Below are 57,671 nucleotides of genomic sequence, written 5' to 3' on the forward strand. Positions count from 1 at the left end.
GGTGACGTCGCTCGGATAAGCGCGGCGGGTAACTTCCATACCCGCTAATTTCGCTCACAAGTCCATAACACCGTCTAAAGAGATGAGTAAGCTTAAGCATTTGCAGAAGCTAACCATTTGGAATAACAACTTGACAGCAGAAGGTATAGCGCCGCTCTATGAGTTAAAACGATTAAAAGTTTTAGATATTAGACAAAATAGTATCGAGTATATTTCGCCAAAAATAAAGACGTTAACAGGTTTATCTGATTTAACATTGAGTTCCAACCCTCTTTCAAAACTGCCTGTCGAACTTAGGCAGTTAAGAGCAATACATCAGCTTGGACTTGGTGATTTGCCTGAAATGGATTGGGTATCCGCATTTTCAATCATGGAAAATCTCCCAAATTTGAGGAGAGTGGGTATGTATTCAATGAGGCTGCCTAATATGCCAGCAGGCTTCGATAAGCTCAAGCAGGTTGAAGTATTCTGGATGAATTCTAATTCGTTTGATAAAAATGAACGAGCCAGAATTAAAGCGTTATTACCGAACGCAGATGTCAAATTCGACTAATTCATTCTGAACAGATGGCATGACTTTTTGACTTTTGGATTTTGCTAAAAAACGGCTTTTCCCGCCAAAAAGTCCGAAAAAGCCTTCTCGCACCCCGTTTGCTAGTCCCCTCGTACAAACTTCCTAACCCGAAGCACCTAACTGAGACTAAGTAACATGGACTTTAAAAACTTCACCATCAAGGCGCAGGAGGCCGTGCAGAAGGCCACCGAAATAGCCGGGGGCAACCAGCAGCAGGCCGTCGAAACGGGCCATTTGCTGAAGGGCCTCTTCCAGAGCGACGAAAGCGTCTTTTCGTTTCTGGCCAACAAGTTGGGCGCCAACCTCAACATCCTCACGCCGCGGCTTGATGCCATTGTGGCCGCCTACCCCAAGGTGAGCGGCGGCTCGCCCTACTTCGCCAACGACGCGGCCGCCGCCGTGCAGCGTGCCAACACGGCCATGAAGGACATGGGCGACGAATTCGTGTCCGTCGAGCACCTGCTGCTCGGCATCCTTGGCGGCAAGGACGCCGTGGCCACCCTGCTCAAAGACACCGGCTTCAACGAGAAAGACCTCAAAGCCGCCATCAAGGAGCTGCGCGGGGGCCGCAAAGTCACGAGCCCGAGCGCCGAAGACCAGTACCAGAGCCTGAACCGCTACGCCCGCAACCTCAACGAGCAGGTGCGCGCCGGCAAGATGGACCCCGTGATTGGCCGCGACGAGGAAATCCGCCGCGTGCTGCAAATCCTCTCGCGCCGCACCAAAAACAACCCCGTGCTGCTCGGCGAGCCCGGCGTGGGCAAAACAGCCATCGTGGAGGGCCTGGCCCAGCGCATCGTGGCCGGCGACGTGCCCGAAAACCTGCGCGACAAAACCATCATGAGCCTCGACATGGGCCTGCTCGTGGCCGGGGCCAAGTACAAGGGCGAGTTTGAGGAGCGCCTCAAGGCCGTCATCAAGGAAGTGACCGACTCCGACGGCCAGATTGTGCTCTTCATTGACGAGATGCACACCCTTATCGGGGCCGGCGGCGGGGGCGAAGGCGCCATGGACGCCGCCAACCTGCTCAAGCCCGCCCTGGCGCGCGGCGAGCTGCACGCCATCGGCGCCACCACGCTCAAGGAATACCAGAAGTACATCGAGAAAGACAAGGCCCTGGAGCGCCGCTTCCAGGCCGTGATGGTGGACGAGCCCACGCAGGAAGACGCCATCAGCATCATGCGCGGCATCAAGGAGAAGTACGAGCTGCACCACGGCGTGCGCATCACCGACGACGCCGTGATTGCGGCCGTCGAGCTGAGCTCGCGCTACATCACCGACCGGTTCCTGCCCGACAAGGCCATCGACCTCATGGACGAAGCCGCCGCCAAGCTCCGCATCGAGCTGAACTCCATGCCCGTGGAGCTCGACGAGGTGCAGCGCCGCATCATGCAACTCGAAATTGAGCGCGAGGCCATCCGCCGCGAAGACAACAAGGACCGCGAAACCGTGCTCAGCAAGGAATTGGCCGAGCTCGGCGAGAAGCGCGACAGCCTCAAAGCCCGATGGGAAAGCGAAAAAGGCGTCCTCACCGGCATTCAGGAGCAGAAGGAAGCCATCGAACGCTTCAAAGTAGAAGCCGAGCAGGCCGAACGCCAGGGCGACTACGGCCGCGTGGCCGAGCTGCGCTACGGCAAAATCCAGGAAGCCGAGCAGAAGCTGAAGCAGCTGCAGGACCAGGCCAACGCCAATAAAGACGGCGGCTCGATGCTGCAGGAAGTCGTCACCTCCGAGGACATCGCCGAAGTCGTGGCCAAGTGGACCGGCATTCCCGTCAGCAAAATGCTGCAGTCGGACCGCGAGAAGCTGCTCAACCTCGAAGCCGAGCTGGGCAAGCGCGTAGCCGGCCAGTCCGAAGCCATTGCGGCCATCTCCGACGCCGTGCGCCGCTCCCGCGCCGGCCTGCAGGACCCCAAGCGGCCCATCGGCTCGTTCATCTTCCTGGGCACCACCGGCGTGGGCAAAACCGAGCTGGCCAAGGCCCTGGCCGAGTACCTGTTCAACGACGAAAACGCCATGGTGCGCATTGACATGAGCGAGTACCAGGAGCGCCACGCCGTGTCACGCCTGATAGGCGCGCCTCCCGGCTACGTGGGCTACGACGAAGGCGGGCAGCTCACCGAGGCCGTGCGCCGCAAGCCCTACTCGGTCATCCTGCTCGATGAAATCGAGAAGGCCCACCCCGACGTGTTCAACATCCTGCTGCAAGTGCTCGACGATGGCCGCCTCACCGACAACAAAGGCCGGGTGGCGAACTTCAAGAACACCATCATCATCATGACCTCGAACACGGGCGCCGACATCATCCAAAAGAACTTCAAAGAGCTGAATGAGTACAACCACGACGAAGTAGTGGACCGCACCCGCGAGGAAGTCGTCGAGCGCCTGAAGCAGCACATGCGCCCCGAGTTCCTGAACCGCATCGACGAAATCGTGATGTTCCAGCCGCTCAAGCGCAAGGAAATCCGCCGCATCGTCGACATCCAGTTCAAGCAAATCCAGCAGCGCTTGGCCGAAGCCGGCATCAGCCTCGAAGCCACCGACGAGGTGCTCGACTTCCTCGGCGAGCAGGGCTTCGACCCGCAGTTCGGCGCCCGCCCGCTCAAGCGCGTGCTGCAGCGCGTGATTCTGAACGAGCTGAGCAAGGATATTCTCTCCGGCAAAGTCAGCAAAGACGCTGTGGTGGAAGCCGAGTTGGAAGACGGCCAAGTCCGCTTCGTGAACGTGGAATTGCCCACGGTGTAATAGTAAATTGAGCTTGTAAATGGAAAGCCCCGTCAGCGTCGTGCTGGCGGGGCTTTTTTTATGTAAGCCGTACTATATTTAGTAAGTTGAGTTAATTACATCATTGTTCTGACGTCGGCAGCCTTTCGTCCCAGTGTCTTGTCAGCAGTTCATGTTCGTGGTAATCCCTTCTTAAGTCCTTCCCTAATCATTCTTATCATTTGATGAAAAACTACCTCACTTTCGTTCCCACGCTTTTGGTAGCCTGTGGCTTTGCCATGAGCCCGCCTGTGGCGGCCCAAAGCCGGCTAGCCGATTATACGTTCGGCGGCAGCGGCCAGGAAATCTGTTCGGGCATTATTCCGGCCAGCGACGGCGGCTTCATTGTGGGCGGTTCGACCATTTCCGGCGTTAGCGGCGAAGTCACCATTGCGCAACGCGCAACAGGCGCGACGCCCAGCATGGATTACTGGATGTTCAAGATGGACGCCCAGGGCAACAAGCTCTGGGAAAAGCGCTACGGCGGCAGCGGCGACGACCGCCTGATTAAGGTGCTGCCCTCGCCCGATGGTGGCTACTTGCTCTGCGGCTGGACCGATTCGCCCACCGGCTTCGATGTGACAGCTCCGGCCCGGGGGGACAGAAACTACTGGGTGGTGAAAACCGACGTGCAGGGCAACATGCTATGGAACAAGCGCTACGGCAGCGCGGCCAGCGAAATGCTCTACACTGCCATTGCAACCCCCGACGGTGGCTACCTGCTGAGTGGAAACACCGGCGGGCCATTGGTAGGCCCCAGCGGCGACCGCAGCATGGCAACCAGAGGCCCAATGGACGTTTGGACCATCAAGATTGATGCCCTCGGCAATAAACAATGGGACAACCTGCTTAGCGGGGACGGCGGCATTTATGTATACGGGGCCGCTAATATTCCCGGCGGCGGCTACGCATTGCTGGCCTTACCATTTGGGCCGGTGAGTGGCGACGTCACCGGCCCAAGCAACGGCAACGAGGACTTGTGGTTGGTGAAGCTTGACGCGACTGGCAACAAGGTCTGGGACCGGCTATATGGTGGCAGCGGCTACGATAGTCCCCACGCCTTATTGGCCACCGCCGACGGGGGCTTGCTGTTGGCGGGCTCTTCCGGTTCGCCCATCAGCGGCGATGTCAGCCAGGGCGGGGGCGGGCTGTGGCTGCTCAAGCTCGATGCGATGAGCGCAAAGCAATGGGACCACGTCTATTCGGGCACGGCCATTGACCGGATTATCGACATCAAAGCACTGCCCAATGGCGACTATACGTTATTAGGGAGGACGCGTGCCTCACCCCAGACGCCCTCTACTTCCGATTTAGAGCTCCTCAACGTCGCGCCAAGCGGTAGCCAACGTTGGGCCCAATCGGTAGGGGGAGCCAGCAATGAGCTTGGCAATAATATGGCCGTTTTGGCTAACGGTGACCTATTGCTGGCCGGGACTTCTGATTCCAATGTCGGCCGCGATAAAACGGCTAATAGCCGGGGCGTTGCAGATATCTGGGTGGTAAAAATGAGCACCAGCACTGGCGCGCTGAGCACGGCGACACAGTTGCTCAATGCAAAAATCAGTGTTTATCCTAATCCAATTAATGCGTCACGCGTATCGCTGGCCCTGAGCGGGCTGCGCGAACAAGCCCCGGTGAAGGTGGAATGCCTCAATGCGCTGGGCCAAGTGATGCATTCCACCCGGCTGGTTGTGGTACGCGGAAATATTCAGCAAGAAATGATTTTGCCGGCTTTGCCGGTGGGCCTATATACGCTGCGTGTATACGCTGCCGAGGGGGTGATTACCCAGCAGCTGTTGAAAAACTGATTCCGCCTCGGCTGCAGCAAATCAACTCATCTGGTTCTTCTCCGCTTTTAGGCGCGAGTTGTGGCAATAGCTTTACGTGAGCCGGCATCCAGTTCCGCCCGATTCAGCAGCGCCTGCACGAAGCCGGCATCAGCCTCGAAGCCACCGACGAGGTACTCGACTTCCTCGGCGAGCAGGGCTTCGACCCGCAGTTCGGCGCCCGCCCGTTGAAACGGGTGTTGCAGCGCGTGATTCTGAACGAGCTGTCGAAGGATATCCTCTCCGGCCGCGTGTCGAAAGACGCCGTGGTGGAAGCCGTGCTGGAAGACGGCGCGGTGAAGTTCGAGAACGTGGAGATGCCGGCGGTGTAATAATCGCGCAGTTTTGAATGGGTAAGCCCCGCTGGCGTGAAGTCGGCGGGGCTTTTTTGTGTTGTAATGGCTTAGTAATACAACAATTAATTTCAGCTATATAACTTGCTTTTTCTGCGCGGGCTTTAGCCTTACATCCACAAGCCGTGCTAACGGCAGCCATCTATGCAAGCAAATCTTTCTGCGCGGCGCATCAGCCAAATCTACCTGATGCTGGTTCCATTTCTCGGGCTTGTTATTGCATTTGCACTCGGCCATAGCAACTATAAAATCTATTTGCCCATTTGGTTGCTGCATGCCTGCCTAATGTTATTAGCGGCGTGGACGCTCGGCGGGCATCGTATTCAGGGACAGGATGCCGACAAGAAGCGCATCGCAACCATTGGCTTGTTTCTGATTATGCCGTGGGTGCTCATATCCATTTTCGCGGGCATGGGGCCCTTGCCCGCCAATGCTGCCGAATGGGTGGCAACGGCCACCGAACAGCAGGCACGGTATTACATTTTAATGATTGTCGGAATACTAGCGTCCTGCGGGTTTATGTTGCTAAAAGAATATGTAAAAGCGCAGGGCGAACACCTCTATTCAGTCCTAGGCGGCACTGCGGTAATCATTGCTATTCCGCTTTTTATCGTCAATATGGCTTTTTGGGGAAGCTATTTGACCGAATCGTACCGCTTATTCACCTCCTCCGCTTCTGCAGCCAGGCCGGACTGGTACCAGCCCGTCAGGGCGTTGTTTGAGTCAATAAGCATCGTGGAAGTCGCGCTTCTCTATCTGGCTACAGCGGCTTTTGCAGCTTCTTTAAAGCGGACCGGAATGTTAAGGCCTGCGGCGTGCACGGTGTACATGGTGCTGAGCGTGGGGGGCTGCGTGGTGTGCGCATTGCCTGCTTCCGCGCCTGGGCCGCTGGCAATAGCCAGCTTTGCCGTTTCCATTCCCGCAATGCCATTCATCATGCCCTACTTGATGGCTATTAATCTCCTGCGGCGCGTGGGTAATTGATGATTTGTGCTGCATGCCTATAAAAACCCTCGCTACCCCAGCCGCGACGGCCACGGCGGCGGGGCGGGGGAGGCGGGGGAGGCGGGAGTCTTGCATAAAGCTGCTAGGCTTTGCGCAACTGTAGTCCCGTAGCCTATTTTGCGGAACCCATGGCCGCTAAAGCCGAACCCATGGCCTGTCTGGAAGCGCAGAGCGTGCAATTGCGTGCGCTGGGTGTGGCTTAATTAAGATTATTCGGCTCATTCGCGCCACCAGGCCACAGAACGCATTGGGCCTGCTGCTGAACCTTCAGTAAAGGCTGCAGAAGTTTGAGCACTTTTGGAACTGCTGATGATTATTTAAGTGGGAGAAAACGTCCAGGCACTAACTCTTGCTCAAATTTTTGGGGCAGTATACGGGTCTCTTGGTATAAAGAAACAAGTGCTTTTTCCGTCCTTCTGGAGTATTTTGACTTTAAGTGAAAACCTGAGCTTACTACAGGGACGAAAATGGCAGCCCCTATTCCAAAGCCCACTACCGCAGGGCCAAGGTGGCCTGGTTCGCCGTAAGCAAGCCCTGCTGCAGGAGGAACCAGAAGGGCAAATGGACTAAGCGTAATCAAAAAAATACCGCCTGCACGCCGTGTGCGAAACAGCTGATGCAACGCCGCAACAGTGTCGGCTGCAGTATACTGAGTTGAGGAAACCGCGGGAGAAGTTATGCTTGGCAGAGGACTAGGTGGACCTTGCCCACAGACAGGAAAGGAAAGTAGTAGCAGAAAGCAGAGGACGCGGAGCATAAAGCCGGGGCAGGTTCTTCGAAATATACACAGCTTTTAATGCCAACCTTGATTCGTAATGTAAATGTATAAAATTTTAATTGGATTTTGCTAGACCTTAGGTAGTCTTTACTTGTGAAACTCCTGCTACTTTGGCTGCGGCCGCCACGGCGGCGGGGCGGAAGTTACACAGCGTAATACGGTACGGTACTCCCAAGAATCCCTTCTGTAATGCGACTCAAGCACACGAAAAAGCACCGCTGGTGACTGCCAGCGGTGCTTCTATTAATCATAGGGCTCTAAATCCTTTTTCTTCAGCCGCTGCCTGATTTTTTTGGGCAAGGGCCGCCCGGCGCGATATAGCTGGTCTACCTCCGCTTCGCGGGCTTCGCTGTAGGCCGACAGGTTTAAGACGCCCAGTACCACCGGGGCAACCACAAAGCCTCCCGCCAGCACGGCCACCCCGCCACCGTCTACGGAGTTGCCGTTGGTAGAGGGAGCCGTCAGCGCGCGCACCAGGGCCAGGGCCCCGCTCACGCCCACGTAGGTCCATATTTTCCCGCCTTTGCGGCGGCGTTCAAACAGCCGGCTGATGGCGCGGAGCGTGTCGGCCCGCGCATTTTCTTGCAACTGGGCCGGCGTGAGTGGCGTGGTCGGAGTGCTGGTGTAAATGTCTTTGGCAAGCAGCGGGTTGTAGTCGTCAGCCGAGCCGGGCTCAGGAGCAAAATTCCCCCGCAGGCGCCGGGCTACGCTGGGCCGCACGTGGCCGGTGGCAGCCAACTCGCGCAGCACCTGCCGCTCGCGGCCCGGCCGGAACTGGATGCGCTTGTTCAGGCCAATGAGCATAAAGGCCGAACCCGCCACCACCCCTGGCGTCCAGACGCCGGCGCTGGTGCTTTGCTGGGCCGGCAGGGTAGAGGCCAGTATGCCCGCCGTGCCAAAGGCCAGCCACCCGATGCCGCCCCCGCGCCGACTCTTGAACAGCTTGCGAATGGCGCGGGCGGTATCGGCCCGAGTAAGCGTGGCAGCGGCAGTAGTTGGTGCCACCGGCGGCGGACCTGCGGTGGAGGGCGCCTGCGCATGGGCAATCAGAGAGCCCAGCAGCAATGCGATAGCACAGAGTAGTTTAAAAGGGGAAAGCACGTTGGTGGCAGAAGCAATGATGGTAGTGAGCCGCATCCGGAAAAACGGCTGGATGGATGCCGGCAGCCGGGCCAGTGGCCCAGCCCCGCAGACAAGCCGGACAAGTGGCAGCGCTAACGGCTGAAATACTTTGTCACCAGCCGCCGTTGCACGTAGCGGGGCAGGGGCTTGCCGGCGTCGTACGCGGCAATGGCCGCTGCTTCGCGGCTGCCGCTGAAGCGCAGGAGCTTGCCCACGCCAATGGCGGCCGGAACGCCGCCCAGCACGCCAATGCCCACCGCGGTGCCGCCGCCATTGCCGCCGCTGTCGCCGGAGGCGCTGGCTATGGCCACGCGCCCGGCCACGGCTGCGCCGATGCCCGCCCACACGACGCCGCCGGTGCGGTGCTTGCGGAAGAGGTTGTGCAGGGCCTGCACCGTGTCGGCGTGCGTGCGCATGGTTTCGGGGCCGGCAGGCTGCTGGGCGTGGGCGCTAATGCCGAGGCTCAGTACGAGGCCTGCGCTGAGTAGAAGTTTTTTCATGGACGTCGTTTGCGCCGATTTTGTAGCTGGTTGGAAATAGGACAGTTTTCCCAACAAAGCTACACGGCGGGACCTGACATCGGCTGCGGCTGGCATGGCCTCTGTCTCCGACTGCATTCGTTACCGCAGGTAGGGGCGCAACTGCCGGCGAATTTTAGTCGGCAAATGGCGGTTGGCTTCGTATTGGGCCACGATTTTGGCTTCGCGCTTGGGACCGTAGGCGATGAGCTGCTGAATGCCCACGCCCATCACGGGCGCCGCCACCACGCCATAGATAAAGGCAAACCCGCCAAACCCCAGGTTGAAGCTGCCCACGCCCAGGCCATAGGCCCCACCGGAACTGGTGGGACGGCCTTCGGCGGCGGCCGATGCGCCGGCGGCCACCACATCGGCGGCCACGGCGCCCATGGTGAGGATGCCGCCCACTTTGCGGCGCTTGGCAAACAAGCGGTGGAGGGCGCGCACCGTGTCGGCGGCCGTGCGGCCTGCCGGAGCAGCCGCCGTATTCAGGGCCGTGTCGGCGGGAGCGGCAGCGGGGGCGAGGGTTTGGGCCGATGCAGAACCGGCAAGCAGGACGAGGAGCAGCGTGTGGCGAAACATGGAAGCGGGGGTGAAATGGGTTGGTTGAATGATGGGACGAAGTAAGAGGGCGCTTTCCCCGCTACCAAATGTTTGCCCCCATGGTGTAAAGTCAGGTTTTGAATAGGTTTCATCTACATGAATCGGCATTTATAATACCTGTAGCTTGATTTATCAGCTCGGTTCGGGTGATTTGTAAAGTCTGATAATTTCAAGTTTTTAGTTTAACCTGCTTTCGTGCACACAAGTGCTTTACCCGTCCAAGCTCATCGAGCGGCGTCAGAAAAAGCCCGTTTTCTGACGTCGGCTTTAGCAGAAAAATATTTTGTCCGCCACGGCAATAAAGCTTCAGGTATCCACCATCTTTACCCTGCACTTGCCTCGACAGTGTATTGTTCTGAAACACAGACACCGGGTGCTGCGACATCCGGTCTTGAAGGCATCTTCTGTCATTATTGCGGTTCACCATTCTTCGCCACTAGTCCGCTTCGCTGGGTTCCCGCAATCGTTTGTTCCTCCTATTTCCTCAACTTTTTCCTTTTTCATGAAGCAGTATCTACTGTCTGCCGGCACCTGGGCCGGCTCATTTATTCAGCGCCCCGCCGCCGGGGCAGGCCTGCTGTGCCGGCCGCTGCTGGTTGCGGCGCTTGGCCTGTGCACGCTGGGCGCTCACGCGCAGAACCGCGCCATGTTGCGGCCGGCGGCCGAAGTGCCAGTGCCTCGGCCCGTGCCGGCGGCTATGGGCTCAGTGCTGATGCCTGCCAAAAGCACGGCGGCCCACAAAGGCTTGGCCGCCATTAGTTCTACCGCTGCGGGCGGCAACTGGAGTGCCCCGGCCACCTGGGTGGGCGGCGTGGTGCCGGCGGCCACCGACGACGTAACCATTGTGGCGGGCGCTACCGTGACGCTGGACGTAGCCGCTGCGGTGGCCTCGCTCACGGTAGCCGCCACGGGCTCGCTGCTGACCTCGACCACCACGGCCTACGTGCTGCAAGTGGCGGGCAACGTGACCAACAACGGTACCCTGGACCTGAGCACCAGCAGCACCATTGGCTCGGACCTGCGCTTTACCGGCGCCGGCAACGCCACCTTCTCGGGCACGGGTACCACCGACCTGCAAACCGTTTCGCTGGCCAAATCGGTGCGGGCCGACGTGGTGGAGATGACGCTGCCCGCGTTTACGGTGCAGGGCAGCGCCACTACCACCACCGGCTTCCTCTCCACGCGCATCACCACCAACACGGTGGACGACATGACCGGGACCTTGAAAATTTCGGGCACCGGCACGTTTAACAACCGCGTTTTCATCAACGCGGCTTCCTACTTCATTCCGGCCACCGGCGGCTTTTGGCTGAATAACCCCAACTTCACGGTGGCCGCCCAAACGGGCTCGCCCACGGTGAACGGCTTGCTGCGCATTTCGGCCGGTACTTTTAACGTGGGCAGCAGCATCGGCAATTCCATCAACTTCGGCGCCAACGCCGTGTACACCATGGAAGGCGGCACACTCACCACGGTGGGGCGCTTCACCAATTTCACGGGCGCCTCCTCTGTAACGGGCACCATGACTTTCACCTTGAGTGCCGGCACCATCAACGTGAGCACCGTAGGCAACACGTCGGCCACTCCCTCGTTCGGTGTGAACGGCACCACCACCATTTCGGGCGGCGCCATCAACTTGGTGCAGCGCAGCACGGCCACCACACCGCTCGACTACTACGTGGCGGGCACCTACGCCTTCACCGGCGGCATCGTGAACGCGGGCACGACTGCCACGGCCACCAACTTCGACTTCCGGATGCGGGGCAACCTGCCCAACCTGACCATCGACAACACCGCGAACCCCAAGAGTGTGCTGCTCGCTGGCCAGACCAACCCCTTTGGCACGGTGCTCATTACCCCCGGCACTACGCTGAACCTGAACGGCGCCATTTTGCTGCAGCTGGGCGCTACCATCACCAACAACGGCACCCTGACCGGCACGGCCACCGGCAGCCGCCTCTATTTCCAGGGCACCACGGCGCAAAGCATTGGCGGCACGGGCACGGTGACCAGCCCCTTGCTGCAAATCACCTTTCAGAACAGCAGCACGGGCGTGACGGTGGGCCAGCCCATCACCACGCGCAACGTGGCCATGTTCCGCGGCAACGTCATCAGCGCCGCCAACCTGACGGTGCAAAGCTCGACGACGGCGCTGGCCGTTCTCTCTTTTGGTCTGACCAATCCCACCTCTTCGGCCGGCAACTTCGACGTGGCTCCCACGTTCGACGTATCGACCAGCGGGCTGTACTTGATTTACAACCCCGAACTGGCCCCGCGCACCACGGGCGTAGAGGTGCCCGCTTCGCGCACCCTCTATTACGCAGATTTCAACAACCCGCAGGGCATCACGGTGGCCGGCGGCGACCTGACCGTGGTGGGGCCATCGGCGTCATCCAGTTCGCTGAGCCTGCTGAGCGGCATTGTAACGACTTCGGCTGGCAACCGGCTCATCAGCGGCAGCGCCACCACGGTGATGCCGGCGGGTTCGGCTACGGCTTACGTGAAAGGTCCCTTCGGCATCACCGTCAACAGCGCGACGGCGGTGTCGCGCCTGTTTGCGGTGGGCGACGCCGCCGGTTTCCGCCCGGTGGTGCTGACGGGCATCACGACCAGCACTGACCAGACTTTCACTGCTACGGTTATCAACGGGGCCACGGGCGGCACGGGCGTTTCGCCCGTTACCAGCCTCAACCCCACGCGCTACGTGCGCCTCCAGAACACGGCCAACCTGCCGGCCGCGGCCCGCGTGCAGCTCAGCTACGGCGCCGACGACGTGTTGGGCAACGCGGCCACGGCCGTGGTGGCGCAGGCACCCACGGCAGCGGGTGCTTATGCGTCCATTGGCGGCGCGGCGGCCACCGTGCCCACCACGGGTGTGGTGTCGACGCTGGACCTGGTGCCCGGCAACGACTATTTCGTGCTGGCCAACACCGAAGGCGGCACGCTCACCAGCTCGGTGACGACGCCTGTGTGTGCCGGTGCCAATACGGGTACGCTCACGCTGGCTAACAACGTGGGCACCATCGTCACCTATGAGTTTGACAACGGTGCGGGCTTCACGCCGGTATCGCCCGTCAACAACACCGCCACGCTTACGTTCACCAACCTAACGGCTACCACCACCTACCGGGCCGTTATTCTGACTTCGGACGGCCGCCAAGTGTATTCCACGCCCGTGACGGTAACGGTGAACCCGGCGCCCACGGCCACGCTGGCCACTACCACGCCGACGACGTTCTGCGCGGGCGGTTCGGTGGTGCTCACGGCTCCGGCCGGTACCGGCAACACGTACCAGTTCTTCAACGGCACCACCAGCCTGGGGGCGGCTTCGGCCACTAATACCTTCACGGCCACGGCGGCGGGCTCGTACACCGTGGTCGTAACCAACGGCAACGGCTGCTCGGCCACTTCAGCGGCCACCACCGTGACGGTGAACCCGGCCACCACGGCGACGTTTGCTTACGCGGGCTCAACCTTTTGCCAGAGCGGTACCAACCCCACGCCCAGCATTTCGGGCACTGCCGGCGGCACGTTCTCCTCGACCACCGGCCTGAGCATCAATGCCACTACCGGAGCAATCAACCTGGGCGCCAGCACGCTGGGAACCTACACGGTGACCTACGCAGTGGGCGGTAGCTGCCCCTCGTCGGCCACGGCCACCATCACGGTGGCGAGCGCACCGGTGGCTACTTTCTCGTACGCCAATAACTCGTACTGCGCGGGTGGTACGGCCACTCCCGCCCCCGTCTTTGCCACGGGCGCCAGCGGCGGCACGTTCTCTTCGACCACCGGCCTGACCATCAATGCCACCACGGGTGCCATCAACTTGGCTACCTCCACGGCCGGCACTTATACCGTGACCAACACTGTTGCGGCCGCGGGCGGCTGTGCAGCGGCCACGGCCACCACCAGCGTGACCATCAACGCCGCCCCCACGGCTACGTTGACTGCCACCACGCCGACGACGTTCTGCGCGGGCGGCTCGGTGGTGCTCACGGCCCCGGCGGGCACGGGCAACACGTACCAGTTCTTCAACGGCACTACCAGCCTGGGCGCGGCTTCGGCCACCAACACGTTCACGGCCACCGCGGCGGGCTCGTACACGGTGGTGGTGACCAACGCCAGCGGCTGCTCGGCTACCTCGACGGCTACTACCGTGACGGTAAACCCGGCTACCACGGCGACGTTCACGTACCCGGCCGCTACCTACTGCGTGAGCGGTGCCACCAATCCCGTTGCGACGGTGACGGGTACGGCCGGCGGGACGTTCTCTTCGACCACGGGCTTGACCATCAACGCCACCACGGGCGCGATAACCCTCGCGAACTCGACGCCTGGCACTTACACCGTGACGTACAGCGTGGGCGGCACCTGCCCCTCGTCGGCCACGGCATCGGTGACGGTGACAGCGGCCCCAGTGGCCACGTTCAGTTACGGCACGGGTACGCCCACGTTCTGCGTGAGCGGCACCACCAACCCAACTGTTTCCCTAGCCACGGGCGCCACCGCTGGCACGTTCACGTCGACCACGGGCCTGACGCTTAATGCCACCACGGGCGCCATCACGCTGGCTTCCTCGACGCCCGGTACTTACACCGTGACCAACACGGTGGCCGCGGCTGGTGGCTGTGCGGCCGTTACGGCCACGGCTACCGTGACCGTGGCTCCGGCGGCCATCGCCAACGCGGGCCCGGCCGTGACCCTCTGCGGCGGAGCCACCGCTACGCTCGGGACGGCGGCCTTGGCCGGAACCACCTATGCTTGGAGCCCGGCGACGGGCCTGAGCAGCGCTACCGTTGCGCAGCCCACCGTGACGCTGCCCAACGCCACCGGTGCGCCGATTACGCAGACGTACACGCTGACGGCCACCAACGCCGGGGGCTGCTCGGCCACGGCCACCGTCACCGTCACCGTGAACCCGCGGCCGGCCACGCCGACCATCACGGCCACTTACAACGGCACGACGACCACGCTCACCTCGAGCGCGGCCACGGGCAACCAGTGGTACCTGACCGTCGGCACGACCACCACGGCCGTCGCCGGCGCCACGGGCCAGACCCTGGTGCTCACCGGCCTGCCGGCCCAGCTCGGCGCCTACACCGTGACCACCACCAACGCCAGCGGTTGCGTCTCGCTGCCCTCGGCTGCGCTGGTGGTTACCTCCAGTGTGAAGCCGCTGGCCGGCACTTCGCTGAGCGTGTACCCGAACCCCACACACGACGGCCGCCTCATCGTGGAACTGACCGGCTACCGCCACGCCTCGGAACTGACCGTGCTGAATGCGCTGGGCCAGGTGGTGTTCACGGCCGCCGTGCCGGCCTCGACCGGCACCGCCACGCAAGCCCTCGACCTGACGCAGTTGGCGTCGGGCGTGTACATCCTCCGCGTGAAGACGGAGGGCGGCCTCGACACGCGCCGCGTGGTGAAGCAATAGCCTCCCTTTGGCGCTTTGAAAAGCCCTGGCCAACGCTGGCCAGGGCTTTTTTGCTTCTGAATGAGATGTGTTGACTTGCTGCGCGGGTCTTTTGCCGTTCCGTAGCTTTGCGCCATGTCCGTTTTTCAGACCTACCTGCAGCTCGGCTTCTTGCACATTTGCACGCCGCGCGCGGCCGACCACCTCACGTTCTTGCTGGCGCTGTGCGCGCCCTACGTGCTGAACGACTGGCGGCGGGTGCTGGCCCTGGTCACGAGCTTCACGGTGGGGCACTCGCTCACGCTGGCGCTGGCCACGCTGGGTGTGGTGAATTTCAGTTCGGCCGTGATTGAGGCGCTGATTCCGGTTACCATCATGGTCACGGCCTTGCTCAACCTGCACGGCGCCGGCCGGCTGATTACGCGGCGGACGCCCATGTTTGCCGCCGTGCCCAACGTGTTGGCGCTTGTTTTTGGGTTGGTGCACGGGCTGGGGTTTTCGAGCTACCTGCGGGCCTTGCTTGGGGCCAACAGCCGGCCGGTGGAGGAATTGTTTGCCTTCAACCTGGGCGTGGAGCTGGGCCAGGTTCTGATTGTGAGCGTCATCCTGCTGCTGGGGGCGGTGCTGCTGGGCAGCCTGCGCGTGGCCCGGCGCGACTGGCTGCTCACCACCAGCGGCGCGGCGCTGGGCATTGCCACGGTGCTGCTGATGCAGCAGCTGTGGCCCTAGCGCCCGGTAGCCAGCACCGCATTGGCCAAAATTGCGAGGTTGGGGCGCAACCCTGTCGTAAATTCGCAGACCTTACCGGTCTCGGCCGTTATTCCTTTCGGTTTTTTCATTTTCATGTTCTCTATGCGTCGTTTTCTATTTGCTGGCTTGGGGCTGGCGCTGACGGGCTTGCTGCCCGCCGCTGCGCAAACCACCAACTCCGGCACCGACAAATTCGCGCAGCTCGAAACGATGCTGCCGACCCCCAATAGCTACCGCACCGCCAGCGGCGCCCCCGGCCCCGACTACTGGCAGCAGCGCGCCGACTACGACATCAAAGTCACCCTCGACGACGCCAAGCAGGCCCTCACCGGCCGCGAAACCATCACCTACACCAACCTCTCGCCCGACGCGCTGCCCTACCTCTGGGTGCAGCTCGACCAGAACATCTGGGACAAAAACTCGATGACGACGGCCACTGAGGTGAATTCGCTAAATGACAAAGTATCCTTCCAGACCCTCGAAGGGCTGGTGGACGACTTTGACGGCGGTTTTCGCATCGAAAGCGTGACCAGCAAGGACGGCAAGGCCCTGCACACCGTCACGAACCACACCATGATGCGCGTGGACCTGCCCACGCCGCTGCAGCCGCGCCAGTCGGTGTCGTTCAACGTGAAGTGGCACTACAACATCAACGACGCCACCAAGGGCGGCCGCTGCGGCTACGAGTACTTCCCGGCCGATAAGAACTACCTCTACGAGATGGCCCAGTTCTACCCCCGCATGGCCGTGTACTCCGACAACCAGGGCTGGCAGCACAAGCAGTTCCTCGGCAACGGCGAATTCACGCTGCCCTTCGGCGACTACAAAGTGAGCATCACCGCGCCGGCCGACCACGTGGTGGGTGCCACCGGCACGCTCCAAAACGCCGCCCAGGTGATGAGCGCCGCGCAGCTGAAGCGCATGGCCGAGGCCAAAAATGCCAAGAAGCCCGTGCTCATCGTGACTCAGGACGAAGCCGCGAAAGCCGAAGGCAGCCGCGCCACGGGCACCAAAACTTGGACCTACGTGGCCAAAAACGTGCGCGACTTCGCCTGGTGCAGCTCGCGCAAATTCATCTGGGACGCCATGCAAATCACGCAGAGCGGCAAGCCCGTGCTGTGCATGAGCTATTACCCCAAAGAGGGCAACCCGCTGTGGGGCCAGTACTCGACGCAGGTGGTGGCCCACACCATCAAAACCTACTCGAAATTCACCATTCCCTACGCCTACCCGGTCGCCATTTCGGTGCACGGCGCCATCGGCGGCATGGAGTACCCCATGATTTGCTTCAACGGCGGCCGGCCCGAGAAGGACGGTACCTACTCGGCCGAGCGGAAATACGGGATGATTTCGGTGATTATTCACGAAGTAGGCCACAACTTCTTCCCGATGATTGTGAACTCCGACGAGCGGCAGTGGACCTGGATGGACGAGGGCTTGAACTCCTTCGTGCAGTTCCTGACCGAGCAAGAGTGGGAGCGCAACTACCCCAGCCGCCGCGGCGAGCCCCGCAACATCACGGCCTACATGGCCACCGACAAGACCCTGCAAACCCCGATTATGATTAACTCGGAGTCGGCGCTGCAGTTCGGCAACAACGCCTACGGCAAGCCCGCCACGGCCCTCAACATCCTGCGCGAAACGGTGATGGGCCGCGAGCTGTTCGACTACGCCTTCAAGACTTACGCCCAGCGCTGGGCCTACAAGCACCCTACGCCGGCCGACTTCTTTCGCACCATGGAAGACGCCTCGGCGGTGGACCTGGACTGGTTCTGGCGCGGCTGGTTCTACACCATCGACCACACCGACATCAGCCTCGAATCGGTGAAGGCCTACAACGTGAGCACCAAAAACCCGCAGGTGGAAAATGCCCGCCTGCAGCAGCTGAAGGCCGCCGCGCCGCAGTCCATCACGGCCCAGCGCAACGCCACCGACATCAAGCAGACGCTGGTGGACGAGAAGCCTGAGCTGAAGGACTTCTACAACAGCTACGACCCGCTGGCCGTGACGCCCGCCGACCAGCAGCGCTACACTGCCTACCTGGGCACCCTCACCGACGAGCAAAAGCAGCGCCTGGGCGACACCCAGAACTTCTACGAGCTGAGCCTGCGCAACGTGGGCGGCCTCGTGATGCCGGTGGTGCTGCAGATGACTTACGCCGACAACTCGCAGGAAATTCAGACCATTCCGGCCGAAATCTGGCGCAAAAACAACGCCCAAGTCACGAAGGTCATCGTGACGAAAAAGCCGGTCATCAGCTTCGTCATCGACCCCTTCCAGCAAACGGCCGACACGGATGTGAGCAACAACGCCTTCCCGCGCCAGCCCGCCGCCTCGCGCTTCGAACTGTTCCAGCAGCAGTTCCAGGCCCCTGCGAACCCCATGCAGCAGCAAACCACGCGCACCAGCAGCCCCATGCAGAAGCTGGAGCAGAAGCCCGTGGGCAGCGGCCAGTAGAGCGGACCAGCTGCCATTGCGAGCGCAGCGAAGCAATCCGTCTGTTCTCAGCGACTAGCTTTTTAATGTGAAAAAGCCCCGGCACCGCATGGTGCCGGGGCTTTTTTGTTGGGTTTGTCTCCTCTCAGAGTTCGATGCTGAGAATTGGAAGGATTGCCGCGCTGCGCACGCAATGACAGACAAACTACACCCGTGGTACAGCAAAGGCCGCAACCATGAGTCCGTGAATCAGGTACTTTGAAGCGAAATCAAAACCTGCCGCCATGAATGAGTCTGACCGCATTTCCGCCGCTTCCCGCCGCGAGTTTATCCGTACGTTGTCGTTGGGAGTAGGGGCCTCGCTGGTAGGTACTTCAGTGCTGGCGCGGCCGGCGGCCAAGCCGCTGGGCGTGGCGCTGGTGGGCCTGGGCAAGTACAGCACCGGCCAGTTGGCGCCCGCGCTGCAGCAAACCAAGCTGTGCCGCTTGGCCGGCATCGTGACCGGCACTCCCGCCAAAGCCACACAGTGGAAGCAGCAATACAGCCTGCCCGACGCCAACATCTACAACTACCAAACCTTCGACCGCATTGCCGACAACCCGGCCATCGACATCGTGTACGTGGTACTGCCCGTGGGTTTGCACGCCGAGTACGTGGAGCGGGCCGCCCGGGCCGGCAAGCACGTCATCTGCGAGAAGCCCATGGCGACATCGACCGAAGACTGCCGGCGCATGATAGCGGCCATGCAAAAGGCCGGCAAGAAATTCAGCATCGGCTACCGGCTGCATTTTGAGCCGCACCACCAGGAAATGATGCTCCTTGGCCAGTCGCAGGCCTTCGGGCGCATCACCCACCTGGCTGCCGACAACGGTTTCCGCTTCAACAACGACACGCCGTGGCGGGTGAGCAAGCGGCTGGCCGGCGGGGGCCCGCTGATGGACATGGGCATCTACTGCGTGCAGGGCGTCATTTATACCAAAGGCCAGCTGCCGGTGTCCGTCACGGCCAAGTTCGAGCCCAAAACCAACCCCACGCTCTTCAAGGAAGTGGAGGAGGGGCTGAGCTGGCAAATGCAGTTCGCCGACGGCGCCGTGGCCGACTGCCGCACCAGCTACGGCCAGAACCTGAGCAGCCGCCTGCGCGCCGAAGCCGCCAACGGCTGGCTGGAACTGCAGCCCGCTTTCTACTACGACGGCATCGAAGGCCGCACCAGCCGGGGCCCCATGAATCTGCCCAACGTGCCGCAACAGGCCCGCCAGATGGACGATTTCGCCGACTGCATCCTCAACAACAAGCCCACCCGCGTGCCCGGCGAGATGGGCCTGCGCGACATTCAGCTACTCTCCGCCATCTACCGCGCCGCCGAAACGGGTCAGAAAGTATCAACCAAAGACGTGGTGGCCGTGCTGGATAAAACCAACAGCCGCTAAGCTATTGAAGCAAGGGAAACCAGACGGTCATGCTTCGCTGCGCGCTGCATGACGGCCTTTCTGACTTCCTAGCCTTGTTGCCCCTTCGGGGCCTCGCCGCCCACCATGCGCGAAATCAGCCCGTGGTCCTCTTTCGTTTCGGCCCACACCACCCCCACCACGTGGATGAGAATGAAGCCAATGATGAGGTACATCGTCACGTTGTGCGTTTCCTCGGCCAGGTGATGGATACCTCGTAGCCACGACACGTCCTCGAATATCAGGATGAGGCCGGTGCACACCATGATGGTAATAAACAGGTAGAACAGCGCGTAGGTGGTTTTGGCAAACAGGATTTTACCGGCTTTGCTTTTGTCGGCCGGCGGGGCCAGGCGGTAGCGGCGCAGGATTTCCATCAGCCGGGCCGAGAACCGCAGCTCCGAGGGACCCGTGAGCTGCAGGCCCAGCCGAAACACCCACAGCGCCACCAGCGCCCAGCCGAAATAGATGTGCCACGCCCATATTCGCTCACTGATGATGTGGGCCAGCTCGCGCGCCTGCGGCACCGACACGTCCTTGCCCGACGACTGCAGCTCCGTGACGGCCGACTTGGACTTCACAATCACCTTCTGAAACAGAATGGTCATCAGCTGCAGGCTGATAAGCAGCGCATTGGCCCAATGCCAGAACCGCAGCGTGCCGCGGTAATCCTTGGTGGGCACTTCGACGGCAGGGGCAATGCGGGTATCCATTTGAGATTAAAAAAGGATTAAAAACTAAGGCGTGGTGGCCGTTTCTACGAAAGCGGCGGGCACTGGTTCGGTGCGGCCGGGGTATTCGAGCAGCGCCTGGGCCAGGCAGTCGAGCGCCGCCGCCAAATCGGTCAGGTTGATGACATAGGCCAGGCGTACTTCCTGCCGGCCCAGGCCCGGCGTGTGGTAGAAGCCGTTGGCTGGCGAAAGCATCAGCGTTTGGTTGTGGTAGGTGAACTCTTCCAAGAGCCACCGGCCGAACTTCTGGGCATCGTCCACGGGCAGGCGGGCCACCACGTAGAAGGCGCCGCCGGGCACGGGGCAGGTCACGCCGGGCATGGCGCGCAGGCGGCCCACGGTGAGGTCGCGCCGGGCCTGGTACTCGGCGCGGGTGCCGTCGAAATAGGAGGGAGGCAGGTCGGCGGCGGCTTCGGCGGCCAGCATCTCCAGCACGGGCGGGCACACCCGCATCTGGCCGAAGTGGAAGGCCGCCTGCCACAAGTCGGCGTTGCGCGTGACGAGCGCGCCCACGCGGGCCCCGCAGGCGCTGTAGCGCTTCGAAATGGTGTCCACCATCACCACGTGCCGCTCGCCGCCGGGCAGGCTCAGGGCGCTGGTGGCCCGGGCGCCGTCGTAGCAGTATTCGCGGTAGGCTTCGTCGGAAATAAGAAACAAGTCGTGCCGCTGGCAAAGGCCCAGCAGGGCCTCCAACTCGTCGCGCCGGTACACGTAGCCGGTGGGGTTGCTGGGGTTGCAGACGAGGATGGCGCGGGTGCGCTCGGTGATGACGGCTTCGAAATCGGCCAGTGGCGGCAGTGCAAAGCCGTCCTCGATGTGGGCCGTGACGGCCACGATGTGCACCCCCGCCGCAATGGCGAAGGCCGTGTAGGTGCCATAAAACGGCTCGGCAATGATGATTTCATCGCCAGGATTGAGGCAGGAGAGCAGGGCGAAGTGGATGGCTTCGCTGCCCGCCGTGGTTACCATAATATCCTCGAACCGAGCCGGAATGCCAGCGCGCTGATAGTAGGTTTCGAGCTTGCGGCGGTAGCTCTCGGTGCCGGCGCCGGGCGCGTAGCCCAGCACCTTGATGTCGGCGGTGCGCACGGCCTCCAGCATTTCGGGCGGCGTGAGCACGTCGGGCTGGCCAATGTTCAGCGGGTACACAATCTTGCCCTGTTGGCGGGCGGCTTCGGCATAGGGCAGCAGCTTGCGAAACGGCGAGACGGGCATGGCCTGCCCGCGCTGGGAAACATCTGGCATACAATCAATTTAAGCTCCGGGCGGCCGCGGCCACCGGAGGGCAGTATCGGCTAAATATAGCGGCCCCGGGCCGCTCACAAGCACTTCTTATACAGATTATAGAGAATGCGGTTGTCGGCCTCGGTGAGCGGCCCGGCCACGTTTTGCTGAATGAAATGCAGCTTGAACGCCCGAATGGCCGCCGGCAGGTCCTTGGTGTCGTAGCCGATGATGCGCAACGCCTCGCGCGGGTTGAACGTGGTGATGGGCCCGTTGAGGCGGGCCAGCTGGGCGTCCACTTTGCTCGTGTCGGTGGGCAGGGGGGGGAGGGAAGCGGGGGCTGCGTCGTCGGGCGTGGGCTGGGCTGGAATAAGCAGGCGGCTGGCCAGGGCGGCCGCGCTGTCGGCCCCAAACGGGCTGGGCAGCGGGCCGGGGTCGTACCACAGGCCGAAGCCGTTGTCGGCCAGGCGTTTCCAGGGGAACAAAGCGCTGGGGTCGTTCTTGCGCGTCGGCGCAATATCGGCGTGGCCCACGAAGTTGGCCGTGGGGATGCCGTAAGTCCGCTTCAAGCCCGTCAACACGCGCAACAGGCTGGCCATCTGCGGCTCGGAAAACGGCTCGGTGCCGTTGTTGTCCAGCTCGATGCCGATGGACGACGAGTTGATGTCGGTGGTATTGCCCCACTTGGCCGCGCCGCCGTGCCAGGCGCGCAGGTAGTCGTTCAGCATGTGAAACACCCGGCCGTCGCGCCCAATCACGTAGTGCGCGCTCACCTGCGTGCGCGGCAGCGTAAACGTCTTGAGCGTCTGGGCCGTGGAATCCTGCGCCGTGTGGTGGATGATGACGTAGTTGGGCTTGCGCAGGTTAAAATTGGTGGTGCCTACCCAGTAGGCGCCCTGCAGCAGGCTGTCGGCGCCGGGCGTGGGCACGGGCGTGGCGCGCAAGGCCTTAGCGTAGGCCTTCACCTGCTCTTTGTAGGATTTGTTGGTGGCGGCGTAAGGATTGCGCTGGGCAGCGCAGGCGGCCAGCGCTGCCGCAGCCAGTAGTTGCCCGGCACCGGCGGTCAAACGAATTTTCATTGCGGTGAAATTACGGCAGTAAAGGTCCATACGGCGCAAAAAAGCCCCCGCAACTTTCGTCACGGAGGCTTCTGAGGTTGCAGTCTGGTGCGCAAGCTCAAGCCTGCGCTCTACACGCTATTTAGCATAAGCCACAGCGCGCATCTCCCGAATCACGGTGATTTTAATCTGGCCGGGGTACTGCATTTCCTTCTCGATTTTCTGCGAAATCTCGAAGCTCAGCTCGGCGGCGCGCTCGTCGGTCACGTTCTCGGCGTCTACCATCACGCGCAGCTCGCGGCCGGCCTGGATGGCGAAACACTGGTTTACACCTTTGAAACCGTTGGCAGTTTCTTCCAGCTGCTTCAGGCGCTTGATGTAGCTTTCCATCATCTCGCGGCGGGCGCCGGGGCGCGAGCCCGAAATGGCGTCGCAGGCCTGCACGAGCGGCGAAATCATGGCCGTCATCTCAATCTCGTCGTGGTGAGCCCCGATGGCGTTCACCACGTCGGGGTGCTCTTTCCACTTCTTGGCCATCTCCATGCCCAGAATGGCGTGGGGCAGCTCGGGCTCCTCGGTGCTCACCTTGCCGATGTCGTGGAGCAGGCCGGCGCGTTTGGCTTTCTTCACGTCGAGTCCCATCTCGGCGGCCATGGTGGCGCAGAGGTTGGCCACTTCGCGGCTGTGCTGCAGCAGGTTCTGGCCGTAGGAGGAGCGGAAGCGCATCCGGCCCACCATCTTAATCAGCTCCGGGTGCAGGCCGTGAATGCCGAGGTCGATGATGGTTTTCTCGCCGATTTCGACAATTTCCTCCTCGATGTTCTTGCGGGTTTTGGCCACAATCTCCTCCACGCGGGCCGGGTGAATGCGGCCGTCCTTTACCAGCAAGTGCAAGGAGAGGCGGGCAATTTCGCGCCGCACCGGGTCGAAGCCCGAGATAATGATGGCCTCCGGCGTGTCATCCACAATGATTTCCACGCCCGTCGCGGCTTCCAACGCGCGAATGTTGCGGCCCTCGCGGCCGATGATTTTGCCCTTCACGTCGTCGCTTTCGATGTTGAAAATCGACACGCAGTTCTCGATGGCGTGCTCCGAAGCGGTGCGCTGAATGGTTTCCAGCACAATCTTTTTGGCGTCTTTGGTGGCCGTGAGCTTGGCCTGGGCCACGGTGTCCTTGATGTAGGAGCTGGCCTGAATCTGGGCTTCGTTTTTCAGGCTTTCCACCAGCTGCTCGCGGGCTTCGGCGGCGGTCAGGTTGGCAATGGTTTCGAGCTGGCGCTGCACGGTGTGCAGCTGCTCGTCGGCCTCGCGCTGCCGGGTTTCCAGCTCGGCCATGGCTTCTTCGTGGTCGAGGCGGCGCTTTTCGGCCTGGGCTTCGAGCTTGTCGCGCAACTGCTGGGTATCGGTCTGGTTCTTTTCGCGTTGACGCTCTAAGTCAGCTTCTTTCTTTTGCAGTTGCTCCAGCTGGCGCTGGGTGGTTTCGGTGAGCAGCTTGATGCTTTGCTCTTGCTCCACCACGCCCTGGCGGCGTTCGGTCAGTTCCTGGTCGAGGGCCTGCTTGAGGCGGCGGCTTTCGGTATCAAATTCGTTGCGCAGCGTCTTGAATTTGTTCTTCGACTGCTCCAGGCGCTCGTCGGCCTGCTTGATTTTCTCGTCGCGAAGGCGGTTGCCTTTTTCCTCGGCCTCGCGGAGGATTTGCTGAGCGCGGGCCTGGGCCTCGCCCTCGTGGTCCAGCCGGGCTTTGCCGGCCAGCTGTCTACCCACCACGATGCCCGCCACAAGGGCGACCACCGCGGTCAGTATACAGTACAATATGATGGGTGACATGGAATTATGGTTTTTGGGGTGGGTGAAAAAACCATAACCAGGTAGAACAGAAGTGCCCGGGCTAAGCGGAAGCGGCCGATTGCCGCGCCGCCCAACCGGGCCAACGAGTGTGTGGGTGCCGGGCGGGGCTACGCTTAGCCCGCCAGCACCACGCCTGATAGCAGCTCGTCGAAACGAGCGAGCCGTTCGGTCAGCGCCGCGTCGGTGCCATCCTTTTCCTTGCTCACTTTCAATTGGTCGGCCATGGTGGCCAGGGCGACCATGGCCAGCAAGTCCTGCTTGTCCTGAATGCCGTAGCCTTCCCGAAATTCGCGCAGCTTGTCGCCCAGCAGCCGTCCGGCTAGGCGCAGCCGTTCCTCGTCCTGCACGTCAACGCGCATGGGATAGTCCCGGTCAGCAATACGAATTTTGATGGCTAGCTCGCTCATACAGCGATGATTAGGGCTCAGGGTGAGGGGTTAAGTCGGGTTAGTCTCTCAAATAGGCAAGACACTTGTCCAGTTCGCGGATGTATTCGTTGAGGCGCAGTTTAAGTTCGTTGGCGTGGGTGGGTTCCCCAGCTATGGTGTGTACAAGTTTAACAATATTTTCCTGGTTTTGTCGCTCCTTCAGCTGCCGGTCCTTCTCGCGCACGTCGGCGCGTAGCTGCTGAATGGTGGTGTTGGCGTCGGCCAGCTCCTCGCGCAGTTCCTGATAGGCAGCCACTAAGGTGGTAATCTGCCGCTCCAGGCGGTCGAGTTGCGCAAGTTGTTGGGAGGAGGCCACGGTCGGGATTAATTTTTGGGTGAAGATAAAGCGGCGGGCCGAAAGCTACGCTTTACCCGGCACTTGCTCGCAGCTTGTGCCTCAGAGAGGTTTGCCTTTGAGAGCAGAGCAGGCGCAACGGTCCACCAGTCGCAAAAGCAGAACGTCATGCGGGGCTTGCCGAAGCGTCTCTCCCGCGCAAGTAATTGATTTACTCTCGCGGTAGAGACGCTTCGGCAAGCCCCGCATGACGTTCAGTCGAACGGCAAGCCACGCTTCGGCCGCGGCTACTTCAGCGAATCCGGTGGCGCAGAGGCCATGTCGGCAATCGACCACAGGAAATCAGTCCGCAGGCGGCCTTTGAATTTGGGGCTGCCCATGTCCACATAAGTATCGCCGAGGTAGCCCAGCGGGAGCATCTTTTTGGACGTGATGGCCGCAAACGGCGTGAAGCTGGCCTGAGCGTGGCAGCTCATGCAGTTGGTGCGCACGCCCACGTCATTGACGACCACCAAGCCGTTGGTGACCACCCGGGAGGGCTCCCGCAGGTGGCCGCTGTTGCTGAACGTGCCCGGCCCGAAACCGGCTTCCAGGTAGGGGTTGAACACGTAGATGGACTGGCCCACGCTTTGGCCGCCGGCAAAGGGCTGCACCGGGTCAATCATCTGGTAGGAGATGGCCATGGCGTAGTGGCGCGGCGCGCCCACGAGCTGGGCCGGGCGCTGGGCCACCACGCCGGGGTTGCTGGGCAGCGGGGCGCGGTCGGGGTTGGGGGCCCACCACATGGTTTGCCAGGTCCAGCGCTTGATTTCTTTGGTGGTGATGTGCATGGCCACCAGAATGGCGTAGTCGCCGGCGTAGGCCACGGGCGGCGTGCCGGGGTCGAGCTCGGCGTTCATGGCCGCGGCTTCGGCGGCCGTGAGCTTGAAGTGCACGAAATCGCGCAGGTTGTAGGTGGTGGCCGGGGTGGCGGGGGCGCAGCCCGGGCTTACTTGTCCCTGGCCCTTGCCGCGGTTGGCGGTGTCGACGTACACGCAACTCGACCATTTTTCCTGGCCGAAGGGAATGCGGGCGCTGGTGGTGCCGGTCCACACCTTCATCTGGTACAGGCCGCGGCCGCGCTTGCCACCGGGCACCACCTCATACACGGGCTTGATGGCGATGGCTTCGCGGGGCAGCTGCGGAATGTCGCCCCGGCCCTTGTCTATCAGGCCCTGCAGCGTGGAGGCCCAAAACAGCTTGTTCTGTACGATGAAGGAGGCCGCCACCGGGTCGTAGCTCACCGATTCGAACACGTCTTCCTGCGAGTCGGCGGTCATGGCGTGGGCACTGGCCACTTTGGCCCGGGCCTTCAGCCCCTGGCGGAAGTCCGGGTCGCGGAATAGCTGCCGGGGGCGATTTAGCCGGCGCCGCGGCGTGGGCCGCTGCAGCAGCATGGCCCGCAGGTTGGCTTTGGGGGCGGCTTGCTGGGCGGCGTCCACCTCTTCTTTGGTGGGCCAAGTTTCATACACGCGCAGGGTGTCGCCGTTGAGCCGCTGCGGCGTCGGCGAGGACAGGGCCGTCCAGATGCCCCAGCCGTGCTGGCTGATTTTAGCTGCGTCGCGGTTCTGAATCCAGCCGTTGATGACGGTGCTGTCTTCCGGGAATTTAAAGCCGGGAATGCCGGGATTGGGCAACGTTACGGCTTGCACGTTGGGGCCGGGCCGGGCGGCCATCTTAGCGCCGGTGGTATCTGTAGCGTCGGCGGCCGGGGCGCTGGTTGTGGTTTCCGTTTTGGAGTTGTTGGACGAGCAGCCGGCCAGCCACAAGCAGGCGCCAAGCAAGGTTGGTAGAAGGTATTGCTTTTTCATGGCAGTGAGCGAAAAGGTGAGCGGATGGATTGGCCAAAGCTCCGCCTTATTTCCTCACTATGGTCAGGTATAAATACTTGATTTATAAAGCACGTATAAACCCGTGCGCACTGTATCCGGCAACGTTGTAACAAACGACAGAGCGCCGCCGCGGAAACTTCCGCGACGGCGCCCCTTGGGTAAATTTAATAGGCCCTTACTTCCGAATCAGCGCCCCGGCCTGCTTCTCAAACTGCTGAATGAGCTTCTGCATTACCTGGTCGATGGCCTGCTCGCTGAGCGTCTGGCCGTAGTCCTGCAGCGTGAAGCTCACCGAGTAGGACTTCTTGCCCGCGCCCAGGTTTTCGCCGGCGTACACGTCGAACACGTTGATGCTTTGCAGCAGCTTCTTCTCGGTTTTGCGGGCAATCTGCTGGAGCTGGTCGAAGGTCACCGACGCATCCACCACCAAGCTCAGGTCGCGGCGCACCTCGGGGAACTTGGGCAGCTCGCGGGCCGTGAGGGTGGGCTTGTATTTCTTGCTCAGGGCGTCCCAGTCCAGCTCGGCGTACCACACTGGCTGGCTCACGTCCATTTTCTTGAGCACCGAAGCCGACACCGCGCCGAGCTGGGCTAGCGGCTGGTTGTGTACCAGCAGCGTGAGGCCGCCGGCCAGGTAGGCGTGCTGCACCGGCTGCGAGGCCGCCCCGCCAAAGCCCAGCGCCGCCAGCACCTGCTGCACCGCGCCCGCCAAGTCGTGAAACGCCGCTTTATCCGACTTGTGCTGCCAAGTTTCGGCCGTAACATTACCCGTCAGATAAAGCACCAGCTTGTTCTTTTCCTGGTACTTGCCGTTCTCATTCTGCGCGTACACTTTGCCGAATTCGTACAGCTTCAGGTCGCGTTGGCGACGGTTGATGTTGTGCCGAATGATTTCGAGGCCTGAGTGCAGCAGCGTTGGCCGCATCACGTTCAGGTCGATGCTGTTGTAGTTCAGAATGCGCACCAGTGACGCCTCCGGCTCGCCGTCCTTCTCGAAGTACTGCGAGTTGGTGAGCGAGTTGGTCAGAATCTCCGAAAAGCCCTGGCCACTGAGCAGCGAGGCAATTTTCACGCGCGTCACTTCCGGGTCGGGGTTCGGGAACTTGGCTAGGAACGAGGCCGAGTTGTTCGGGCGCAAAGCCACGTTGTTGTAGCCGTAGATGCGCAGAATTTCCTCAATCACGTCGGCCTCGCGGGTCACGTCCACCTTGTGCGGCGGCACCGTGAGCAGCCAGGTGGCCTGGTCGCCTTTTTCGAGGTTTTCCTCGGTGATGTCGATGTCAATGTCGAGGTCAGTCAGAATCTGACGGATGCGTTCGGGCGCGATGTACTGGCCCACCAGCCGCTCCACGCGGGGCAAACGCAGGTGCACGGTGGCCGGCGGCACGGGCGCCGGGTACTCGTCTACCACCGGCGCGGCGACGGTGGCGCCGGCCACTTCCTGCAGCAGCAGCGCCGCCCGCTGCAACGCCACGGGCACCATGTTGGGGTCGGTGCCGCGCTCGAAGCGGAACGAGGCGTCGGTTTTCAGCTGGTGCGTCTGGGAGGAGCGGCGCACGGCGGCGGGGCCGAAGTAAGCGCTTTCCAGAAACACGCGGGTAGTGGCTTCGCTCACGCCCGAGGTCTTGCCGCCGAACACGCCGGCCAGCGCCATCGGGGTGCCGTGGGCGTCGGCAATCACCAAATCCTCGGCTTTCAGGCTGCGTTCCACGCCGTCTAGGGTCACGAATTTCTCGCCCGCTTCGGCGCGCTTCACCCGGATGCGGTTGCCCGTAATCTGGTCGGCGTCGAAGGCGTGCAGGGGCTGGCCCAGCTCGTGCAGCACGAAGTTGGTCACGTCCACCACGTTGTTGATGGGGCTCAGGCCGATGCTGCGCAGGCGGCGTTGCAGCCACTCCGGCGAGGGGCCGACCTGCACGTTTTCGAGCAGCAAACCGGCGTAGCGCGGGGCCGCTTCCACGTCTTCAATCGTTACGTCGACGTTGGCCGCCGCCGACTCCGGCGCCGCGAAGGCGCTCACATCGGGCAGGTGGCAGGGCTGGCCCAGCAGGGCGCGCAGCTCGCGGGCCACGCCGTAGTGCGAAGCCGCATCGGCGCGGTTGGGCGTGAGGCCGATTTCGTACACCGTGTCGGAGCCCAGGCCGAAATACTCGGCGGCGGGCGTGCCGTTGGGCAGGTCGGTGTCGAGCACCATAATGCCGGCGTGCGAGGTGCCCAGGCCGATTTCGTCTTCGGCGCAAATCATGCCCTCGGAGGCTGCGCCGCGGATTTTACTTTTCTTGATTTTGAAGGGCTCGCCCTGCGCAGGGTGCAGCTCGGCGCCTTCGAGGGCCACCACCACGCGCTGGCCAGCGGCCACATTGGGGGCGCCGCACACGATTTGGCGCACGGTGCCGTCGCCCACGTCCACGGTGGTCAGGCTGAGCTTGTCGGCGTCGGGGTGGCGCTCGCAGGTGAGCACCGTGCCCAGCACCACGCCGCGCAGGCCGCCGGGGATGCTTTCCAGCTCCTCCATGCTTTCCACTTCCAGGCCCGAGCCGGTGAGCAGGGCGCCAATCTCGGCGGCGGGTTTATCGGTCGGAATGAGGGTTTTAAGCCAGTCGAGGGAGATGCGCATGATGAGTTGTCCGTTGCTAGTTGTCAGTTGTCAGGCCGCTGACGACGTGGCAAAGGTACGGCGCACCGTGAAGCTCCGTAAACGTGAATCGGTTGCGCGGGCAAGGCTGGGCTGCGCTACTCGGGTGCCGTTGTTACTCGTGAAACGACTTCTCGCCGGCCGCAATGGGCACGCCCAGCCGGTTTTCGGCGGGCGGCACGGGGCAGCTGTAGTCGTTGTTGTAGGCGCAGTAGGGGTTGTAGGCCTGGTTGAAATCTAGTGTGATTTCGTTGGCGTCGGGCTCGGGAAGGGCGGCGTCGAGGTAGCGGCCGCCGCCGTAGGTTTCGCGGCCGTTGGTGGCGTCAGTGAAGGGAATGAAGAGGGTAGAATCATTGCCGTCGGCTTTCAGGTACAGCGCCAGCTGCTGAGCCTGGGTGCCAATGCGGAATTTGGCCTGGCCCCAACGCAGGTATTTTTCTGCGCGGTTGTCGCTCATTTGCAGCAGCGTGGTGTCGGGCGTGGCGTTGCGCGAAACGGTGGCTTCGACTACCAGGGACAAATCGGCGGGGTAGTATTTGAGGCTATCGAACTGCGCCTTTTGGGCTTCCGAGAGAGGCGATTGGGCCGACTCGCGAAACGAGCGGTTTTTCTCGCCGCGGGATTTGCGCACTTGCGCCGCGTATGCGCTGGCGTCGGGCCGGCTGCCGTTTATCGAATATAAGATGATGCCGATGATAGCGACCGCCAAGGCTATTTTTTTAATCATGTTTCTTCTTTTTGAGCAGGCAGCCAACTGCCGGGGCTGCGGCGGCATCAGGTAGCCGCGCTACCTTCGGCGCTCCTTTTCTGCCTCATGCAACAACTTCGGTTTATACTCTTCCTGCTGGCCGCGGCGCCAGCCCTCGCCCAACAGTCCGCACCTTACCGCCCGGCGGCCCGGCAAATAAACAACCTGGTGCACACCCGGCTCAACGTTGAGTTTGATTATGAAAAACGCCACCTGATTGGCCGGGAGTGGGTCACCCTTAAACCCTACGCCGCGGCCACCGATTCCCTGCGGCTCGACGCCAAGGGCATGGACATCAACACCGTGGCCTTGGTGCGCGGCGACGCGCAGTCCACGCTGAAGTACGAGTACAACCAACGGCAGCTGTTGATTCATCTCAAACAGCCGGTGCCAGCCGGCGAGGCCTACACGGTTTACATTGAATACACGGCCAAGCCCGACGAATTGAACGTGAAGGGCGGGCGCGCCATCGAAGGTGCCAAAGGCCTCTACTTCATCAACCCGGACAGCGCCGTGGCTGGCAAGCCCGTGCAAATCTGGACGCAGGGCGAGCCGGATTCCAATTCCGCCTGGTTCCCGACCATCGACGAACCTAACCAGAAAACCACCCAGGAAATCTCGATGACCGTGCCCGCCAAGTACGTCACGCTCAGCAACGGCCAGCTGGTGAAGCAGGTGGCCACCGCCCCGGGGCTGCGCACCGACACCTGGAAAATGGACGAGCCCCACGCGCCCTACCTGTTCATGATGGCCGTAGGCGACTTCCGCATCACGAAGGATACGTGGCGCGGCAAGGAGGTCAATTATTATCTGGAATCGCAATACGCCGCCCAGGCCCGGGCCATTTTCGGCAAGACGCCGCGCATGCTGGAGTTTTTCTCGCAGCGGCTGGGCGTCGACTTTCCTTGGAACAAGTACCACCAGGTGGTGTGCCGCGATTTCGTGGCCGGGGCCATGGAAAACACCACCGCTTCGCTGTTTGGCGAGCACGCCCAGGGCTCGGCCCGCGACCTGTTGGACTGGCAGTACGCCGGCGTGGAGCGCGAAATCGCCCACGAGTTGTTCCACCAGTGGTTTGGCGACTATGTCACGGCCGAAAGCTGGGGCCAGCTCACCGTGAACGAGAGCTTTGCCAACTTCAGCGAAATCATCTGGGCCGAGCACGAATACGGTCCCGATGCCGCCGCCCAGCAAGCCGACATCAGCCTGCGCACCTACTTCCGCGACCCCGCCAATTTCCTGCTGCCGGTGGTGCGCTCGCGCTACGCCGAGAAGGACGACATGTTCGACGGCGTCGTCTACCAGAAGGGCGGCAACATCCTGAACATGCTGCGCGCCTACCTGGGCGAGGAAGTGTTTTTTCAGGGCCTGAAGCGCTATTTAACCCAAAACGCCTTCGGCACCGGCGAGGCCCACAAGCTGCGCCTGGCGCTGGAAGAAGTGTCGGGCAAAGACCTGAACTGGTTTTTCAACCAGTGGTATTACGGCGCTGGCCACCCCGTCGTCACCATCGACTACGCCTGGGACGCCGCCCGGAAAGTGCAGTCCGTGACCGTGAAGCAGACCCAGGCGGGCCAGTCGTTTCAGCTGCCGTTCACCATCGACTACTACGTGGGCGGCAAGGTGCAGCACCAGTCGGTGATGATGACCGAGGCCACCCAAACCTTCACCATGACCCTTGCGGCCAAGCCCGACCTGGTGAACGTGGACGCCCAAAAGGTGCTGGTGTGGCAGAAGGAAGACCACAAGCCATTGGCTGAGTTTGCTTACCAGCAGCGCCACGCCGCCCGCTACCTCGACCGCCGCGAAGCCCTGCGCGCCGCCCAAAGCAAACCCGCCGACCCGCAGGCCCAGAAAATCCTCCTCGCCGGCCTGGGCGACAAAACGCCTGCTCTCCGCGAGATGGCCGTGCAGGTGCTCGACCTCAAAAACGCACCCCTGCGCAAAGCCGCCACGCCCATGCTGGAAAAAATGGCTGCCACCGATGCCGCGCCGCAAGCCCAGGCAGCCGCCCTGGCGGCGCTGGGTTCGCTCAAGCAGAAAAACTACGCGCCGCTGTTCGGCAAGGCCCTGGGCAGCCCGTCGTACCGGGTGCAGGCTGCGGCGCTGGAAGCCTTGCTGCCCCTGAACCCGGCGCAGGCGCTGGCCCGGGCCAAGGCTTTTGAAGCCGATAGCAAGGACCCGCTCACGGGGGCCATCGTGCTGGTGTACGGGCAGGCGGGCAGCGTATCGCAGTGGCCCTGGATGCGCGCCAAATACGACGCGGCCGACCCCAACGGCCGTTTCCAGATGCTGCAGGGCTTCGGTGAGATGCTGGGCCGCATCGATGACCCGACGGCGCTGGCCGAAGGCATCACGCGCATCCGCGACCTGACCGTGCAGTACAAGCGCTACGTGGACTACCAGCGCGTGGAGGGCTTGCTGCGGGAGGTGCAGCAGCAGCAAAGCAAGCGGGCCAATGCGGTAGCGGCGGCTGGGCTGGTCGACCAGGCCGTGGCGGCCATCGAGGCGGCGAAGTAGCGGCAGACGCGTGCCAGCGGAAAACCGTTAAAAAGCAAAAACGTCCTGCTGAGTAGCTGGCTCGGCAGGACGTTTTTGCATTAGCGGCGGGGTGTTACTGGGCCGTGGGGTACCAGTTGCGCAGGCGCACGTCGATTTTTTTGTCGGCGGCGTTCACCTGCTTCTTAAAGCTGGCTACGTCGCTCAGGCCGTTCTGGCCGCGGTAGTGGTAGGGGTACACAATGGCGGGCTTGAAGGCCAGCACGCCCTGGGCGGCCTGGTTCACGTCCATGGTGTAGGGCAGGTTCATGCACACAAAGGCCACGTCGATGTTCTTGAGGGCGCGCATTTCGGGGATGTCTTCGGTGTCGCCGGACAGGTACACGTTTTTGCCGCCCAGCCCCAGCACGTAGCCATTGCCGCGGCCTTTGGTGTGGGGCGCGTCGGCCGCTTCGGGCAGGTTATACATCGGGATGGCCGCCACGCTCATGCCCAGCGTGTCGAGTTTCTGGCCGTTGCGCAGCACGCGCACCTGCTTTTTGTACTCGGCCGGCAGCTTTTCGGCCACCGCCGGGGGCACCACCATCAGGGCTTTGCCCAGGGAGAGGCCGGCCAGCGTTTTGGGGTCGAGGTGGTCGGGGTGAATGTCGGTGATGAGGATGACGTCAGGAGCGGCCAGGCCTGCGTAGCCTGCGGCCCCGCCGTAGGGGTCCACGTAAATGGTTTTGCCGCCCCAGGTCAGCACCACGCTGCCGTGCGTGATGGGCTGCACCGTGAGGGGGCCTTTCTTGGTGGCAATCTGGTCGGCGGCGGCGCGCGGCGCGGAGGCGGCCGTCTGGGCCTGCGCGGTGAAGGCTGCCAGCGTGGCCGCCAGAAGGATGGTAAGTTTCATCGGTCTTTTGTGAATTGAGTGAGAAGTGTGGTCAAATTTTGCCGGTCGCCGTGCCTTTTGGGAGGAACTGCTGCCGAAAAAGTGTGACCATAACCCGATTGCCCCGCACAAGTTCAGACGAAGGAAGGCACTGCCCTCCCGGAGGGTTTTTATTACAATGGCCCGCCGTGGGAAAAATTGAGGTGGCTGAAGAGAATCGGGGTTTGGAAATGGAGCTCACGCCTGTGCTTCTCCATCGGACATGCAATAGAGGTCCAAGTCAAAGCTGAGGTTGAATTCGCTGGCCAGAGCGTGGTAGCGGGTGTTTAGATGGACTGAGGGCGTGCTTTCGCCATTTTCGGCGTATATCCACAAGGCGCAGGAAAGCTCGGGCGTGCAGCGGTGGCAAAAGCTCTTTACGGCGTCGCGGTGGGCCTCTAGCAGGTCAAGCACGGCGGTGCATTGGTCTTCAAAGGAAACCGATTTGTCGGCGCTGGCTTCCCACACCCAGCCGTTGTAGGGCCACACGCGCGTGCCTTTGGGTCCCCGCGGCTCCCCTTGGCGCATCACCTTGGTGGGTGCAACGCCAAGCATTTCGGTGATGGCCTCGGGGGCCAGACCCTCAATTTCCCAGAAGCACAAGCGCACGTCGATTTCGTTTTTCATAAAAAGGCCCTGCACAGGGTAGGGGAATCGACAGGTTTACAAAAACCGTTCGGGTAGTGAAAGGTGTGAGTAATTAGAAGGAAGTGCCCCGGTATGGTTTTATGGTAAAGACCGGCGTGCGATGCTGCTTCACCACCGCTCGTACAAGCTCTTGGTCAGTACTCAGGAAGTCCACGTTCAAATGAGCCGATATTTTGATGACTACTGGCCTTTTGCCATGGGAAACGTCCACATCACTGTACAGGGCCCCTGCTCGGCCGAACACGCCAGTGGGGTAGGATAGGAATTCCCGGGCATAGCGGAAAAGCTCCGGCTTTGTCAATTGCAAGGCGCCTTTGAAGGTGTTGGGCACGCGGTGCTGGGCAAACAGGGTGCGTAGCGCGGGCAACGTGGGTTCGTCGTTCGGCCACCAGCTATAGTCCTTGATATCGTGGGTGACTATCCAGCACGAGCCGTCATCAAACTGTGCGACCAACTGCTTAAAAAACGTCTCGTAATGGTCCAGAAATTTTGGCAGCCCAAAGTCTATTCCTTGCGAAATGTTGTGCGCTTCGCTGGCCAATTGAAAAGACGCCCCGTACCAAGGAGTATGCGAGTCTGCGTCGCTGTGCCGGTAGCGGAGGTAGCGGTTTTGGTTGTAGGGAAGCAGCGCGCGAACGTGTTGTTGGAAAATGGCCGGCGCACGGCGCTGTTTTACAAGGCGAAGGGTTTTTCTGACTGGTGTCATAATTTTTGCCCTGCTACTACAAAATCCCCTCATCCGCGAAGCTGTAGTACCCCTGCTCGGCAAAGATGAGGTGGTCCAGAATGGGCAAATCCAGAAAATTGCCGGCTTCTTTCAGCTTCTTGGTGAGCTGAATGTCGGCGCCGCTGGGGTTGCGGTTGCCGCTGGGGTGGTTGTGCACCAGAATGATGCTGCTGGCCAGTTGCTCCAGGGCTTCCTTGAAAATCATCTTGGGGTCGGCCACGGTGCCGGCCACGCCGCCGCGGCTGATGGCGGTTTTGCGCATCACCACGTTGGCCCGGTTCAGCAGGATGACCCAGAACTCCTCGTGCGGCAGGTCGAGCAGGTGGGGGCGCATGAGGTTGTAGATGTCGCGCGAGCAGGTGATGGTGTTGCGCGGCGCAGCGTCAGCCTCCTTGCGGCGGCGGCCCAGCTCCAGGGCGGCCACCACCGTGATGGCCTTGGCCTCGCCGATGCCGGGGTGGCGGCACAGTTGCTTCACGCTTTCGCGGGCCAGGGCGTTGAGGTCGTGGCCCACGCCCTGCAGCATGAGCTTGCCCACATCCACGGCCGTGAGCTTGGTGGTGCCCGAGCCGATGAGGATGGCCAGCAGCTCGGCGTCGGAAAGGGCGGCGCGGCCCTTGCTCAGCAGCTTTTCGCGGGGGCGGTCGTCCTCGGCCCAGCTCTTGATGCCCGAGGCAGTGGGGGTGGGGTAAGAGGGGGCGGCAGAAGGCAGAGGGTCAAGCGGTTCCATGCAGCGCGGAGGTGGCAGAAGGTAAAATGTCCGTTAAATGTAAAGCAAAAGCCTGCGGGCCGCGTTTAAACTTGGGCGCCGCCGCTGCGTTATGCAGCGGGTGCTTTCTCCGCTCTGTTGTTAGAATATGCGAAATCCGTTTGTGTTGTGGTTGATGTTGGGCTTGGTGGTATTGGCCGAATGGTATGGGTACCAGGCGGTGCGCACGGTGGTGCAGCACGCCTCGCCGGGCGTGCGGCGCTGGGCGTCGATAGGCTATTGGGTGCTGACGGGCGTGGTGTGGTGGCTGGCCATCTGGGCCGGCAGCACGCGCCAAACCGGCAACACCGTCCTCAAAAGCTACCTCATGAGCCTGCCGCTGCTGTTGCTGGCCGCCAAGATGGTCATGCTCATTCCGCTGCTGCTCGAAGACCTGGTGCGGCTGGGCCGCTGGGCCCTGAGCTCGGCCACGCGGCCGGCGGGGGTGGCGGGCGAGGCCATTCCGCGCAGCGAGTTTCTGGCCAAGCTGGCGCTGGGGCTGGGCGCCATTCCCTTTGTCGGCCTCTTGTGGGGCATGGCCAAAGGTGCCACCGATTACCAAGTGCGCCGCGTGTCGCTGAAATTTCCCAACCTGCCGCCGGCCTTCGACGGCTTCAAAGTCATTCAGATTTCGGACCTGCACACCGGCAGCTTCAACTCCACCGAGCCCCTGCAGCGCGCCGTGGCCCTCATCAACCAGCAGGCGGCCGACCTCGTGCTGATGACCGGCGACCTGGTGAACAACCGCGCCACCGAAGTCGAGCCGCACATTCCGGCCCTGCAGGGCATCAAGTCCGACCTTCCCATCTTCTCCAGCCTCGGCAACCACGACTACGGCGACTACGTGCAGTGGGGCAGCCTGGAGGAAAAGCGCGCCAACCTGGAGCGCCTCATGCAAAACCACGCCAAAATCGGGTGGACCTTGCTCAACGACACCGCTCACACCATCGAGCGGGGCGGCGACAAAATTGCCATCGTGGGCGTGCAGAACTGGAGCAGCCACGCCAACTTTCCCAAGCACGGCAACCTGCCCAAAGCCCACGCCGCCAGCGGCGATGCGCCCTTCAAAATCCTGCTCTCGCACGACCCCTCGCACTGGGAGGCCCAGGTGCTCAACTACCCCGACATCGACCTCACCCTCAGCGGCCACACCCACGGCATGCAGTTCGGCCTAAACCTGCCGTTTCTGAAGTGGAGCCCCGTGCAGTATGCCTACAAGCAGTGGGCCGGCCTCTACGAGCAGGGCCGCCAGAAGCTGTACGTGAACGTAGGCCTGGGCTTTTTGGGCTATCCCGGCCGCGTGGGCTTCCTGCCCGAAATCACCGTGTTTGAGCTGCGCCGGGCGTAGGCACCCGCCACCCGGAACAGACCCTCATGCTCTGCATTTGCTTAGCATGAGGGTCTTTCTATATCACCCAGGAAACATATGCCAGGGCATTGCCGTAAAGCGCCCCCAAACCCATTACGGTTGTCCTTTTATTCCCTTCTCATGAAAAATTCCCTCTTGATTCTCGCGGGCGCTGCCGCCCTCTCGCTGGCCTCCTGCTCGCAGGAAAAAACCACCGAAGTCAACACCGCCCCCGGCGATGGCATGACCACCACCACTACCACCACCACCACGGGCCCCATGACGGACGCCCAGATTGAGGCCCGCGCCCAACAGATTGCCGACAAGATGGCGGCCAACATGAAAATCACGGACGAGGCCACCAAAACCAAAATTCGCACCGTGTACGTGAACCGCTACAAGCGCATGAACGACCTGCGCAGCAAGTACACCGCCGACACCACCGGCATGGCCGCCGCCATGCGCGACGCCTACGCTGCGGAAGACCAAGAATTCAAGGTGATTTTCGTGGACCCCACGCAGTACCAGGCGTATGAGTCGAGCCGCTCGACGTACTACGACGACCCCAGCACCTACACCAGCGCCGGCGACGACGCCAGCATGTCGTCGATGAGCGACACGGCCACCAGCGGCGGCATGTCGCAGTCGAGCATGACAACCACCGAGTCGACCACGACCACCACGACCGCCGACAACGGCATGAGCGGCAGCATGGGCACCGATGCGGCTTCGGTTTCGAAAATGAAAGCCAAAGCCGACGACGGCAGCAAGCTCAAGGTGAAAGAGAACGGCAAAGTGAAGGTGAAAGACGCCGACGGCACCAAAATCAAAAACTAATGGTTTGGTCGATGCAATCGGCCGAACCGTCGCTGAAAAGCCCGCGCCTGCAACGGCGCGGGCTTTTTTTGGCTCATTGGGTTGCTACTTTGTGGTAGCGTTGTGCGTATTCTGTTGATGGTAATTGAAGTAGTGCCTTGTGTGCGTGTCGTTTGGCCGCCGTGGAGCCAGCGGCTGGCCCTGCTGGCGGTGCTGTGGCTGCTGGCGCTGGGCGCCCGCGCGCAGGCCCCCACCACCGTGCGCCTGAGCGGCAGCGTGGCCGAAGCCGGCTCGCGCCTGCCCGTGCCGGGCGCCACCGTGCAGGTGCAGCGCACCCGCCGCGGCGTGGTGACGGATGCCGCCGGCAACTTCGGCCTCGACGTGCTGCCCACCGACACGGTGCTGTTTCGGGCCCTGGGCTTCAAAACCCAGCGCATGGCCATGGGCGGCACCGGGCTGTCGCAGCTGGTGGTGCGCATTCAGCTCAAGCGCGACAGCGTGCAGCTGGGCGAGGTGCAAGTGGTGAGCGACCGCGCCGACCGCGCCGTCATCAACCGGGCCCTGCGCAACATCAAGCGCCCCAAGCCGCCCGTGACCAGTGCCGTGAAGCGCCCGCCGAAGCCCCAGCCGCTCTTCGCCGTCGACTCTGCCGCGCCCAAGGCGCCGGTGCCCACCATCCAAAGCCCGGTGAGCCTGATTTACGACCAGTTTTCGCGGGAAGGCAAACAGCGGCGCAAGATGGAAGAAATTGAAGCCGAGCTGAAAGCCGAGAAGCTCCGCAAGGCCCGCGCCGAGTACAACAAGGCCTTCAAGGACAACCGCGGCTACGAGCCGTAGGGTAAAAGCAGTTAGCAGTGAGCAGTGAACAGTTAGCAGTGAGCCGTGTGCCAAAGAGGAATTTGCTCACGGTTCACCGATAACTGCTAACTGATTTTACCCGTAAGCCCAAGTATGAAAATTGGGTATCCCTGCGTGAACGAGGCGATGGACTGCAGCGCCGCCAACACTTTCCGGCTGGCCTCTTACAGTGAGGAGCGGCTGGTGGCGGCCGTGACGGCCAACCTGGCCTGCCTGCGCCGCATGCTGGAATGGAACGTGGCCCAGGGCCTGCTTTTCTTTCGGATGGGCTCGGGCATTGTGCCCTTCGGCTCGCACGAAATCAACACCTTTCCCTGGCAAACCCATTTTGCGGCCGACTTCCGGGCCATCGGCGACTACATCAAGGCCCACGACCTGCGGGTGAGCTTTCACCCCGACCAGTTTGTGGTGCTGAACTCGCCCAGCGCCGACATTGTGCAGCGCAGCATTCAGGAGCTGGTGTACCAGGGCTCTATGCTGGACCTGATGGGCTTGGACGGCACGGCCAAGCTGCAGATTCACGTGGGCGGGCTGTATGGCGAGCGGGAGTTGGCCATCCAGCGGTTTGCGCAGGTGCACGCCACGCTGCCCGCCGCCGTGAAGGCCCGCGTGGTGGTGGAAAACGACGACCGGCTGTATTCGCTGCGCGACTGCCTGCACCTGCACGAGCTCACCGGCGTGCCCATTCTGTTCGACAATTTTCACCACGAGTGCCTCAACCACGGCGAGCCCATGCCCGAGGCCCTGCGCCTGGCCGCGGCCACCTGGCACCCCACCGCCGACGGCGTGCCCATGATGGACTACAGCTCGCAGGCGCTGGGCGAACGCAAAGGCAAGCACACCGACGACCTAGTGGACGACCTGTTTCGGGGCTTCCTGGCCGACCTGCATGGCCTTGATTTCGACCTGATGCTCGAAATCAAAAACAAGGAAGCCAGCGCCCTGCGCGCCGTGGCCATTCTGCGCGAGCTCGGGCTGAGTGCCCCCGCGCCCAATATTCCCAGCCCGCCCCTGACCCTACCCCCCGACCCAAACGCGCCCGCCAAAGCCAAACGGGCGAAAAAGGACGTAAAGGTCAAAAGCGAAGAGTTATAGCCCGCTGGTCCAACGCTTTTTCAGCACATCAGCACATTCCCAAATCAATCCATCAGTCCAATGCCCTCCGACCAACTTCTCGCCACCGTCAGCGCCCTCAAAAACGGCCTCACCAGCCTGCCCCTGGGCTCGGCCATGGACAACACCGAAACCTGGCAGCAAACCTTCCTGCAAAGCGGCGAGCCCGGCCTGCAGGACATTGCCCGCGAAATCGGCAACCTGCAATCGTTGCTCACCAGCGGCGCCCTGAGTGCCACGGCCATCGGCAACTCGCTCACCATGCTGGGCAACCAAACCAGCCAGCTCAGCGCCAACGCCGCGGCCGACGTGAAAAAGCCCCTGCTGGAACTGGCCGACTTGCTGCGCAAGCACGGCAGCGACCTGCTGGCCCACGCCGAGAAAAGCAAAAAGAAATAAGCGCCCCTGGCCGCTCATAACGTCGAAAAAGCCCTGCTCATGTTCTGAACAGGGCTTTTTCGTGTTGGGCTGGGGGAGGTGTTGGGTTATCGTGGCACGTTGCTGCTGTGGCTGCGACGCGAGCGGCTGGGCACTACTTCGTTGGACTGGCGGCGCTTGTCGTCGCGAATGAGCGGCTGCTCGCGCACGTCGGGCACGGCCGTGGGCGAAAGCTCGGGCGTGGCGGCGGGCAGAATGGCCCCGCCCGTGTTGTCGAGCGGACGGCTCTGCTGGGCGTCGCGGTTGGTGGGCGTGCGCTGCATTTCGGGCGGGCCCTGAATGGTACTTTGGTTGAGCGCCGGGTTCACGGGCGGAATGGTGGTTTGGCCCTGGCTGCCGCCGCGCACGGGCGCCGTGGGGTCGAAGGGCACGGTTTGGGCCTGCGCCGCAGCCGCGAGCAGCAGGCCGGCCAGAAGGAGAAACGGTTTCATGGGGGAGGGGAAAGGAGGGACACTAAAAAACCGGCTGCTTCGGGTGAAACAGCCGGTCTTCTTGTGGCCTTACGGCTCTGAACAACAAAAAGTTGCTAGCGGGGCGTCGAGGTTTTCATCTTGCCTTTCGAAGCCTTGTCTTTCGATTTCATGCGGCCCGAGGTGCTGCTGCCCGAGGTGCTGCCGGAAGTGGTGCCCATGGTGCTGCCGCTGGTGGTGCCCATGTTGCCGGTGGTGCTGCCCGTGCTGCCAGTGGTGCTGCCCGACGTCGTGCCATAGGTGCTGCCCGAGCCCGAATTGCTGCCCGAGGTGCTGCCCGACATTGAGCCGCTGGTGCTGGAGCCGCTGGTGCTGGTGTTCATGGTGCCGGTGGTGGAGCCGGTGGCCGGCGTACCGCTCATTGAGCCGCTGCTGGTGGTGCTGCCCGAGGTAGTGCCCATGGTGCCCGACGTGGTTTGGGCGAAGGCGGCGGTGCTCAAGCCGGTGGTCAGCAACAAGGCGAGAAGGATTTTGGTGGTTTTCATGATAAACGAGTTGGAAATGTGGAAAGGAAGGGAGCGTTGTGGACGGGGCTTTACGGAGGGGAACCGGGGCAGGGTTGCGAATCAGGCATCTTAATATTCACCGAATTAGCTATTATTTGTTGATTTTGCTCCTGATTTCCAAGGCCTAACAATGCACATGCCCGAGATAAGCAAAGTGGGAATAAAAAAACATCCCATTTTCCGGTAACCTTCGCCGGGCACGGCGGTGTCCACAAGCAAATACCCAAACACCTCATCGTAACTGCGTGGACTCGCTATCGGACAATGCCTTAATGCTGCGGGTGAAAGCCGGCGACGTGGACCGCATGGGTCTGCTTTTCGAGCGCTACCACCGGCCGTTGTTCGGTTTCCTCTACCACATGCTGGGCAGCTCGACGACCAGCGAAGACTTGGTGCAGAACGTGTTCTACCGCATGCTGAAGTACCGGCACACCTTCACGGGTGAGGGCGAGTTCCGCACCTGGATGTACCACCTGGCCCGCAACGTGCTGGCCGACCACGTGAAGAAAAACCGCCACGCCAAGCACCACGCCGACGTGGCCGACGTGGCCGAGCACCTGGGCGGCGGCAGCCCCGCCGACGCCGGCCTGGAGCGCGCCCAGGAAGTGGCCGTGCTGCATCAAGCTTTGGCCCAACTCAGCCCCGACCACCGCGAGGTGCTGGTGCTGAGCCGCTTCCAGGAAATGAAGTACGGCGAGATTGCCCAGGTGCTGGGCACCACCGAAGGCGCCGTGAAGGTGCGCGTGCACCGCGCCATGCACGAGCTCAAAAGCACCTACCTCCGCATCGAAAATTAACCTGCTATATGAACTGTGACCACGTGAAGGACCAGTTGGTTGACTACCTGAGCCGCCAGCTTACCGAGCCCGAGCAAGCCGCCCTCACGGCCCATTTGGCCGAGTGCGCCGAGTGCCGCGAGGAACTGCAAGCCACCCAACGCCTGTGGCAGAGCCTGGGGCAGGTGCCCGTGCCGGAGCCCGGCCCCAGCGTACGCCCCGAATTCTACGCCATGCTGGCCTCGTTTAAAGAAGAAGTGAAGGCCACGCCCGACTACTCCCTGAAAGGGCTGTGGCAGTGGTGGCTGCACCTGGACGTGCCGCGGCCCATTCTGCGGGCCGTGTACAGCCTGTGCCTGGTAGGGGTGGGCCTCATTGGCGGGTATTGGCTGAACCGCCAGCCGCCGGCCACCGACGACCAGCAGCAGATTGCCGCCCTCGCCAACGAAGTGACCCACATGAAGCAGGTAATGCTGCTCTCGCTCATCCAGAACCCTTCGGCCACGGAGCGGCTGCGGGCCGTGGGCTACACCAAGCAGCTCGACGAGCCCACCGCCAAAGTGGTGAACGCCCTGCTCAGCACCCTCAACACCGACCCCAACGTGAACGTGCGCCTCGCCACGCTGGAAGCCCTGGCCCCGCTGGCCGAAGACCCGCAGGTGCGCGAAGGCCTGGTGCACGCGCTGGCCCGCCAAGACTCGCCGCTGGTGCAAACCGCCCTGGCCGACGTGATGGTGAAGCTGCAGGAGCGCCGCTCGGTGCAGCAGATGCGCGAGCTGCTGAAGCAGCCCAACCTCGACGAATCGGTGAAAAGCAAAATTCAGGAAAGCATCCAAACCCTCACAACCGGCCGGCCCGCCGCGCCCCAATCTTCTCCCCGCCATGACCAAACCCTCGTTTCGCCGCAGCCTGAGCAGCCTCTTACTCGTGCTGTCTAGCACCAGCGCCTGCTGGGCCCAAAGCAAAGAATCCACCGAAAAAATCACCAAAGAATTCGCCCCCATGGCCGACGCCGGCAAGAGCACGCTGGCCCTGTACAACATCTTCGGCTCGGTGCGGGTGGAGGGCTACGCCGGCAACAAAGTGCTGGTGGAAGCCACCAAAACCATTCGGGCCGACGACGCGGCCACGCTGGAGCAAGGCAAAAAAGAAGCCCAGCTGGGTTTTACCCAGCACGGCGACAGCGTGGTGGTGTACATCGCCGGGCCGCAGGATTCGCGCCCTATGGACCGGCACGGCAACTGGAGCCACCGCGACATTGACTACCGCTACGAGTTCGATTTTGTGGTGAAGGTGCCCTACGCCATGAACCTGCACGTGAGCACCGTCAACAACGGCTCGATGGAAGTGAAGGACGTAACCGGCCTCTTGCACGTGAACAACGTGAATGGCCCCATCACCCTCACCAACGTGCGGGGCACCACCCGGGCCCACACCGTGAACGGCAACGTGGACGCCACCTACGCCGCCAACCCGGCTGGCGCCTCGTCCTACCACACCATCAACGGCAAAATCCGGGTGAAATACCCCGCCAGCCTGGGCGCCAACCTGCACTTCAAGAGCATGCACGGCGAGTTCTACACCGATTTCAGCGACGCCGAAATCCTGCCCGTGCAAGTCACCAAAAACAAGGAAGGCAAGGGCGGCGGTACCGTGTACAAACTCACCAAAGACACCGCCGTGCGCATTGGCAAAGGCGGCCCCGATTTCCGATTCGAAACACTCAACGGCGACGTCACCGTCTCCAAAAACTAGCTAATCCACCCCTCGCAATGACTATTTCCCTCCAACTATCCCCCGTGCAAATTGCGCGTCGGCTTGCGCTGGCCTTCCTGCTCGTCGGCAGCGCCCTGGCCAGCCAAGCGCAGGACGACACCAAGGAAACCCTGACCGTGGCCCTTACCTCGCCCGGCAAGCCCGGTACGCTGGAAGTGGGCCTCGTGAACGGCTTCATCCACGTGACCGGCTACGGCGGCAAAGACGTGGTGATTGACGCCAGCGCCCGCCCGGCCAAAAGCCGTCGCACCCCCGAGCCGCCCACGCCGCCCGGCGGCATGAATCGCCTCTCGTCGGCAAGCAGCCTGAACCTGACCGCCGAAGAAAAAAATAACCGCGTGGAGATTTCTACGCAGTCGCACGCCCACCCCGTCGACCTCACCATCAAGGTGCCGCAGAATTTCTCGCTGCAGCTCAGCACCGTGAATAACGGCGACATCCTGGTCGAGAACGTGAACGGCCAGCTGGAAGTCTCTAATGTGAACGGCGCCATTCAGCTCACCAACGTGTCGGGTTCGGCCGTGGCCAACACGGTGAACGGCAACCTCACGGCCACCTTCAAAAGCGTGAACAACGGCACGCCCATGGCCTTTTCCACCCTCAACGGCAAGGTGGACGTGACCTTCCCCGCCAACGCCAAGGCCGCGCTGAAAATGAAATCGGAGCGCGGCGAAGTGTACAGCGACTTCGACGTGGCCGTCGACAAGTCGACCCCCAAAGTGACGCGCACTTCGCAAGGCGGCCTCACCCGCCTCAGCACCGACGACTGGACCTACGGCAAAATCAACGGCGGCGGCGCCGAAGTGATGATGAAAACCTTCAACGGCAACATCTACCTGCGGAAAGTGAAGTAACACGCTTGTAGCGGCGGTCGCAGGTAATAAGAACGTCATGCAGAGCGGCAGCGAAGCATCTCGCGTGGGGCAGTAATCCTATTGATTGGATGTACTGTTGCACGCGAGATGCTTCGCTGCCGCTCTGCATGACGTTCTGGTATTGGGCTTTCTGCGGCATAACTCATCGTTTACCGCACCACCACGCGGGTAGTGGCGCCGTCGGTGGCGCGCAGCACGTAGAGGCCGGCGGCCAAGCCGCGCACGTCCAGGTGGTCGGTGGCGGTGGGCAGCTGGCGCACGGCGCGGCCCAGGCCATCGAGCAGGGCGCCGGCCACGGGGCGGCTGAGGCGCTCGGCGGCGCCGGGCGCGGCGGGGTTGGGAAAGCAGTGCAACGCTTCGGGGGCCGGGGCGCCGTTTTTGGCGCTCGTCACCACGCCGCGCAGGCCAACCTGGTACACGGCCACGGTGCTGCTGATTTCGTTGGCCAGCAGCAGGAGCGGGGCGCTGGTGGGGCTGTTGGCGGCCGAAACGAAGACAATGCCCTCGGGGCCCAGGTCGCCGGTGCCGGCGGTCAGGCTGCGGTTGTTGAGGTACTGCACCACGCGCGGGTTGGCGGGGTCGTTCACGTTCAGCACCACCACGCCGCCCACGCGCTCCAGGCTCACAAAGGCGTAGGTGGTGTCGCGAATCATGCCAATGGTCACGCCTTCGGGCTCGGGGCCTTTGTCGTCGGAGCGGTTTTTCCGGGTGGGCGTGCCGGTGGTGTTGCTGGCGTTGAAGAGGCTGCCGAAGGCGGCATCGGTGCTGGTCACGCGCTCCAGCAGGTCGCCGCTGTCGTGCACCAGCGCGCCGGTGCTGGCATTCAGAATGCTGAACGAGCGGCCGCCCAAGGCATAAATCTGGTCGAAATCCCCGTCGCCGTCGGTGTCGCCCTGCTTGTTGGTCACGTTGAGGCGGCCCAGGGCGCTGCTGTTTTTCAGCATTGCGGCCTGCGGGAAGGCGGTGGGGTCGAGCACGTAGGCGGCATCGCCGAGGCGGTTGATTTCGTTCAGGCCGGTGTATTCGCGCGAGTCGCCCTCGTTGGCCGTGATGAGGTAGCGGCCGCCGCCCAGACTGGCCGGCAACTCAAACGAGGCCAGGGCGTCGGGCTGGCGCATGCCGCGCACCGGCCAGTTGGCCATCAAAATGTCCGCGGCCTGGTCCGAGGCATCGAAGCTGAAACCGGGCTGGGTGTAGTCCTGGTAGCCCACCGAGCGCAAGCTGGTGAACTGCAGCGTGGCCAGGTCGAGCGTGGCAATGGCGTTGTTTTCCTGCAAGCCGATGTAGGCCGTTTGCGAGTTGGCCGACACGGCCACGTACTCGGGCTCGAAGTCCTGCGCCACGCTGCTGGGCGTGCCCGCCGGCCCGCCGTAGATGCGAATGCCGGCCGCCCGCAACGTGACGGCCTGCGCGTTGTAGGCGCTAAAGTCCAGGGTGGTGACGCGGGCCTGCGTGACGGCCGCGATGCCGCCGGTCATGTCAACCACCGATACCGAACCCAGCGGGTCGAGGGTGTACGCGGCATTGGGCTCGCCTTCGTTGGCCGTGATGACGTAGTGGCCATCGGGCGAGAAGGTTATCATATCGGGCATGGCGCCCACCGTCACGTGCTTGATGAATGCGCCGTTTTGGTCAAAAAACACGATGCTGCCATTCTGCTGCGGCGCCGTGTTCTCGATGGCGCAGGCCACCAGCCCATTGCGCACGGCCACCGAGTTGATGTTGCCATACGGCAGGATGTTGATGGAGGCCACCGGCGTGAGCATGCCCGGCGTGGCGAAGTTCAGGATGTCGAGCTTGCCGCCCACCGAGTTGGCCACGTACAGGCGCTGGGTGCTGGGGTCGTGGGCCACAATTTCGGCCGAGTTGATTTGGGTGCTGCCGCTGAAGGCCGTGCCGTTTTGGTAGCTGCCCAGCAGGTTGAGGCGCAGCGTGTTGGTGCGGGCAGGCGCTTGGGTGTCGTTGTCTTTGAGGTAGACCAGAAACTCCGTGGCGCCGGCCGTGAGCGTGGCGTTGCCGGGGTTTTGGAGGCGCACCGTGAAGTATTCGGTGGCTTCGGCCGTGGCGTCGTCGAGCAGGGGCAGCGTGAGCGTGGCCGTGGTGCTGCCCGGCGCAAACGTGACGGTTTGGGGGCCGGCAAACGTGAAGTCGGCCCCCGCCGTGGCCGTGCCCAGCGGCGCCAGCACCGCCTGCACCGTGCTGGCCGTGGCGTTCGGGTTGCGCAGGCTAAGCGGAATGGATACCGTGCCCGCGCTTTCGGCCACGATGAGCGGCGTGGCGGCACCGGTAAAGCCCAGGTCGGGCACGGTTTGCGCCTGGGCGGTAAGAGCCAGCGCAAGGGCAAGAGCGGAGGCTGCCAGAAAACGTGAGGCGTAGGAATGTGAAAGCATGAAAGCAGGCTGAGTGAATAGTCAGCCAAAACTATCGGCGCCTCATTACCTCAACATTACAAGCGAGTTACCGAATTGCGGCGGCCGTGCGGAAGGCTTGTGCCTAAATTTTTTTGGGCACCTTGTAACGAATGGGCCAAGTCCCGGTACTCCTTTCACCTCACCTCCAACACCCCACCCGTGACCTCCACGAGCACGAGCGACGAAGAACTGATGGCGGCCGTGCGCGCCGACGACCTGGACCAACTCGTGCCCTTGTTCGAGCGCTACCACGCGCCCCTGTTCAACTACCTCACCCGCCTCACCAACGACCGCGAAACCAGCGAAGACCTTACCCAAACCGTGTTCGAGCGCATTCTTAAATACCGCAGCAGCTACCAGCCCAGCCAGCCCTTCAAGGCCTGGGTGTACCAGATGGCCCGCAACGTGCACGCCGACCACTGGCAGCGCCAGCAAAAGCTGCAGGCCGCCGACGCCGACGTGGAAGACGTGGAGCGCACCGGCGCCCTGCGCGGCGCGGCCTTCTCGCAAATGCGCGTGGCCAACCACCACGACGACCTGCACGAAGCCCTGAACCTGCTGCCCACCCCGCAGCGCGAAATCCTGGTGCTGAACCGCTTCCAGGGGTTCGGCTACGAGGAAATAGGCCAGCTGCTGGGCTGCACCGCCGAAGCGGCCCGGGTGAAAGCCCACCGCGCCCTGCAGGCGTTGCGCAAAATCTATTTCGCCAGTTAACCATGAAAACGCCCGAATTATCTGCCTGCCACGAGCTCGAAGCGCTGCTGCCGGCCTACGTCGAGCGTAGCCTGCCCGCCGCCGAGGCCGACCGCGTGGCCGCGCACCTGGCCGCCTGCCCCGCCTGCCAGCTGCAAGTAACCCAGCTCCGCGCCCTCACCGACGACCTCGACGCGGCCCTGCCCGAAGTGCCCCGCACCGCCCTGCGCGCCAATTTTATGGCCATGCTGGAGCAGCAAAAGCAGCTGCTGAAACCCGAAGCCCCGGTAGCAGCCCCCGCGCAGCCCGCTGCCAAGGTGGTGTCGATGTGGCCCACCGCGCTGGCCAACAACTGGATGCGCGTGGCCGCCAGCATCGTCCTCATCGCCGCCGGCGTGCTGCTGGGCCGCAACCTGAGCTGGAACGGCCGCGGCACCGACAACGGCGTGGCGGCCAACAGCAACAAGCCGGCCCCGGTGGAACTGGCCCAGTCCATGCGCCAAGCCTCGGCCAGCGACCGGATTCAGCTGGTGACCAACACCAGCAAGCAAACCGAGCCCGGCGACCCCACGGTGCAGGTGCTGCTCAACACCCTCAACTTCGACGCCAACCCCAACGTGCGCCTGGCCGCTTGCGAGGCCCTGTACCGCCTGCGCGAAGACCCGCAGGTGCGCGAAGGCTTGGTGCATTCGTTGGCCATTCAAACCGACCCCAACGTGCAGATTACGCTGATTGACATGGTGGTGGCCATGCACGTGCGCCGCGCCGTGCCCCAGCTCGAAAAGCTTTCCAAGCGCCCCGATGCCTTGCCCGTGGTGCGGGCCCAGGCCGAGGCCGGCATTGGCAAATTGATATAGACTCCCTCGTTTTTCTCTCTTTCTCCGCCCCTTTTTTCTGCACGCGGCACCGCTCGCCGGCGCCGCGCCAAGACCTCACTTGCTTAATTTTTTCCTCTATATGAACAAGTTCATCCTCCTCGCTCTGACGGGCGCCCTGACGGCCCAGGCGGCCAACGCCCAGGAATACAAAACCAAAATCGGCGGCAAAGACCGCAAAGTCGTGCTCGAAATGCAGGGCAGCGACATCACCGTGGAAGGCATCAGCGGCGACGAGCTGGTGATAAAAGGCAACGGCTACGAAGAAGCTCCCAAGCGCGCCGAAGGCCTGCGCCCCATCTACAACTCGGCCGTCGACAACACCAAAATCGGCCTTTCGGTGACGCAGACCGACAACGCGGTGCGCGTTGTGCGGGCGTCGCGCAAGGATGCCAACTACGTGATTCAGGTGCCCAAGGGCGTGAGCGTGCAGTACACCCAAACCAACTGGAACGGCGGCGACGTGACGGTGCGCGACATGGCCGGCGACCTGGAGCTGAACGTGAAAAACGGCGACATCAAGCTCTCCAACGTGACCGGTCCCGTGGTGGCCAACACCGTGAGCGGCGACATCCAGGTGCGGTTTGCGCCCATGCGCCAGGGCCCCAGCTCCATCTCGACGGTGAGCGGCGACGTGGACGTGAGCATGCCCGCCAACACCAAATCCACGCTGCACCTGCGCTCGGTGTCGGGCGAAGTGTACACCGATTTCGACCTGAGCATGGGCAGCAAGGGCGACAACATGCAGCACATCGGCGGCCAAGTGGTGGACGGCACCATCAACGGCGGCGGCAACTCGGTGTCGCTCAAGACGGTGAGCGGCGACATTTTCGTCCGCAAAGCCAAGTAGCGTCCGGCTCGAGCCGAACCCTGAAACCCGGTCATGCTTCGCTGCGCGCTGCATGACGCATACACGGCGACAGCTGTACTTCAACTCTCCACCTTCCACTTCTGCAAAAAACCATCACCATGCGCCGCTTCCTGTTCCTTCTCCTCACGCTGCTGGCCGTGGCCGGCGCCCACACCGCGTCCGCCCAGAAAATCATCGAAAAAAGCGTGGACCTGGCCAAAGGCCAGCGCCTGTACCTCAACCTGAAGCAGGGCAGCAGCATCCGCATTCGGGCGGGCGCCAGCGGCAAAATGACGCTGAAAGCTTCGGTAAGCATCAACCAGAACCGCCTCAACGACGCCCTGCTGCTCGGCACCGAGCAAAGCGGCGACGAAGTGAAAGTGACGTCGGAGTTTGACAAGGAAATGCTGCGCAAGGCCCAGCCCGGCGACTGCCCCACCGGCGGCTCGTACTACGGCGACACCTACACCTACCGCAGCGATGGCAAGGCCCGCGACGGCGAGAGCTACCGCCAGGTATGCGCCGTGATTGAATACGACATCACGGTGCCGGCCGGCGTGAGCCTGCGCGTGAGCACCCTCAGCGGCAACATCGACATCGCGGGCCTCACCGGGCCCATCGAGGCCAAGTCGCTGAGCGGCTTCGTGGACGTGGCCTGGCCCGCCACCCAGGGCGCCGAACTGGCCCTGAAAACCATCACCGGCGAGGTATACACCGACCAGGACATCGCCTTTTCCTCGGAGCCCCGCAAAAACGCCATCGTGGGCTACCAGGTGCGCGGCACGCTGAAGGGCAGCGGCCCGCTCGTCAAGCTCGAATCCATCAGCAACGACGTGTATTTCCGCAAGCGGAAGTAACCATTCCACACCAAGGGAGTTTCCGCGCACAAGAAGACCTGTTTGGTTTTCTTGTGTGGAGAAATATGTTTGATAATTAGGCAATTGCTCTGATGGTATAAAACAACAGGCGCGGGACAACACAGGGGCGCTGGTCTGCAAGCTGGCGCGCCGGTGGCAGTGGCTTCGAAGTGGTTTTTGGTGAGTGAAAACAGCTCGCAAAGCCCGTCCCGCGCCGTTGTTTTTTCGCTGCACAAGCAACTCCACGGTCGCCGAATACTCCTTTTGCTTGCCTCTCCTTCCGTCCTATGTACCCCACCTTTTCGCTGCGCTCGTTCTTTCTGCTGGCTTTGCTGGCTCTTTCCTGGCCGGCGGCCTGGGCCCAAGGCCCGGCCGCCGCACCGGCCGCCGCACCGGCTTCCGCCGCCACGGCGGCACCCAAGCGCCAGCTGCAGGCCGTGCGCATCACGGAGGTGCCCAAGCTCGATGGCCTGCTCGACGAGGCCGTGTGGCAGACCGCGCCCATTGCCACCCAATTCTACGAATACGAGCCCAAGCCGGGCGGGCGGGAAAAGTACCCCACCGAAGTGCGCGTGCTCTACGACGACGCGGCCATTTACGTGGGCGCCGTGATGCACGACGTCTCGCCCGATTCGGTGCTGCGCGAGCTCAGTGCCCGCGACAACCTCGGCAATTCGGACTGGTTCGGGGTGTTTTTCGACACGTATAACGACCACCTCAACGGCTACGAATTCATCGTCTCCTCCGGCGGCGTGCAACTCGACGCCCGTATGTCGCCCACCAACGGCGAAGACGGCAACTGGAACGCCGTGTGGGACTCGCGCACCGCCCTGCGCGGCAACGACTGGGTGGCCGAGCTGCGCATTCCCTATTCGGCCATTCGCTTCAGCAGTGCCCCGGAGCAGGTGTGGGGCCTGAATTTCGGGCGGCAGCGGCGCGTCACGCGCCAGAAGTTTTTCTGGACGGAGGTGAAGCCGCAGGTCGACGGCTTTGTGAACCAATGGGGGCTGCTCACTGGTCTGCGCGACCTCAAGCCGCCGCTGCGCCTCTCGCTCACGCCCTACGTGAGTGCGTACGTGAACCACAATCCGCTGAACGCCGAAGGCACTAAGCGCACCACCACCAGCTTCAACGGCGGCGCCGACATCAAATGGGGCATCAACGAGAGCTTCACGCTCGATGCCACGCTGGTGCCCGACTTCGGGCAGGTGCAGAGCGACAACCAGGTGCTCAATCTCTCGCCCTTTGAGGTGCAATTCAACGAGAACCGGCCGTTTTTCACCGAAGGCACCGAGCTGTTCAACAAAGGCAACCTGTTTTATTCCCGAAGGGTAGGGGCCACGCCCGTGGGCTTCTACGACGTGAAAGCCGACGCCACCGAGCGCATCGTGCGCAACCCCTCGGAAACCCCGCTGCTCAACGCCACCAAGGTGTCGGGGCGCACCGGCAAAGGGCTGGGCATTGGCGTGTTCAACGCCCTGAGCAACGACGTGTACGCCACCCTGCGCAACCGCGAGACGGGCGAGGAGCGCCAGGTGCTCACGCAGCCGTTTGCCAACTACAACATCGTGGTGCTGGACCAGAGCCTGAAGAACAACTCCTACGTCTCCCTCATCAACACCAACGTGACGCGCGCCGGCGCCACCTACGACGCCAACGTGACCGGCGGCCTGTTCCGCTTCGCCAACAAGGCCAATGCCTACGCCGTGGATGGCCGCGTGGTGTACTCCAACCGCCGCGGCCAGGTGTTTGGCCGCAACGAGGAAGTGGCCGACCGCGACGGCTACAAGTACCAGGTGGGGGTGAGCAAAATCTCGGGCAATTTCACCTGGTACCTAAACCACGGCATCGAGTCGAACACCTACAACCCCAACGACCTGGGCATTCTGTTCGGCAACAACAACATCTCCCAGGGCCTGGGTGCGGCCTACCGCATCTACAAGCCGTTTTGGAAGGTAAACAACTTCTCGGTTTTCAGTGAAGTCAACCAGTCGTTCCTCTACAAGCCCACCTTGTACCAAGCGTTCGGCTACTACCTCGGCGCCAACACCACCTTCACCAAGAGCTTCAACCAGTTCGGGTTCGATTTCAACCTCGACCCCGTGACGCACGACTTCTACGAGCCGCGTGTGAACCCGCTGGGCTCCAAATACGTGCGCGTGCCCGGCAACGCCCGTATTGTAGTATTCGAGAACTCGGACACGCGCAAGAAATTCGCCTACGGCTGGAATTTTGGAGTGCAGCACTACAACCTGGATGAGCGCCTGCCCCGGGCCCGCCGCACGGGCTACAGCTTCGGCCTCTACCCGCGCTACCGCGTGAATGACCACCTCACCTTCCGCTACAGCATCGACTGGAGCCTGTACCGCAACCAAGTCGGCTACGTGAACGGCGGCATGGACGGCGCCGAAATCCTCGACCAGCCCTTCCTGAACCAGGTGATTCTGGGCCGGCGCGACGTGGCCACCGTTTCCAACGTGGTATCGACGGCCTACACCTTCACCAACCGCATGTCGTTTACGCTGCGCGTGCGGCACTACACCAGCAACGTGCACTACCGCGACTTCGCGGCCCTGGGCGACCACGGCGACGAAACGCCGGTGGACTACCGCCGCAACCGCGACAACACCTACAACGCCTTCAACGTCGACGCCGTGTACTCGTGGTGGTTTGCGCCGGGCTCGCAGGTCAGCATCGTCTGGAAAAACGCCGGCTCCACCTTCCTGCAGGCCGAGCAGGCCACGCCGCTGTATTTCGATAACTTCAACAACACCATCAACACACCGCACAACAACTCGGTGTCCGTCAAGGTGCTCTACTATCTCGACTACCTCACCCTGCGCCGCACCCTGAGCGCCCGGTAGCCCATTTTGCGACGCAAGCAAAAGGCCCCCTGAAGTGCTTCAGGGGGCCTTTTGCTTGCGGGCGAAGGACGGTTACTTATTCACCATCAGGCGCTGGGTGCTGGTTTGCCCGCCGCCCACGTACTGGCAGAGGTAGAGGCCGGCGGGCCAGCGGCTGGCGTCTACTTCCAGCTGGTACTCGCGGCCGCCCACGGCCGGGCCCTCAAACAGGGTGGCCACCTGCACGCCCATCTGGTTGAAGACGCGCACCGAAGCCACGCCCGACACCGGCGCCTGGAAGTTCACCGTGGTGGTGCTGGCCACCGGGTTGGGGAAGGCCGTGAGCACCACGTCGGGCAGCGCGGGCGCCGGGATGGAGCCGCTACCGCTGCCACTGCAGCTGCCCAGCAGGTCGTTGTGCGTCGAGCCGGGGCCGATGTGGGCCGGCACGGCGTTGGGCGAGATGCAGATTTCGTGGCCGTTGTGGCACACCAGCACCTTGGGGTTGTTGGCGTTGTTGCCGCAGCGGGCCTCCACCACGTTCAGCGTCACCGAAGCCGAGGCCGTGCAGCCGCTGGCGTTGGTGGCCGTCACGGTGTACACGTACTGGCCCGCGCTGCTGGGCGCAAACACGGGGCTGGGGCTGGTGGGGTCGCTCAGGCCGGCGGCGGGGCTCCAGCGGTAGCTGGTGCCGCCCGTGGCGGTGAGGGTGGCGGTTTGGGGGCCGTAGCCCAGGAAAATGGTGTTCGGCAGGCTTCTCACCGGCACGGCCCCCACTATGCTCACCGCGATGGCGGGTGCCGCGGCGGGCGCGGGCTGCGCGAGGGTGGCCTGGGCCGTGGCGGTGCAGCCGTTGGCGCCGGTCACGGTCACGGCGTAGGTGCCGGCGGCCAGGCCGCTCAGGTTCTGCGTCGCGGCCCGGAAGCCGTTGGGGCCCGTCCAGGCGTAGGTGGCGGGGGCCGCGGCCCCGGTCACGGCCAGCGCGATGCTGCCGTTGGCCGCGCCCGCGCAGGTGGGGGTGGTGGCCGTAGCGGTGGCGGCCACCGAGCAGCTCACCACGTTGATGGTGAAGGCCTGCATCACGCGGCCGTAGCTGTTGCCGTGGTGGTAAATGTCTTCGGCGTCCAGCGTCACGGGGTAGGCGCCGGCGCGCGTGGCCGTGCCGCTAAGGGTGGCCGTCCCGTTGCCGTTGTTCACGAAGCGCAGCCAGGAGGGCAGGGTAGTGGCCAGCACGTCGAGGCGGTCGCCGTAGGGCAGGTCGGGGTCGGTGGTCGTGATGGTGTACACAAACGACTGGCCCACCGTCAGCGCCAGGTTGCCGGGCTGCGAGGTGAAGGCCGGGGCCGAGTTAATCAGGAAGTTGAGCGTGTGCGTGGCCTGCTCGCCGTGCGAGTCGCGGGCCACAAAGGTGGCGGCGTGCGGGCCCCAGTTGGCCACGGCCGGCGTCCAGCTCAGCTGCGTGCTCACGGGATTGGCGGCCGCCGTGGGCAGGGCGGCGCCAAAGCCGGCCCCGGCCGGCAGGCCCGTCACGCTGGCCAGGCTCACCCGGTCGGTGGCGTCGGGGTCGGAAGCCTGAATGGTGTAGCGCAGGGCCGTGCCCGGCGTCACTTGCACCACGCTGTTGTGGGCGGGCGTGGGCGGCACGTCGAAGCGGGGCCGCAAAGTTACTTCAATGGTTACCGAGGTCGTGGCCTGCCCGCCGGCCAGGTCCTGGGCCACAAAGCTGATGACGGTGGTGCCCAGGTTGGCGGCCGTCGGCGTCCAGGCAAAAGTCGTTTGCACGGGGTTGCCGTCCAGCGGCAGCGCGGGCGTGGCGGTGGCGCCCGGCGGCACGCCGTAAGCCAGCAGGTTCACCACGTCGTTGGGGTCGCTGTCGGTGGCGCGCACGCCAAACGCCACGGCCTGGCCCGGCGCCACGCGGTACACGTAGGCATTGGGCGGCGTGAGGCTGTAGTCGAACACCGGCGGGTTGGAAGTGCCCGTCACTTTCACCAGAAAGTCGACCAGAACGCTCGTGCGCCCGTCGCTCACCTTGACCACGGCGTTGAACATCTGCCCCACCTGGAGGCCCGCCGTGCTGAAAGAAACCAGGCCCGACGTGGCGTTCACGCTCATGCCCGGGGCATTGGCAAAAGGGTTGTTGTTGAAGTCGGCCGCGGTGGCCATCGAGAAGGTCAGCGCGTCGCCGTCGGGGTCGCTGGCGGGCAGCAGGAAGGTGGCCGCCGTCGGGCTCGAGGCCACGTTCACCACCGGCACCAGCGTGCTCACGGGCGAGTTGTTGCCGGAGCCCGCGTTCACCAGCGTGCTCACGTACATCACCCCGTTGGCGTTGTTGGAGAGGGTGCTCAGGCGGCAGCAGTCCGTATAATACGCCCGGAAATCGCCCGCCGTGGCGTACGTGTGCGTGATGATGGCCTCGCCGTAGAAGCTGTCGCCCACCACGTCCACCGACGTCACGCCCAGGTTGATGATGCCGTTGGTGCCGTCGCCAAACTCCAGGTTGCCGGTCACCACCGACGCGCCCACGCTGGCGTTGAGGCCCCCGAAGCTGCGGCGCCACGCCTGGCTCACCCGAAACTCTACGGTCAGCTTGGCCGGGTCGGAGGCCACGGTGCGCCACGTGAGCGAGCCGTAGCGGAAGTGCGTGGCCCGCGCCGGGCTGGCCGCGCCCATCCCAAACAGCAGGCACAGCAGCAGCACGCGCCAGCCCGTCCACCGCGACCACCGGCCCGGACCCCACGAAAGGGAATTCAACTTGTTTCCGGCAAAGTCAAAATGTTTCATATGGCTAAAAATTGAAATGAGTGAAAAATATGAATTTAAAAAGAAGGAAGGCTTAAGAAGTATAACTTTATTAAAAACGACTGATTGGGATTTTCATATCAAATTCTTTTCTGTGTGCTAATATGTTAATTATTGAAGGTGATAATTCAAATGTATTAAAATTTATGCGCTAAGCAAATGAATATGATATATTCCTTTATGATTCTTGGAACAAATATCCAGGCGCTGGTTTTTGTCATATTTTGGGTTGAGGCCTAATGGGCGAGACGCGGTTATTCAGGGGCCAGCCAAAACTTCTCGAATTGTCCGACCTTTGCCGGGCCTTTCTTTTCCCGCTGTATGTCGGCCCCCTTCGCCCCCGAACTCCGCACCGTGGCCGTGACGCGCTACGTGACCCCGCTCCGCGAGGGCGGCTCCCTGCCCGCCTTGGTCGAAGCCGACGACGGCTTCCTGTACGTGGTGAAATTTCGGGGCGCGGGGCAGGGCGTGAAGGCCCTCATCGCCGAACTGATAGTGGGCGAACTGGCCCGGGCCCTGGGCCTGCGCGTGCCCGAACTCGTGTTCTGCGAGCTGAGCGAAGCCTTTGGCCGCACCGAGCCCGACGAGGAAATTCAGGACCTGCTGCGCGCCAGCACCGGCCGCAACCTGGCCCTGCACTACCTCTCCGGCGCCATCACCTTCGATGCGCTGGTGACCACCGTCGACGCCCGCCTGGCCTCCCAGATTGTGTGGCTCGACTGCCTGACGCTGAACGTGGACCGCACGCCCCGCAACACCAACATGCTGATGTGGCACAAGGAGCTGTGGCTCATCGACCACGGGGCCGCCCTCTACGCCCATCACGCCGGCCCCGAGTGGGCCGCGCCGCGCCCGCGCCCCTTTCCGCAGGTGAAGGACCATGTGCTGCTGCCCCAGGCCAGCGAGCTGCCGGCGGCCGACGCCGAAGGCCGCGCCCGCCTCACGCCCGAGGTGCTGCGCGCCGTTGTGGCGCTGGTGCCCGACGAGTGGCTCACCAACGGCGACGCCCCCGCCGCCACGCAGCGCGCCGACTACGTGCGCTTTCTCGAAGCCCGCCTGGCGGCCTCAGAAACATTTGTTCAGGAAGCCCAAGCCGCCCGCCATGCACTTATATGAGTACGCCGTGCTGCGCGTGGTGCCCCGCGTGGAGCGCGAAGAGTTCATGAACGTGGGCGTGGTGCTGCTGTGCCGGGCCCAGGGCTTTCTGCAGGTGCGCTGCGCCGTGCCCGAAGCCCGCCTGCGCGCCTTCGCCCCCGGCCTCGACCTGGACGAGGTAGCGGCGCGTCTGCACGCCTTCGAACGCATTTGCCAGGGCCGGGCCACTGGTGGTACCATTGGCCAGTTGCCCCTGGCCGAGCGGTTTCGCTGGCTCACGGCCATGCGCAGCACCATCGTGCAAACGTCG

Annotated in this window: 45 protein-coding genes and 1 pseudogene (1 of these 46 running past the window's edge); 26 read left to right on the forward strand and 20 right to left on the reverse strand. The window is 62.7% G+C overall.

The features are described from left to right. Positions 1–82 precede the first annotated feature (82 nt). The 5 genes and pseudogenes from JAO73_RS16740 (at position 83) to JAO73_RS16760 (ending at position 6,500) form a co-directional block, all read left to right on the forward strand. Positions 83–553: a leucine-rich repeat domain-containing protein gene (locus JAO73_RS16740; RefSeq protein ID WP_198978299.1), complete on the forward strand. Its 471-nt coding sequence runs from the start codon at positions 83–85 to the stop codon at positions 551–553. Between the two features lie 156 nt (positions 554–709). Beyond that, the gene (clpB, locus tag JAO73_RS16745) at positions 710–3,319 is read left to right on the forward strand and encodes an ATP-dependent chaperone ClpB (protein ID WP_198978300.1); all 2,610 of its coding nucleotides are present in this window, start codon (positions 710–712) and stop codon (positions 3,317–3,319) included. Between the two features lie 203 nt (positions 3,320–3,522). After that, a complete protein-coding gene (locus tag JAO73_RS16750) occupies positions 3,523–5,145 on the forward strand; it encodes a T9SS type A sorting domain-containing protein (RefSeq protein ID WP_198978301.1) in 1,623 nt (540 codons plus the stop codon). Between the two features lie 86 nt (positions 5,146–5,231). Continuing rightward, positions 5,232–5,495: pseudogene (locus JAO73_RS16755) on the forward strand (ClpB D2-like domain containing protein); the annotation flags it as partial. Between the two features lie 165 nt (positions 5,496–5,660). After that, the gene (locus JAO73_RS16760) at positions 5,661–6,500 is read left to right on the forward strand and encodes a hypothetical protein (protein WP_198978302.1); all 840 of its coding nucleotides are present in this window, start codon (positions 5,661–5,663) and stop codon (positions 6,498–6,500) included. Between the two features lie 1,042 nt (positions 6,501–7,542). Here JAO73_RS16760 and JAO73_RS16765 read toward each other — a convergent pair. The 3 genes from JAO73_RS16765 to JAO73_RS16775 all read right to left on the reverse strand — a co-directional run bounded on the left by JAO73_RS16765 (position 7,543) and on the right by JAO73_RS16775 (position 9,521). Continuing rightward, complete coding sequence (locus JAO73_RS16765) at positions 7,543–8,436, reverse strand: hypothetical protein (RefSeq protein WP_198978303.1); 894 nt, start codon at positions 8,434–8,436, stop codon at positions 7,543–7,545. A gap of 77 nt (positions 8,437–8,513) precedes the next feature. Beyond that, positions 8,514–8,921, reverse strand: a complete 408-nt coding sequence (locus tag JAO73_RS16770) for a hypothetical protein (RefSeq protein ID WP_198978304.1) — start codon at positions 8,919–8,921, stop codon at positions 8,514–8,516. 120 nt (positions 8,922–9,041) lie between these two features. Beyond that, positions 9,042–9,521, reverse strand: coding sequence for a hypothetical protein (locus JAO73_RS16775; protein ID WP_198978305.1), 480 nt, complete (start codon positions 9,519–9,521; stop codon positions 9,042–9,044). Between the two features lie 523 nt (positions 9,522–10,044). On the opposite strand from JAO73_RS16775, the gene JAO73_RS16780 reads away from it, so the two are divergent. The 4 genes from JAO73_RS16780 to JAO73_RS16795 all read left to right on the forward strand — a co-directional run bounded on the left by JAO73_RS16780 (position 10,045) and on the right by JAO73_RS16795 (position 19,571). Beyond that, complete coding sequence (locus tag JAO73_RS16780) at positions 10,045–14,976, forward strand: Ig-like domain-containing protein (RefSeq protein ID WP_198978306.1); 4,932 nt, start codon at positions 10,045–10,047, stop codon at positions 14,974–14,976. A 114-nt stretch (positions 14,977–15,090) separates the two neighbouring features. Next, positions 15,091–15,684: a HupE/UreJ family protein gene (locus tag JAO73_RS16785; protein WP_198978307.1), complete on the forward strand. Its 594-nt coding sequence runs from the start codon at positions 15,091–15,093 to the stop codon at positions 15,682–15,684. Between the two features lie 123 nt (positions 15,685–15,807). Next, positions 15,808–18,162 (forward strand): M1 family metallopeptidase, encoded by a 2,355-nt coding sequence (locus tag JAO73_RS16790; RefSeq protein ID WP_198978308.1) that lies wholly within the window; start codon positions 15,808–15,810, stop codon positions 18,160–18,162. A 263-nt stretch (positions 18,163–18,425) separates the two neighbouring features. Further along, positions 18,426–19,571, forward strand: a complete 1,146-nt coding sequence (locus tag JAO73_RS16795; RefSeq protein ID WP_198978309.1) for a Gfo/Idh/MocA family protein — start codon at positions 18,426–18,428, stop codon at positions 19,569–19,571. A gap of 68 nt (positions 19,572–19,639) precedes the next feature. Here the strand turns inward: JAO73_RS16795 and JAO73_RS16800 are convergent, their stop codons facing one another. The 9 genes from JAO73_RS16800 to JAO73_RS16840 form a co-directional block, all read right to left on the reverse strand. After that, on the reverse strand, positions 19,640–20,302 hold the full coding sequence (locus tag JAO73_RS16800; RefSeq protein ID WP_198978310.1) for a cytochrome b/b6 domain-containing protein: 663 nt from the start codon (positions 20,300–20,302) through the stop codon (positions 19,640–19,642). A 24-nt stretch (positions 20,303–20,326) separates the two neighbouring features. Beyond that, positions 20,327–21,565 carry a pyridoxal phosphate-dependent aminotransferase gene (locus JAO73_RS16805; protein WP_198978311.1) on the reverse strand — a complete coding sequence of 413 codons (1,239 nt, stop codon included), beginning with the start codon at positions 21,563–21,565 and terminating at the stop codon, positions 20,327–20,329. Positions 21,566–21,639: 74 nt separating this feature from the next. Next, entirely contained in the window at positions 21,640–22,623 is a 984-nt protein-coding gene (locus JAO73_RS16810) for an N-acetylmuramoyl-L-alanine amidase (RefSeq protein WP_198978312.1), read from the reverse strand. Positions 22,624–22,740: 117 nt separating this feature from the next. Continuing rightward, a complete protein-coding gene (gene rny / locus JAO73_RS16815) occupies positions 22,741–24,429 on the reverse strand; it encodes a ribonuclease Y (protein ID WP_198978313.1) in 1,689 nt (562 codons plus the stop codon). A gap of 134 nt (positions 24,430–24,563) precedes the next feature. After that, the gene (locus JAO73_RS16820) at positions 24,564–24,857 is read right to left on the reverse strand and encodes a cell division protein ZapA (protein ID WP_190922794.1); all 294 of its coding nucleotides are present in this window, start codon (positions 24,855–24,857) and stop codon (positions 24,564–24,566) included. 40 nt (positions 24,858–24,897) lie between these two features. Beyond that, positions 24,898–25,194 carry a hypothetical protein gene (locus tag JAO73_RS16825; RefSeq protein WP_190922795.1) on the reverse strand — a complete coding sequence of 99 codons (297 nt, stop codon included), beginning with the start codon at positions 25,192–25,194 and terminating at the stop codon, positions 24,898–24,900. 266 nt (positions 25,195–25,460) lie between these two features. Beyond that, positions 25,461–27,023: a hypothetical protein gene (locus JAO73_RS16830; protein WP_198978314.1), complete on the reverse strand. Its 1,563-nt coding sequence runs from the start codon at positions 27,021–27,023 to the stop codon at positions 25,461–25,463. A 196-nt stretch (positions 27,024–27,219) separates the two neighbouring features. Then, complete coding sequence (pheT, locus tag JAO73_RS16835) at positions 27,220–29,661, reverse strand: phenylalanine--tRNA ligase subunit beta (RefSeq protein ID WP_198978315.1); 2,442 nt, start codon at positions 29,659–29,661, stop codon at positions 27,220–27,222. Between the two features lie 133 nt (positions 29,662–29,794). Next, complete coding sequence (locus JAO73_RS16840) at positions 29,795–30,406, reverse strand: DUF1684 domain-containing protein (RefSeq protein ID WP_198978316.1); 612 nt, start codon at positions 30,404–30,406, stop codon at positions 29,795–29,797. 87 nt (positions 30,407–30,493) lie between these two features. Between JAO73_RS16840 and JAO73_RS16845 the strand changes: the two genes are divergently transcribed. Further along, entirely contained in the window at positions 30,494–32,947 is a 2,454-nt protein-coding gene (locus tag JAO73_RS16845) for a M1 family metallopeptidase (protein WP_198978317.1), read from the forward strand. 94 nt (positions 32,948–33,041) lie between these two features. Here JAO73_RS16845 and JAO73_RS16850 read toward each other — a convergent pair whose 3' ends face one another. From JAO73_RS16850 to radC, 4 genes are all read right to left on the reverse strand, one after another. Next, positions 33,042–33,818, reverse strand: coding sequence for an MBL fold metallo-hydrolase (locus JAO73_RS16850; protein ID WP_198978318.1), 777 nt, complete (start codon positions 33,816–33,818; stop codon positions 33,042–33,044). A 216-nt stretch (positions 33,819–34,034) separates the two neighbouring features. Continuing rightward, the gene (locus JAO73_RS16855) at positions 34,035–34,463 is read right to left on the reverse strand and encodes a DUF4279 domain-containing protein (protein ID WP_198978319.1); all 429 of its coding nucleotides are present in this window, start codon (positions 34,461–34,463) and stop codon (positions 34,035–34,037) included. Between the two features lie 73 nt (positions 34,464–34,536). Beyond that, on the reverse strand, positions 34,537–35,190 hold the full coding sequence (locus JAO73_RS16860) for a hypothetical protein (protein ID WP_198978320.1): 654 nt from the start codon (positions 35,188–35,190) through the stop codon (positions 34,537–34,539). Positions 35,191–35,206: 16 nt separating this feature from the next. Continuing rightward, entirely contained in the window at positions 35,207–35,941 is a 735-nt protein-coding gene (radC, locus tag JAO73_RS16865) for a RadC family protein (RefSeq protein WP_198978321.1), read from the reverse strand. A gap of 127 nt (positions 35,942–36,068) precedes the next feature. On the opposite strand from radC, the gene JAO73_RS16870 reads away from it, so the two are divergent. The 5 genes from JAO73_RS16870 to JAO73_RS16890 all read left to right on the forward strand — a co-directional run bounded on the left by JAO73_RS16870 (position 36,069) and on the right by JAO73_RS16890 (position 40,493). Further along, positions 36,069–37,307 (forward strand): metallophosphoesterase, encoded by a 1,239-nt coding sequence (locus JAO73_RS16870; protein ID WP_198978322.1) that lies wholly within the window; start codon positions 36,069–36,071, stop codon positions 37,305–37,307. Positions 37,308–37,448: 141 nt separating this feature from the next. Next, entirely contained in the window at positions 37,449–38,144 is a 696-nt protein-coding gene (locus JAO73_RS16875; protein ID WP_198978323.1) for a hypothetical protein, read from the forward strand. Between the two features lie 141 nt (positions 38,145–38,285). Continuing rightward, positions 38,286–38,960: a carboxypeptidase-like regulatory domain-containing protein gene (locus JAO73_RS16880; RefSeq protein ID WP_198978324.1), complete on the forward strand. Its 675-nt coding sequence runs from the start codon at positions 38,286–38,288 to the stop codon at positions 38,958–38,960. Between the two features lie 114 nt (positions 38,961–39,074). Continuing rightward, entirely contained in the window at positions 39,075–40,076 is a 1,002-nt protein-coding gene (gene uvsE, locus JAO73_RS16885) for a UV DNA damage repair endonuclease UvsE (protein WP_198978325.1), read from the forward strand. A 60-nt stretch (positions 40,077–40,136) separates the two neighbouring features. Continuing rightward, positions 40,137–40,493: a hypothetical protein gene (locus JAO73_RS16890; RefSeq protein WP_190922808.1), complete on the forward strand. Its 357-nt coding sequence runs from the start codon at positions 40,137–40,139 to the stop codon at positions 40,491–40,493. An 86-nt stretch (positions 40,494–40,579) separates the two neighbouring features. On the opposite strand, the gene JAO73_RS16895 is transcribed toward JAO73_RS16890, so the two are convergent. Continuing rightward, positions 40,580–40,963 (reverse strand): hypothetical protein, encoded by a 384-nt coding sequence (locus tag JAO73_RS16895; protein ID WP_198978326.1) that lies wholly within the window; start codon positions 40,961–40,963, stop codon positions 40,580–40,582. Between the two features lie 95 nt (positions 40,964–41,058). Further along, complete coding sequence (locus JAO73_RS16900) at positions 41,059–41,487, reverse strand: hypothetical protein (RefSeq protein ID WP_198978327.1); 429 nt, start codon at positions 41,485–41,487, stop codon at positions 41,059–41,061. Positions 41,488–41,780: 293 nt separating this feature from the next. Here JAO73_RS16900 and JAO73_RS16905 point away from each other — a divergent pair, with 293 nt between their 5' ends. Genes JAO73_RS16905 through JAO73_RS16920 form a run of 4 tightly spaced genes read left to right on the forward strand, consistent with a single transcriptional unit; the run spans position 41,781 to position 44,914 of the window. Continuing rightward, complete coding sequence (locus JAO73_RS16905; protein WP_190923419.1) at positions 41,781–42,305, forward strand: RNA polymerase sigma factor; 525 nt, start codon at positions 41,781–41,783, stop codon at positions 42,303–42,305. 8 nt (positions 42,306–42,313) lie between these two features. Then, positions 42,314–43,222, forward strand: a complete 909-nt coding sequence (locus tag JAO73_RS16910; RefSeq protein WP_198978328.1) for a HEAT repeat domain-containing protein — start codon at positions 42,314–42,316, stop codon at positions 43,220–43,222. Continuing rightward, positions 43,167–44,039 (forward strand): DUF4097 family beta strand repeat-containing protein, encoded by an 873-nt coding sequence (locus tag JAO73_RS16915; RefSeq protein ID WP_233169259.1) that lies wholly within the window; start codon positions 43,167–43,169, stop codon positions 44,037–44,039. The genes JAO73_RS16910 and JAO73_RS16915 overlap by 56 nt, the downstream gene beginning before the upstream one ends. 17 nt (positions 44,040–44,056) lie before the next feature. Continuing rightward, complete coding sequence (locus JAO73_RS16920) at positions 44,057–44,914, forward strand: DUF4097 family beta strand repeat-containing protein (protein ID WP_198978329.1); 858 nt, start codon at positions 44,057–44,059, stop codon at positions 44,912–44,914. Between the two features lie 170 nt (positions 44,915–45,084). Here the strand turns inward: JAO73_RS16920 and JAO73_RS16925 are convergent, their stop codons facing one another. Further along, entirely contained in the window at positions 45,085–47,325 is a 2,241-nt protein-coding gene (locus JAO73_RS16925; protein ID WP_198978330.1) for a choice-of-anchor I family protein, read from the reverse strand. A gap of 180 nt (positions 47,326–47,505) precedes the next feature. Between JAO73_RS16925 and JAO73_RS16930 the strand changes: the two genes are divergently transcribed. From JAO73_RS16930 to JAO73_RS16950, 5 genes are all read left to right on the forward strand, one after another. After that, entirely contained in the window at positions 47,506–48,060 is a 555-nt protein-coding gene (locus JAO73_RS16930; RefSeq protein WP_198978331.1) for an RNA polymerase sigma factor, read from the forward strand. Between the two features lie 2 nt (positions 48,061–48,062). After that, the gene (locus JAO73_RS16935; protein WP_198978332.1) at positions 48,063–48,896 is read left to right on the forward strand and encodes a zf-HC2 domain-containing protein; all 834 of its coding nucleotides are present in this window, start codon (positions 48,063–48,065) and stop codon (positions 48,894–48,896) included. 100 nt (positions 48,897–48,996) lie between these two features. Beyond that, positions 48,997–49,764: a DUF4097 family beta strand repeat-containing protein gene (locus JAO73_RS16940; protein WP_198978333.1), complete on the forward strand. Its 768-nt coding sequence runs from the start codon at positions 48,997–48,999 to the stop codon at positions 49,762–49,764. 119 nt (positions 49,765–49,883) lie between these two features. Then, positions 49,884–50,621 carry a DUF4097 family beta strand repeat-containing protein gene (locus JAO73_RS16945; protein WP_198978334.1) on the forward strand — a complete coding sequence of 246 codons (738 nt, stop codon included), beginning with the start codon at positions 49,884–49,886 and terminating at the stop codon, positions 50,619–50,621. A gap of 287 nt (positions 50,622–50,908) precedes the next feature. Beyond that, complete coding sequence (locus JAO73_RS16950) at positions 50,909–53,485, forward strand: DUF5916 domain-containing protein (protein WP_198978335.1); 2,577 nt, start codon at positions 50,909–50,911, stop codon at positions 53,483–53,485. Between the two features lie 72 nt (positions 53,486–53,557). Here the strand turns inward: JAO73_RS16950 and JAO73_RS16955 are convergent, their stop codons facing one another. Further along, positions 53,558–56,248, reverse strand: coding sequence for a putative Ig domain-containing protein (locus tag JAO73_RS16955; protein WP_198978336.1), 2,691 nt, complete (start codon positions 56,246–56,248; stop codon positions 53,558–53,560). Positions 56,249–56,587: 339 nt separating this feature from the next. On the opposite strand from JAO73_RS16955, the gene JAO73_RS16960 reads away from it, so the two are divergent. Together JAO73_RS16960 and JAO73_RS16965 are read left to right on the forward strand one after the other, a co-directional pair. Further along, entirely contained in the window at positions 56,588–57,382 is a 795-nt protein-coding gene (locus JAO73_RS16960) for a HipA family kinase (protein ID WP_190922820.1), read from the forward strand. Continuing rightward, a protein-coding gene (locus JAO73_RS16965; RefSeq protein ID WP_190922821.1) for a DUF3037 domain-containing protein crosses the window boundary here: on the forward strand, positions 57,369–57,671 show its 5' portion. The gene runs 72 nt beyond the window's last position; only the first 303 of its 375 coding nucleotides appear in the window; it begins with the start codon at positions 57,369–57,371; its stop codon lies beyond the right edge, outside the window. The genes JAO73_RS16960 and JAO73_RS16965 overlap by 14 nt, the downstream gene beginning before the upstream one ends.

This window comes from Hymenobacter miniatus (assembly GCF_016427455.1).
GTDB lineage: Bacteria > Bacteroidota > Bacteroidia > Cytophagales > Hymenobacteraceae > Hymenobacter > Hymenobacter armeniacus.

Coding starts and splice junctions, on each gene's coding strand:
- JAO73_RS16850 (WP_198978318.1), bottom strand. CDS start 33,818: ATGAAACTTACCATCCTTCTGGCGGCCACGCTGGCAGCCTTCACCGCG.
- JAO73_RS16795 (WP_198978309.1), top strand. CDS start 18,426: ATGAATGAGTCTGACCGCATTTCCGCCGCTTCCCGCCGCGAGTTTATC.
- JAO73_RS16790 (WP_198978308.1), top strand. CDS start 15,808: ATGCGTCGTTTTCTATTTGCTGGCTTGGGGCTGGCGCTGACGGGCTTG.
- JAO73_RS16740 (WP_198978299.1), top strand. CDS start 83: ATGAGTAAGCTTAAGCATTTGCAGAAGCTAACCATTTGGAATAACAAC.
- JAO73_RS16940 (WP_198978333.1), top strand. CDS start 48,997: ATGAACAAGTTCATCCTCCTCGCTCTGACGGGCGCCCTGACGGCCCAG.
- JAO73_RS16905 (WP_190923419.1), top strand. CDS start 41,781: ATGCTGCGGGTGAAAGCCGGCGACGTGGACCGCATGGGTCTGCTTTTC.
- JAO73_RS16910 (WP_198978328.1), top strand. CDS start 42,314: ATGAACTGTGACCACGTGAAGGACCAGTTGGTTGACTACCTGAGCCGC.
- JAO73_RS16890 (WP_190922808.1), top strand. CDS start 40,137: ATGCCCTCCGACCAACTTCTCGCCACCGTCAGCGCCCTCAAAAACGGC.
- pheT (WP_198978315.1), bottom strand. CDS start 29,661: ATGCGCATCTCCCTCGACTGGCTTAAAACCCTCATTCCGACCGATAAA.
- JAO73_RS16875 (WP_198978323.1), top strand. CDS start 37,449: ATGAAAAATTCCCTCTTGATTCTCGCGGGCGCTGCCGCCCTCTCGCTG.
- JAO73_RS16785 (WP_198978307.1), top strand. CDS start 15,091: ATGTCCGTTTTTCAGACCTACCTGCAGCTCGGCTTCTTGCACATTTGC.
- JAO73_RS16870 (WP_198978322.1), top strand. CDS start 36,069: ATGCGAAATCCGTTTGTGTTGTGGTTGATGTTGGGCTTGGTGGTATTG.
- JAO73_RS16950 (WP_198978335.1), top strand. CDS start 50,909: ATGTACCCCACCTTTTCGCTGCGCTCGTTCTTTCTGCTGGCTTTGCTG.
- JAO73_RS16945 (WP_198978334.1), top strand. CDS start 49,884: ATGCGCCGCTTCCTGTTCCTTCTCCTCACGCTGCTGGCCGTGGCCGGC.
- JAO73_RS16960 (WP_190922820.1), top strand. CDS start 56,588: ATGTCGGCCCCCTTCGCCCCCGAACTCCGCACCGTGGCCGTGACGCGC.
- JAO73_RS16830 (WP_198978314.1), bottom strand. CDS start 27,023: ATGAAAAAGCAATACCTTCTACCAACCTTGCTTGGCGCCTGCTTGTGG.
- JAO73_RS16860 (WP_198978320.1), bottom strand. CDS start 35,190: ATGACACCAGTCAGAAAAACCCTTCGCCTTGTAAAACAGCGCCGTGCG.
- JAO73_RS16805 (WP_198978311.1), bottom strand. CDS start 21,565: ATGCCAGATGTTTCCCAGCGCGGGCAGGCCATGCCCGTCTCGCCGTTT.
- JAO73_RS16810 (WP_198978312.1), bottom strand. CDS start 22,623: ATGAAAATTCGTTTGACCGCCGGTGCCGGGCAACTACTGGCTGCGGCA.
- JAO73_RS16775 (WP_198978305.1), bottom strand. CDS start 9,521: ATGTTTCGCCACACGCTGCTCCTCGTCCTGCTTGCCGGTTCTGCATCG.
- JAO73_RS16840 (WP_198978316.1), bottom strand. CDS start 30,406: ATGATTAAAAAAATAGCCTTGGCGGTCGCTATCATCGGCATCATCTTA.
- JAO73_RS16955 (WP_198978336.1), bottom strand. CDS start 56,248: ATGAAACATTTTGACTTTGCCGGAAACAAGTTGAATTCCCTTTCGTGG.
- rny (WP_198978313.1), bottom strand. CDS start 24,429: ATGTCACCCATCATATTGTACTGTATACTGACCGCGGTGGTCGCCCTT.
- JAO73_RS16800 (WP_198978310.1), bottom strand. CDS start 20,302: ATGGATACCCGCATTGCCCCTGCCGTCGAAGTGCCCACCAAGGATTAC.
- JAO73_RS16750 (WP_198978301.1), top strand. CDS start 3,523: ATGAAAAACTACCTCACTTTCGTTCCCACGCTTTTGGTAGCCTGTGGC.
- JAO73_RS16760 (WP_198978302.1), top strand. CDS start 5,661: ATGCAAGCAAATCTTTCTGCGCGGCGCATCAGCCAAATCTACCTGATG.
- radC (WP_198978321.1), bottom strand. CDS start 35,941: ATGGAACCGCTTGACCCTCTGCCTTCTGCCGCCCCCTCTTACCCCACC.
- JAO73_RS16765 (WP_198978303.1), bottom strand. CDS start 8,436: ATGCGGCTCACTACCATCATTGCTTCTGCCACCAACGTGCTTTCCCCT.
- JAO73_RS16935 (WP_198978332.1), top strand. CDS start 48,063: ATGAAAACGCCCGAATTATCTGCCTGCCACGAGCTCGAAGCGCTGCTG.
- JAO73_RS16820 (WP_190922794.1), bottom strand. CDS start 24,857: ATGAGCGAGCTAGCCATCAAAATTCGTATTGCTGACCGGGACTATCCC.
- JAO73_RS16845 (WP_198978317.1), top strand. CDS start 30,494: ATGCAACAACTTCGGTTTATACTCTTCCTGCTGGCCGCGGCGCCAGCC.
- JAO73_RS16900 (WP_198978327.1), bottom strand. CDS start 41,487: ATGAAAACCACCAAAATCCTTCTCGCCTTGTTGCTGACCACCGGCTTG.
- JAO73_RS16915 (WP_233169259.1), top strand. CDS start 43,167: ATGACCAAACCCTCGTTTCGCCGCAGCCTGAGCAGCCTCTTACTCGTG.
- uvsE (WP_198978325.1), top strand. CDS start 39,075: ATGAAAATTGGGTATCCCTGCGTGAACGAGGCGATGGACTGCAGCGCC.
- JAO73_RS16855 (WP_198978319.1), bottom strand. CDS start 34,463: ATGAAAAACGAAATCGACGTGCGCTTGTGCTTCTGGGAAATTGAGGGT.
- JAO73_RS16895 (WP_198978326.1), bottom strand. CDS start 40,963: ATGAAACCGTTTCTCCTTCTGGCCGGCCTGCTGCTCGCGGCTGCGGCG.
- JAO73_RS16920 (WP_198978329.1), top strand. CDS start 44,057: ATGACTATTTCCCTCCAACTATCCCCCGTGCAAATTGCGCGTCGGCTT.
- JAO73_RS16780 (WP_198978306.1), top strand. CDS start 10,045: ATGAAGCAGTATCTACTGTCTGCCGGCACCTGGGCCGGCTCATTTATT.
- clpB (WP_198978300.1), top strand. CDS start 710: ATGGACTTTAAAAACTTCACCATCAAGGCGCAGGAGGCCGTGCAGAAG.
- JAO73_RS16770 (WP_198978304.1), bottom strand. CDS start 8,921: ATGAAAAAACTTCTACTCAGCGCAGGCCTCGTACTGAGCCTCGGCATT.
- JAO73_RS16925 (WP_198978330.1), bottom strand. CDS start 47,325: ATGCTTTCACATTCCTACGCCTCACGTTTTCTGGCAGCCTCCGCTCTT.